Source organism: Clostridium puniceum, from assembly GCF_002006345.1.
Taxonomy (GTDB): Bacteria; Bacillota; Clostridia; order Clostridiales; family Clostridiaceae; genus Clostridium; species Clostridium puniceum.
Genome location: NZ_LZZM01000182.1, coordinates 1 through 47,294 on the forward strand (window position 1 = coordinate 1; position 47,294 = coordinate 47,294).

Consider the following 47,294-nt stretch of genomic DNA (forward strand, 5'->3'; position numbering starts at 1 on the left):
TATTAAAATTAAATAGTTATTTTCAAAATCATCTACAAAAATATAATTATTTTTCAAATTATATAAATAATTTCATTATATATATAATTAATGCTGAAAGAGCTGCTGTTATTGGTATAGTTATAACCCAAGCCCAAACTATATTTTTAGCTACTCCCCATTTTACTGATTTAAATCTTTTAGACGCACCAACACCCATTACAGTTGTTGAAATTATATGCGTAGTACTAACTGGAGCATGAAATAATGTTGCAAGGAATATTACCGCTGCCCCGCCTGTTTGAGCCGCAAATCCATTTACTGGCGTTAATTTTGCCATCCCGCTTCCCATAGTTTTGATAATTTTTTTTCCTCCGCATGCAGTTCCAAGTGCCATAGCTAAAGCACAAGATCCAATAACCCATGTGGGAACTTCAAATGTAGTAATTAGTCCACCACTTAATAAAGCCATTGTTATAAGTCCCATAGATTTTTGAGCATCGTTACTACCATGATTGAAGGACATAAGTGCACCTGCAATAATTTGTAATTTTAAAAATATTTTATTTACTATCTTAAGCTTAAATGGCTTTAAAATGTAATTTAATAATTTCATTAATAAATATCCTACTGTAAATCCTATAACTGGTGCAATAAATATCCATATTATTACTTCATGAAAAAGATTATTCCAGTTAACTACATTAATACTGTTATTATAAGCCATTCCTGCTCCAATTAATGCACCTATTAATGCATGAGAAGAACTACTTGGAATACCAAAATACCAAGTTATTATATTCCAGATTATTGCTGAAATTAAAACACCTAATATAACCCATTGTTGTATCTTATTATGACTAACAATGCTTTCCCCTACAGTTTTTGCTACTCCAGTTCCAGCAAACGCACCAATAAAATTAAATATAGCACATATTATTATAGCAGTTGTTGGTTTAAGTGCTCTAGTAGTAATAGTTGTCGCTACTGCCGTAGCTGTGTCATGAAATCCATTTATAAAGTCAAACAATAACACAAAAATTACTATTAATACTGTTATCGTCATAGTCATACTACTAAGCATTCTTGATTACAACTCCCTCTACAGTATTTGCAATTTTTTCACAATTATCTATAGTATTTTCTAAAATTTGATATATCTCTTTCCACTTTATAATTTCTATTGGATTTGTTTCATTTTTGAATAATTCCGCCACTGTTCTTCTAAATAGACCATCTGCTTCACTTTCAATTTTATGTATACTAGTAATCTTTTCTTTTATACGCTCTGCTTTATTTCCTACTGAATTTAAGCCCTTCATTAATTCTAAAATATGTTTAGTACAATTTACTATCATATCTGCTAAAAGTTTAGCTTCATTAGTGCTTTGGTTAATATCATACATTAAAAATCTATGCATTGTTGAATTAATTAAATCTAATATATCATCCAATTTCTTAATTAATGCATAAATATCTTCCCTATCTATAGGAGTTATAAATGCCTCATTTAATTCTTTAACTACAATATTTACCAATTTATCCCCTTCGTGTTCTAAATTTTCAATTTTATTAACACTAAGTTCTTTATCTGATAAAGAATCTAAACTTTCTCTTAAAATTACTGCTCCTTCATTTACATTTTGTGCTGCGTCTAAAAATAACTTGTAAAATTTATCTTCTTTTGGTTTTAAGTTAAACATCTTATCACATCTCCCTATAAAATATAAACATTCGACATATTATTAAACATTATAGCCCTGTACAAGTATATTCTATTTTTAATAAATTTTAAACTGTTTTTAATAAAAATTAACCTAAATTTAATATTACATATCTTTATATCATACTATATATTGGTTATTATTTTGATTTTACTTGTAAAATATTCAAGAAAAAGCACACAAAATTTTTGTGTGCTTTAAATATTTATAATATTTTCTTAGTCATTAGTTTTCTTAACTCTTGGGAAATATGTCGTATGAAGTAATTCATGAGCCTTATGGCTTAATGGCTTACCTAAATACTTTTCATAAATTGCAAGAACCTCTGGATTTTCATTTGATCTTCTAAGTGTCTTTGATCTATCTATGTTATTTAATCCTTCTGCTCTTTGTTCTAAAACTTGTTGCTTATTCTTTTTAATTTTAGGTTGGCCTCCGCCACCAACACAGCCTCCAACACAAGCCATAATTTCTATTGCATGGAAGAATTCTTCACCTGATCTTATTTTATCTAACATTTTAGCCGCTTCTCTAAGACCATGAGCAACGCCAATTCTAAGTTTTATATCTCCAGCTTCAAGTTCACAAACTCTAAAACCATCCCAGCCTCTAAGGCCTTCAAATTCTATATTATCAAATCTCTTTCCCGTCATTTTTTCAAGAGCCGTTCTTGTAGCGGCTTCTATAACTCCACCTGTTCTACCAAAAATTATTCCAGCTCCAGTATATTCTCCCATAACTGTATCTATTTCTTCATCTTTAAGTTCTTTTAAATCTATACCTGAATTTTCAAATATTTTTATAAGTTCTCTCGTTGTAATTACATAGTCAACATCATAATTCATTTCTACTGAAAATTCTGGTCTTGATGCTTCATATTTTTTTGCAATACATGGCATTATTGCAACAGAAGTCACTTCGTCTCTTGAAAGACCTTTTTCTTTTGCCCATATTTCCTTAGCTACTATAGCAAACATCTCCATTGGTGATTTTGCAGAAGAAGGAACGTCTAACATATCAGCATAGTTTTGCTCTATAAATTTAATCCATGATGGACAGCAAGAAGTAAGAATTGGAAGTTTAACTTCCTTGTCTCCAGCTATATGTCTTTCAAGTCTATCTTGAAGTTCTGCTGCTTCTTCCATTATAGTTAAGTCAGCTCCCCAGCTTGTATCAAATACATAATCTACGCCCAGCTTTCTAAGACCTGCTGCTAATTTCTTTTCTACATTTTCTCCTGGTTCAAATCCAAAAGCTTCTCCTATCGCAACTCTTATAGCTGGTGCCATTTGAGTAATTACCACCTTATTAGGAGTCGCTAAATCTCTAAGAAATAAAAGAGTATTGTCACCAGCTGTTATAGCATCAACAGGACATGCTGATACACAAGCACCGCAATGAGTACATTTATTATAATCTATATTATGCTTTTTCTTTAATTCACCATCAATACAATCGACAGGACATGCTCTTTTACAAGCTCCACATCCAATACATTTTTTTGTGATTGTTAATTTTATAAGGTGATTACATTGAGATGTATAACATTTCTTTTCTTCTATATGCTCTTCTATTTCTTCATAGAATTTTTCTATTATTTCTTCCATTATATTATGCTTTTGATGCATTTTGCCTTTTACTGTAACTGCAAGATTTCTTAATAAGTAGATTTCACGCATATTAGATACACCTTTACTAATTCTATCTAATATGTTAAACATTTCAGTTATATCCGCTTTAACAATTTCATAATTCTTGTAAGAACCATCCTTGATTTTCGCAAGTAAATATTCTATATAGAATTTTTCAAACTGAATTATACAATCTTCTTGTGATAATATAATAATAGTTCTACTAATATTTTCATAGAATAGCCCAAAATCAAATTCTTTATCCAAACTATCTTCAGTTAAAAAACCTCCAAACGGAAGTCCAATTTGCGCAGCTTTAAAGTTACTATTATTTATTAAGCCTCCGCAAAGTTCTATTATCTCTGAAAGTGTAGCGCCTTCAGGTACTTCCACAATACCCGGCCTATTAACCTTACCACAAATAGCTACATTTCTTTTGTTACTATGTGTTATTTCTTTTAATTCGTCCTCACTAAAAACTGAAAATACAGACCCTAATGAACTTTGTATTAAAGCTGTTTTTTTCTCTGTCATCATATTCACTCCTTAACTCCTAGAACCTTTTAATATTTTGTGTTTTTATTTTGTAAGTAGTTAGTATACATGTTTTAATTAATAAAATATAATCATTAGCTAGCAATATTTGCTTAATTCTTCTTGAATATTTGCACAAAAAATCGTCTAAATAAAATTATGAATTTTAATTAGAGCTTATACTTATATATTATTAAATTTAAAACACAGTATAAGAAGTTTTATTATTTAAGAATAAAACTATCTTAATTATACTTACTACTTCCCTATTAGTAAAGTTATATTTATGAATCAATCATTGTAAAACAAATAGAACTCGTCCATTTTTTTACATACTTGAGAGTTCTATTTGTCTTATATTTTTAAATTATATTATTCTCTTATAAAATGAAGTATCTTTCCAGAATAATCTCCATATAAATTATTTATATGTATTCCTGCATACATCAATGCCCCCCCTGAATAAACTTCATCAGTTTCTTCATTTCTATACATTGCATTTTCAATTAATCCTTTTAATTTAATTCTTCTACTATGATAATTAGGCCTGCCTAAAACTTGAATGCATGTAACTAAAACTTCTGATTTATCCTTAGATACTACTTCATAAGAATCAAAACAATTATTATCAGAGAAATTAGCAATACGATAATAATCTCCTGTACGAACCAAATCATTATATTTATGATACATTGCTATTTGTTTTGGTATCATATTTCTATCTTCTTCTGATATCTTAGTAATATCTAATTCATATCCAAAAGTACCAGCCAACGCTACATATCCTCTTGTTTCAAAAGGAGTTGTTCTTCCTACAGTATGATTAGGGCAATCACTTACATGAGCTCCCATTGCTGCTAATGGATAAACCATTGAGGTTCCTTGCTGAATTTTCAATCTTTCGATTGCATCAGTATCATCTGAACACCAAATTTGAGGACTGTAATATAACATTCCCGGATCAAATCTAGCTCCTCCACCAGAACAATTTTCTAATAATAAATCTGGAAAATCTGTAGTTAATCTATTCATCATTTCATATACTGCAAGTACATATCTATGTAATATTTCTCCATGACGTTCTGGTGGGATATTATTGCTTCCTAAATCAGTTAATTGCCTATTCATATCCCATTTTACATATTTAATATTTGCACTTGAAAGAACTTTCTTTAAGCTTTCATAAATATAATCGACAACTTCTTTTCTAGTTAAATCCAACACATATTGTTCACGGCATAAAGCTGGTATACGACCTTCAATATGTATGCACCAATCTGGATGTTCACGGTATAAATCAGAATCTGGTGATATCATTTCAGGTTCAAACCAAATTCCAAATTCTAATCCTAGTTTGTTAACTTCATCTACAAGATATTTCAAACCGCCTTGTATTTTTTCTTCATTAACTACCCAATCTCCAAGAGAAGAATTATCACTACTACGTTTTCCAAACCATCCATCATCCATAACAAGCATTTCAATTCCAACCTTAAAAGCTTCTTTAGCTATAGATAGCAATTTTTCTGTATTAAAATCAAAATAAGTTGCTTCCCAATTATTAATTAAAATAGGACGTTTTTGATCTTTATATTTTCCCCTTATTAAATGATTACGATATAAATCATGAAAAGTTCTTGTCATCTTTCCTATGCCCTCGTTCGAATATACCATAACTACTTCTGGCGCTACAAATTCCTTATTTGATTCTAAAAGCCAAGAAAAATCAGTTGGGTTAATTCCCATTACTACTCGGGTAGTGTCAAATTGACAGCCTTCTACTTGTGCTAAAAAATTCCCTGAATAAACAAAATTAAATCCATATGCATTTCCATAATCTTCAGTTGCATCTTTATCTAAAAGAACAATAAAAGGATTATCTTGGTGACTAGATTCTCCTCTTACTGATGCTACAGATTGTTTTCCATAAGAAACTTTTCTTCTTGAAATATGCCTTTCTCTAGCCCATGAGCCATGCAACGATATCATATCATAATCTATACCTTCGAAATCTATACACATTGATAAAGCTTTTGTAATATTAATACTATTCACACTACAGTTTTTTATACGAACACTTCTAGTCACTACATCTAAATTTTCAAAAACAGTATATATTAAAACTACTTCTAGATTTAAATCTTTATCTATGCAAGTTATTTCTAAACTTGTGCATTCTTTTTCATTACCAAAAGTGGCTGGCATATCCTTAAGCTCTTCTTTTCCTTTATATATTTTATGAGAACTATATTGAAGTTTGCATGATGTATTCCCTTTAATATCTTTTACTGCAAGACATGCTTCTCTAAAATCTCCAATTCCATTTGTTGAATACTCAGTTGGAAAGCTATCATAAAAAGATACTCTATCTCGGTTATTTTTAGACGGAACAAAAGGTGGTTCCTCTGTACGCAATAAATAATTTACATTTTCATCCATTATCTTTTTTCCAAAATAAACATGACCTAAAAATTGTTCTTCATCTACAACTGCAATAATATAAGATGTATCTTTTCCATCAAGCTTAAATACCTTATGCTTTTCAAAAAATTTTATACTCATAATAATATCCTCTACTTTCATTAAATATGTTTGTTTTATAGAAAAGGTTTGCTACAAATGTAATATCATTATATCAGAAATAACATAATATTTGTGTGACTTTGTAGATTTTTTATTCATTTCATTAGTTTTGTAATAATTCACAAAAATATAATTCCACAACTTATTTTCATGATATAATTATTCGATACAATAATTATATCATTTAGATAATTTAGAGGTAATTATGAGTTATTTGTAAGAAATTTTTTCTATAATAGTTAAAGTAGACACACCCGTTTTAATCAGACAAGACGATATTGTTGAAAGACGACAATTGATTGCAATTATTAGTGGTGAATTAATTGGTAAAGATATCATGGAGTAGTACTTCCTGAAGGCGTAGATAGTCAAATTATTCGCTCTGATGGTATTTGTGACTTATCAGCTATATATGGAAGAAGATTAGATGATGGTAATGGTTTTTATATTGAGAACAATGGTATTCGTACTGTTCCTAATGAATATGTAGATTTAGTTAAAAAAGGTAAATTTATAGATCCATCTCTTTATTATTTTTGCACCACTCCAAAGTTTGAAGTTTATAGCAAAGAACTTAAATGGTTAACACAGTCAGTCTTCACCTGCATAGCAACAAGACTTCTAGATAGTGTTATTCTTAAATTCTATTCAATAAAATAATCATTAAAATTTTAGTTTACGTTAATTAAGGCTAAATAAAATAATGTAAAACTTGATTTAATTGTAGATATCACATTATTCAATTTTCAAAGAACATCTTTTGTATTAATTACTACGTCAAATAAGAATAATGTGTATTACTATTTGGTAAATGTTTTAGTATCTCCTAATAGAGTAATTTTTTCATTATCAACAATTATTCCACCAACATTCGTAATTGCATATACTTTATCTCTTTTCTCACCTAATACCTTGTATATATATTTATTCTGAATTTCAGTTCCTTCATAATGAACTTCAACATCAAATTCCTTAATCAAATTAAGTCCTGTATTATACGTAAATGTATTATAATCTTCATCTGGCGTAATGTGATATTCTGATATTTGAATCATTGCTCCTGCACTACTTCCAATAATAACACCTGTAAAATTTTCAATATCCTCAATAAAATTAAATTCCATTAAACGCAACATCATTTTATCTGGCAAACCACCAGTAAAAAATATTATATTGGCGTTTTTTATTTTATTTTTTGCATTTTCCTTTGTATCTTTAAAATAATTTATCCAATTTATATTTTCTTCTTTAATTCCATAACTCAAGAATGGTATAACAACACTTTCATAGTATTTACCATTGTTCTTACTATATGCCTTCTGCCAGTCAATATCACTACATATTTTTTCATTAAATGAAAATGGTATTATTAAAACCTTGTTATTAGATCTTATGTATTTTGATACTATATCTTTTGCCCAACTTTCGTGAAAATTATATAAGCTAAATAGCATATTTACCATAATTTATTTCTCCCTTATTAATTCATAATGATTTACAAATACGAACTAACCACCTCAAATTCCTTATTACAACTGAATTACAATATCACCACCTATTTGTTTATCTGTAAATGGCGGTTCAAATTCTTTAAAAATCAATTCAATTCCTGAAAGATTATCAGGCAGTGGTGGTGATACAATAAAGTTATAATGAAAATGACCACCACCTCCACATCCATCTGACATCCAACATTCATATTGTTCGCTTATAAGCAACTCAAAATTAACATGTCGTGACTGATATTCCAATTTATCACCTGTATTATCCCAATCTATATTGAAATTTACAACACTAGAATTTGAGTACTGGCGAATAGCCATTATAGAAAAAAGACGATTATCTATCTCACGTGACTTTAAAACTGGTAAATTCATTCGAAATCCTTCTGGTTTAACCAAAGGTGTATACATTTTTTCATTCCATAGTGAACCAAATACTGATTTTAATAAATCCTCGTATAAATTAAATTTTTCTGCCCAGTTAGATATGTATTCAAAAGGCGGATAACCTGGATTATTGTCTGAAGTGTTCTTACGTTGATTTATTAATTCACAAATTTTTTCATCTATTTGCTTAATTCTCTCATCATAATGCGTAGTTGGTCGCTTATATGCAATTCGTTCCATTTTATGCCTCCTAAAAATATGTTCTTTGTACTTAATTACTATTGTCCATTAATTATAACATATTATGTAAGTATATGATTTTTATAAAACATATGCTTAGAATAAATTTTCCATAAAATTAAAAATAAGGTAGATTAAATTTTAACATCTAACCTACCTTTAAAAATGTTTATTTATCTTGTAAAAATCTTTCATAGTTCTCTACTTTATCCTCTCTATCGGTTCTTTTTATCCAATCGTTATATTCTAAAATGATTTTTTCTGCCGTTTTCAAATTCAATTTATTTTTCTTTTTACTTTGATTATCTACATACAAGTTAATTTTCATTATATTCCCCATATTGGTTTCACCTCACTTTACAATAATATATTAATATTGGTTTTTGTCAGTCATGTGTCAAACGTTAACCTTTTCTTCGACAAAAAAATAAAGGTACAGAATTACTCCTATACCCTCTAAAATTAATGGCTAATGTGCAATTTAGCCAAATGAACTATATCATATTATACATTTCCAGTGTAGTCAGAATTTAAAAACATTGCTGCTTCTTTAGTCCTTCTTCTGTAAAGACCTTCTATTCTTCTTCCTCCACCATTTGACCAAGCTTGAAAATTAGTAACTAAACTATTATCCCTAATCCTTTCACTTATACGCCTATATAATGTTGAATTTAATAATCCACCAGTACCGCAATTATATGCAAAACTTACTAATGCATCGAATTCATTTTGCTTTAATGTTATGCCCTTAGAATCTAAATCTGATTTAATTACTGGTGCATACTTATTATTAATCCAATCTTTAAGCATAGATGTGGCTTGCTCTTCTGTGATCTCTATAATACCTTCTATTTCTTCTCCTGTCATTCCATATCCTAATGTTAATACTCCAACTTCATCATAATATGGAGTTGCTGAGAAGCCTTCCCATGACTTTATGAAATCAATACATGCATCCGAAACAAGACTTTCAATTAATGCTCCGCTAGAATCAAATTTGTATTCTTTATCATCTATAGTTTGTACACAATCACATGACATTACTCCATTGGAATTTAAATAATAACATTTGTTTTTCCACTTCAACCAGCCAATTAACATTGTTCCATTAGGATTAAGGTAATACCACTTGCCTTCTACTTCTTTCCAACCTGTTAGGAGATTATTTGTATTTCCATCTACTAGACACCATTTCCATTCCATATTAACACAACCTTTCTTATTCTACTGGAACATCTACATTTATTTTTGCACTAGCATTTAAATTATCTGTAGGTGCAACATAGCTATTCTCTGTCACTGTATTATTTATTGCTGTTGTAGCAGCTTTTATTTTAACTTCCGTTGATTTATTAATAGCCTGTACTGTCACATCTTGAATAGTTTTATCTGAAACACCAGGAGTGGAAGTATCTATAACTATCCCTAACATAACTAAGATAGAAAGTACAGTATTTACTATGTCTACCCAATTAGAAGGAATTAAATTTTTAAACCCTAATTGTTGAATAAGTAATACTATTGCTCCTAACATTGATAAAATAAAAGTTTTGTTTCTAAGTCTTGATTTTAAATCTAAAGTTAACATTTTTACATCTCTCCCTTTTCTATATCATCTATTCTTTTATGTGCTCATTTTAAACTTTCTTCTAACCTTGAAACCTTTTCACTAAGATTATTAATTTTATTATCTTGTGCTTTTAATTCTAGGCGTATATCATCAATACCCCTGGATATATAATTAAGTTGCATTTCAAATTTTGTCTGAGTATTGCTCTCTTCTTTAATATCATTTTTTTATATTCTTTTAAGTCCAATAGCTCCAACTAAAATTCCAATTAAAGTTGAAGCCATTCCTATAATTATATTTACTTCATTCATATGTCACCTTCCACTTTCATTTTATTTTTTGTATAACAAAAGACACCTACATTTCTGTAAGTGTCTTATATCAACTTTAATATTAGTATTTTTATTTGCTCCCACTTACTATTATATTACTTGTAAGTATTAAATTCTTATACACTTTCTATACTTTTTCTAAAATTTACTTATACATTATAGCTTCCTATTGCAAAACCAAAAATACCTTAAAATTCATTTCTGAATAATAAGGTATTTTATAATTATTTAATTCTATTTTTTAACATATAATCCGCATATCTCTTAACTTCTTGAATATAAATTTCATCAGAAATAAATTTCTGTTCCAATAGTCTATTTGTTTTCTGCGATAACTTCATGTCAGTTGCAATCTCTTCACCAGCAACCTCCAAAACCTTGATATAGTTAAAAATTATGGGACGTATTTCTTCTAAATTGCTACTTAAGAGAGCCCCTTGAGAAGCATATATCTCTCCAATTACTTCAGTATTCATGTTACGTGCTACTCTTTGAATCCATTTCGAAATTATCTGAAAATGAGTTCTTTCAGGATAACCACAGTTAGCTATCATTATCAGTTTAGGAGATGTGTGCCTTGTCACATGTCGACATTCTCCATCTTTATCTTTGTCCCAATACGGGCTAGCTGTTATTATTAGCCTATTTATAAAAACATTTAACATACCAGAAATATTATCACAATATAGTGGAGTTGCAAGAATACGAATGTCTGCATCTTCTATGACAGACATTATCTCTGCCATATCATCTTTAATTATGCACTTTCCTGGATTATTAAACCAGCATGTTTTGCAAGCTAGACAGTACTTAATATCTTTTTCCATCAAAAAAATATTAGCAATTTCCGCACCTGCCATTTCCGCACCCTTCAGAAATGCACTCACCATTACATTCGTATTTCCATTCTTACCTCTGTGACTTCCATTAATAGCTACAATTTTCATATTAAATACTTCCCTTCATTATAGATCATAATTAATTTTATCAATCGTTTCCATCTATTTACAGTCTTATAATTCAATAAAATTCCTGGTATAATATTTATAGGAAATATTATGCATATTTATTTCAAATTAATAAGTTATATCTTGCTGTTGTGCAACATTAAAAGACACTCACATTCTCTGCAAGTGTCTTATATAAACTTTAATATTTTCTAATTTCAAAAGATGTTATTTTTTCATGTACAACATGTTCTTCTACCGAAATATTTGATAAAATTTTACTTAATACCAGTAAGTTACCACCTGAAAGTAAAAATCTACGAGAAAAATTATTTTTCAAACCGTGGAGAGTTATTTTTTTGTTTATATTAGCTGTTTTTAAGTATCTTCTAAAGTTCTTTTCAAAATTACCAGTATTCAACATTCCATTTGTTCTCTGTGCTGGAAATAGCAAGTTATTTTCTACCATAGCATCTTTGTATTTAAGCCATCTTTGCAATAATTTACTCATATTTTGGCCAAAGAAAACTACTCTATCTTTACGTAGCATCTGATTGAAATAAACTTAGTATATAAGAGGTATAATTATTATAATATTTATTGGCGTAAATTTTTAATTTTAGTATGTTTTTAAATTATTAGTAGGCGTTAAAGATGATAAAAATTTTTCTTTAATAAAAACTATTCAATCAACTTCAATCCTCTAATACACCTTTAAGTACTTCTTCCTTAAACTTAATAATTCCAACCCTATCAATAAAAAATCCTAGTTTTTCTCCTGGTTCTGCTGCTTCCTTATAATATTTAAAAATATTATTAACCAAATTTAATGCTTGATTTTCTGTTATATCTTGAATAACAATATCTGCCATCCTAGGATTATAACCTGCTGAGCCTCCAACGGTTACAATAAAACCAGTTTTATCAGCAATTACTCCAACATCTTTACTATATACGCTGCCACACGCATTCCTACATCCTGCTACACCTATTTTGGTTCTACAAGGCATTTCCATCCATTGATATTTTCTTAAAAGTTTCATGCCAGTTCCAATAGTATTATATTTGGATCTTTTACAATATCCAGCCGGACACATTTCAACATTCTTTACAGAATTTTGAGATTTAACAGCTGGCTCCATGCCAAGTTCATCCCATATACTAGGTAAATCTTCTTCCTTCAAATTAGTAATTAATACCCTTTGCCCTGAAGTTAACTTTAATACTCCATTATATCTCTTTGCTACATCTACAATTTTTTGCATAGTATCTGTAGTTATAAACCCTCCTGGAATATGCGGAGTTATTCCATAGGTTCTCTTTCCATCTATTACTTTTTGAAGATTTCCAAAATTCATCTTCAGTCCTCCTTTTCATAATTAAATACATTAGTTAATTATCTACTTTTATTATACTACATGCTTAATTACTTATGTTCTTTAGCAAAATTTTATCTTTTCATATTAATTAAATATTCTTTTATCTCTATCATATTTTTAAAGCTTTTATTGCAAATCTTTAGTATTTCTTCATCAGCTTTCTTCAAATCTTCTACATGAAAGCTAATCATTCCAGCATTATATGCTGCTTTAATACCTGCTAGTGAATCTTCTACAACAATACAATTTTCAGCTTTTATTGAAAGTTTTCCAGCTGCCTTCAAAAATATTTCAGGATCTGGTTTACCCTTTTCTATTTCATCTCCACAGACTATTGTATCAAACAAGTCTTCAATATTAAACATTTGAAGTTGTTTTATAGCCCTCTCTCTTTTAGCTGAAGTTGCAAGTCCAACCCTATATCCTCTTTCCTTTAAAAATATTAATACTTCTTTAACACCAGGTTTCATGGGAACTTGTCCCATTTCTATAGTATGCAATAATTTTTCATCTTTTTCTTTATACATGGGTGTTATGGGTAATTCTTCTCCATATAACTCTAAAAATGTTTTTATTACATTTTTACGTCCCGTACCCATTACAGATATATAAGCTTTCTTGGTAATTTCATATCCGTACTTTTCAAAAACACTTGTCCATATTTCTAAATATACACGCTCTGTATCAAATATAACTCCATCCATATCAAATAATACTGCTTCTACTGTATTCATCTCGTCCTCCGTATATATTTTATTACTACTTATAAAATATACTATTTATTATATTACATTTTTCATACATTCTACAATTATGCACATAAATATACAAGCATTACTACGTCCTCTTTCTGTAAACCATTCTATATATATAAATAAAAACACCATATTTAATATGTTAGAAAATTTTTAGTTAAATCTCTCTAATATACTAAACATGGTGAATAGCATTTCTTTACTTTAATTTCAATTTTTTAGGAATCATTAAATATTAAATTTTTTATTTTATATGTGAAATTGTAAAATTATATTCTAAATCCTTACTAGAATCTATGGAGAATTCAGATAATACTGGTGCTCCCCAGCTATCATCTCCTCCAACTCCCATTTGTTTTCCTATTATATTTACATTTGTGAAATTAATAGGTGGTAAGTCTTCTTGATGAAGAGCATTTTCAAGTTCCATATTATTATATGGTAAAACACTAAATTCAAATGGTTCTTTATCATAAGTAAATTTAAGCCCTTCTCCTTTTTCATTTTGAATTTGTACCCATCTAGTACCTGTTCTATTACCACATTCCTGTGGAACCAGATATTTTGATAAGTTTTCTACAGGTGTACTTTCGTATATTCCTAATTTAGCACCTTCACATCTATCAATATAATTTTCATCTGGTCCCATTCCATACCAGCTAAAGCTATTAAATTCTGATAATAATCTAAAATTCATACCTAGCACTGGAAGTTGTGGTAATCCATTCACTCCATTATATAATACATTTACTTTAATTTCTCCATCTTTTGAAACTTCATAAGTTATTTTAACATTAGTAGTTGGAATTGTTGGTAATTCATAAGTATAACACAATGCTATTTTGCTATAACTTTCTTCAATTGAAAAATCTACATATTTTTGTCCAACTGTAGCACTTAACCATTGAACGCATCTAACCTCATGTTTATTTCCTCTATCATTATCAGTAGTTGCCCTCCAGTAGAACGTCTTCGGAGTTCTTGTTATGAATTCCTTATGTGCATATCTTAGAGAAACAATTCCACCTTCTTGCTTAGAAAATATAACTTTAAAGTCTTTTCCATGAATTCCTATGTTTACATCTCCATGAACCACTTTCATTTTAAAATCAGAACTCTTATTATTTGCAGCTTCTTTTTTCTTAATAACTTTTTGACCAAAAGCAATTTCATGTCCTTTACTTGCCCAAAGTGTATCTTCTGCTAATTTTAATGAAACTGTAAGTACAATTTCTTCTAGACACTCAAAGTTTTTAAATGGCAGTCCCACATATTTTTCTTCTCCTGGTGCTATAGATGCATTAATTTTTCCTTCTTGAATCAGTTTCCCTTCTTTTTCAACTTTATAATATAAATCAAATTTATCAGTTTTAACAAAAAGATTTTGATTCCTAATAGTTACCCCCTTTGCATCTGGGTTTAATTTTATATTTTGATATAAATATTTTACTTCTTGAGCCTTAGGTGATGCGGTCCTATCTGAATAAATTATACCATTACCCGAAAAATTATAATCTGTAGGACGATCAGTAAAATCTCCACCATAAGATAAAGTTTCTTTTCCATTAGGTAATTTTCTATAAAGTGCTTGATCGCCGTAGTCCCAAATAAATCCACCTTGATACATTGAATATTTATCCTCAAGCTCTGTATATTTCATCATACCACCAGTAGAATTCCCCATTGAATGCATATACTCACAACTAATATATGGCTTCTTAGGATCATTATTAAGATATTCTTCTATATCAACTACCTTTGCATACATTCTACTTTCCATATCACTTGTCTTGTCATATTCTCGATTCCAAAATACTCCTTCGTAATGCACTAAACGAGAAGGATCTTTCTTTCTAAAGTATTCTGACATTTGATATATATCTTCACCTGCATAAGATTCATTACCACATGACCAAATAAGAATAGCCGGATGATTTTTGTCACGTTCAAGCATTGAAGCTGCACGATCTAAAACTGCATCTTGCCATTCTGGCAAACTTCCTGGTACATTCCATGACGGCTCACAATCTCCCATTTTTTGCCACGAACCATGACTTTCTAAGTTTGTTTCATCTATTAAATAAATTCCATATTCATCGCAAAGTCTATACCATAAGCTTTGATTTGGATAATGTGAAGTTCTTACAGCATTAATATTATGTTGTTTTAAAAACTTAATATCCCATAACATGTCTTCTTTAGTAATTGAACGTCCACGTCTCGCACTAAATTCATGGCGATTTACTCCCTTAAATACAATTCTTTCACCATTTAGACACATGACTTTATCTTTCATTTCAAAATGTCTAAAGCCTATTTTTTGCGTTACAACTTCAACTAAGCTGCCATCTTTTTTCTGCACTAAAATATAAAGAGTGTATAGATTAGGTTCTTCTGCACTCCACAAACTTACATTTTGTACCTCTAAAGATAAAATTAATTCATTAGAAAATTGTAATTTATCAGAAGTTGCCAATTTATTTCCTGCTTTATCTTCTAAATAGGCTTCTACAGTCGTTTCAGTATTTCCAACCATTTTAAGTTCGGCATTTAATTTTGCATTTTTTAAATCATCATATAAATCTGTCTTTATAAAAAGGTCATTTACATGGGTTTCTGGAATCGCATATAAATAAACATCTCTAAAAATACCTGAAAATCTCCAAAAATCTTGATCTTCTATCCAGCTTGCACTGCTTCTTTTATAAACCTCAACCGCAAGCTTATTTTCTCCACTCTTTAAGTAATTTGTAATGTCAAATTCTGATGGAGTAAATGTATCTTCACTATACCCTACAAATTCTCCATTGACCCATACATAAAAAGCTGTTTCAACACCTTGAAAAGAAATAAAAGTTTGTTTGTTTTTTAATTCTTCTTTAATGTCAAAAAATTTCACATAACTTCCTACTGGATTATAAGTTTTTGAAATATGAGGTGGTCTTAATTCATCATGACCATCCCAAGGATACATAGTATTAATATATTGACATTTATCATACCCTTGAAGTTGAATATGACCTGGAACTTCAATATAATCAAATCCACTTACATCAAAACTTTCTTTATAAAAGTCTTTAATTCGTAGTGACGGATTTTCACTATATGAAAATCTCCATTTTCCATTTAAATTTTGCTTAAGAATCATGTTGTCTTCCAATTTTAACTGATCCATTTTTTCATAAAACCAATGATCTGAATGCGCATCTATTCTATTTACTTTGAAAATTTCTGGGTTTTCCAACCAGTCTAATGAAGGATCCATACTACTCATTTTATTTCCTCTCTTTCATCTATTATAATAATTATTTTTCACTTAAATTTGCAGTTCTACTTAAAATATACTCAGATAATATCAACATTTAAATTATATAAACTAAAATTAATGGAAAGACAATATTGATATGTAATATTAGACAGAAAATTTATTTCTATTTTAATAACTTAACTTATATAAATATTAAATAAAATTTATATTTATATTTTATTATACTTTTAGTAAAAATTCAATATATTTTTACTAAACTTTACTAAAATCTTCTGTTCAATGTTTGAAAACCTTTCATTTATAGGGTATAATTAATATTAATATATTTTTTCTTATGATAAATTTAGAATAGAGGTGCTAATTATTGAATGAATATACTAAAATTTTAGTTGTTGATGATGAATTTATTATGCGACAAGGAATAACCCATATGATTGCTTGGGAACAAGAAGGCTTTCAAATTATAGGGCAAGCTTCAAATGGGCAAGAAGCTCTTGAAATGATTAAAAATAATACTCCTGATATTATAATTTCAGATGTTGTAATGCCACAACTAGACGGAATTGAATTAGCTAAGTCTATACAAGCTAATTATCCTCAAATACAAATTATAATTTTAAGTAGCTTTAGTGATTTTGAATATGTAAAGTCCTCCTTTCAGAATGGTGCTGTTGATTATATTTTAAAACCATCCTTAAATCCATCAGAAATGCTTAAAACATTAAAAAAGCTTTCAAGTAAAATTAAAAATAATATTCAAACTAACGATAACATTGCAAATATAAATATAAATAATTTACTAAATAGATTTCTTCTTGGCTTTGATGCTAATATTAATTTTGATTATTTAAATAGTATATTTACTTATCCATGTTTTTGTTTGTTTGGTTTAAATGCTAAAAAAATATATGATAGTTATGATAAACGTAATGAAATTATTAAATTTATTATTACTGAAATTAATAACGAATTTCCCACTAGTCAAAATTATAATATTCAAATAGCTAATATTGAAAACGAAAACATTGTTATAGTTTTAAATTTTGAGAATAATAATTATAATACTTTACTAAATAAATTAACTAATGTTTCTGAAATAGTTTCCAATAGTTTTAAAGAAGCTTTTTTTGTTTTAAGTAAAACCTTTGACTCTATTGACAATATTAAAGATATATACGAAAAAGATTTTTTAATATTAACTCAACAATATTTTTATAATAAAAATGTACATTTGTTTTGTAGTGAAAATTTTAAAATTCCTTCTACAATAGATAAATTTAATTTTAAACGTTTTACTGAGTATATTTCTATAATGCAATTTCAAAATGGTTTTGAAATGCTAACAGACCATATTTCAAGATCAATTACTACTAGAACTCTCACAGAATTCGAATTAAAAACTTTAATTCAAAATTCTTTTTATAATGTAATTTCTTCTTTAGAGTATTTAAACTTTGATTCAAGTATATTAAATTCCTTAAAACAAGATTGCTTTCATAAAATTGATAGTATTAAATATGCAGAAGATTTAGTTGTGGCTTATGAATTATTATTAACTCGTATTAACGAAATAATAGATAAATATGAAAATAAAATAAATTCTCATATGATTAATAAAATTATTCAATATATTCATGATCATTATGATGAACAGCTTACATTGGCTGAGGTATCAAAATTATTTAATTTTAACTATTCATACTTATCAGCTTACTTTAGTTCACATAATGACGAAGGCTTTAATGAATTTCTTAATAAAATTAGAATCCAAAAATCTTGTGATTTTTTAAAACAGGATATTCCTATTTCTGATATTAGCAGCATGGTAGGATATTCAGATCACAGTTACTTTTGTAAAGTATTCAAAAAGTTCACAGGCCTAACTCCAAGTAACTTTAGGAAAAATGGTATTAGGCCCCTTAATTAAAGAAAGGATTATATAATTATGTTCAAATTATCAAAACCTCTTCACTCTACAACCTTATTTTTTAGAGTTGCGTCCATTGTTCTTGTAAGTGTTATATTAGTATCAATTTCTATAAGTACTATTACAATAAAAATTTCCAAAGACACACTTGTTGATACTTTTAGTAAATCAAACTACAAGGTTTTAACTCAAATTGCCAACAATTTAATTGATTTAAATGACAGAATTATTAATATTATGAATGCAATAGATAATATTCCAGATTTTCAAAGATATTTTTCAGAAAAAGATTTGAGTCCACAAACTAACTATAAAACTATGTATAATATGGTTACAAATTTAAATAAAATGGTTCCAAAAAGAGAATTTGATGATATTACCGTTCTCGCTGTTGGGCTTAATGGTAATAGTTATATCCATCAAAGCATCGACCGCCTTATCCCAAATACCTTTGATCTCTTAAATAATGATATTACAAAAAATGCCTTAACAAATAAAAACTTAATTTCATACCAATATTTAGATCATGGTTTTACAAATTTTACAAAGCATTCCAGTACGCTTGTAACTATAAAAGTTTTATGCGATAAACTTACAAAAGAGCCCTATGGATTTGTTTATGTACTTATTAAACAAAATACCCTAAATAAATATTATGATTATTTTGTAGGAAACGGTAACAATATTGCTATTATAGCTAATGATGGAATCATTGTTTCTTCAAATATTGCTGCAAAAATAGGTACTAAAAATTCTGATTTATTTAATATATCAAATAATATTTTAAATAACAATCTTAAATACATTAATACAAAATTAGATTCAATTGATGTTGTTATATTAGCAAAGTACTTACCAACTTATAAGTTTAATATAGTAGGAACTATTGATAAAAATATAGTTTTAAATGAAATATACAACTCTTCAGAAATTATGAACACCAGTATACTAATAGCATTTATATTTATGATTATTACATTTTTTATAATACAAAGAACAACAAAACCAATTTCAACCCTCGCTAAAATTATGCCTAAAATAATTAATGGTGACTTTAATAATCACATACCAATCAAAGGAAGTTATGAGGTTCGTGAATTATCTTCTGCATTTAACTATATGTTAGATGGATTAAACAATTATGTTCATGCTCAAATAAAAATGCAAAAAGAAAAAAGAAAAGCTGAAATACATGCACTGCAAATGCAAATTAATCCTCATTTCATTTATAACACTTTATCATCAATAAAGTGGTTAATTTGGCAAGGGCAAATAGAAAAATCAACCGAAACTATTGATGCATTTATATCCTTGCTTCAAAATACAATTAGCAATAAAAATGAAATGATAACTATATTAGAGGAAATAAATAACCTAAAAAATTACGTTTTAATAAATCATATTCGTTATGGTGATAATATTAATGTGAATTTTTTTGTAATGCCAAATTGTGAAGATTATATAATCCCTAAACTGATACTTCAACCCTTTATCGAAAACGCATTTTTTCACGGTTTTAATGATAAATCTAATGGTTCCATACATGTATTTATAAATGAACAAAATAATAATTTAGTTTGCGAAATTATTGATAATGGAATCGGTATAACAAATGAAGATATTAGGAAAATTCTTAGAAAATCCCCTGGAAAGTATGATCATTTTACAAGTATTGGTATTAATAATGTTAACGATAGAATTAAACTTCTTTATGGTGATGAATATAGTGTAACCATTACAAGTGAATTAAATAAAGGTACAAATGTAAGAGTGGTAATTCCTGCTCAAAAAGAATTCTTTGAAAATTAAATATACACATTAAAAAAAGTGCATTAGCACAACCAAGATCTTAATTTGGCAGAATTAATAATTTTTGTACTTAATTTTTATAACTTCCACATTTAAAAGAATCACTATAAATCAAAACGATTTATAGTGATTTTTATATTTCAATTATGATTATGAGCAATTTAATTTTCATACTTTTAACAATAGATATACTTTAAGAAATAATCTGAATCTTAAATAGTTACAATAGCTTATTAGATTTCAAAATTTATAATTCAAAGTACAACTTATATAAATAATTCTATTGTTTTAATATTTTTAGTCCATATTTATTTAAGCAAATTTCTTTACTTACTTTTTCACCTGAAAGCATATCTACATATTCTTCTTTGCCAAGTGATACCGTCTTTTCTTCTTCAGTAAAATTCATTATGAATGTATATTTATTCTCTAAGTTACTACGCATTTGTGCTGTAACTCCTTGAGGTAATTTTCCATCTATAACACTCTTAATATCTAAATCTTTGACAATATTTAAATAAAAATCATTATTAAAATCTTCCCCTGTTCTTGCCGCTATATAATAAGATTTTCCTTTTCCACACTTATTTACAGTTACTGCTGGCATGTTAGCATAAAAATCATTTTTATACACCGCAAGAACTTCTGCTGTTTCTACATGAATCAAGTCACAGTAATCTTTAACTTCATAAGTTCCTTTTAGGTTTTCTATATTATTAGAGGTAAATTCCAAATAATTAGCTTCATTGTCATATAGTGAATCTGTTTCTTCTGTCCAAATTCCTGTCACTTCTCGAAGTGGTCCTGGGAATCCCCCTAAGAAGCAAAGGTCATTTTCATCAACAATCCCACTAAAATAAGTAGTTACAAAATTTCCACCTTTTTTCACGAATTCAGTAATTCTCTCAGCTACATTTGGTCGAACCATATAAAGCATTGGTGCTACTACTAAATCATATTTTGAAATATCACAGTCCATATTAATTACATCTACTGATATTCCATTTTCCCAGAATACTTTATAAGCTTCCTGACAGGTTTCTTCATATCTTTTTCTATATTTCTTTAAACCTTGCAGATCATCTAATGCCCATTTGTTTTCAACATCATATATTATTGCTACTTTTGACTCTGCAGTAGAACCTTGAATTTCCTGTAATTTATTTAAGGCTGATCCTACTTCTGATACTTCTTTAAATACTCTAGTATTTTCGTGACCACAATGGTCTACTACAGCACCATGGAATTTTTCAGAAGCACCTCTTCCTTTTCTCCATTGGAAATATAAAACTGAATCAGCTCCATGAGCTAACCCTTGCATTGATGATAGGAAATGCATTCCTGGACGTTTTAACTTATTAGTATCATGCCAGTTTACAAGGCTAGGTGTACTTTCCATAACTAAAAACGATTGTCCACCTTTTAGCGATCTATATATATCATGTACAAAGCCTACATTAGCTGCTAAATCAGCAGTACCTTCAAAATCATTATGCCATGCAGGATAATTGTCCCAAGATGCTATATCTACTTCTTTAGCAAATTTCCAATAATCAAGGCCTGTAAATAATCCCATATGAGGATAATTCCCCATAAAATTAGCTGTTACAGGTACACTAGGTGTAATTTCTCTTATTGGTACTATTTCATTTTTATAGAAATCTATTGTTTGATCTGTAACAAATCTATTCCAATCAAGATTATGTCCATGAACATATACTTCACCTTTTTCAGATGGACTTTCTATTTGAGACCAGCTATTAAATTTATGACTCCAAAAGCCTGTCCACCATGCTTCATTTAATTTTTCTAAATCATTATCATATTTTTTCTTAAGATAATTTCTAAATGCATCTTGGCAAAGTTCACAGTGACATTCACCACCATATTCATTTGAAATATGCCACATTATTAATGATGGATGATTCTTATATCTTTCTGCTAAAAGTTTATTTATTTCATAAGTCTTTTTTCTATATACTGGCGAAGTAAAACAATGATTATGTCTTTGCCCATGAAGATTTTTACTTCTATCCTTATTTACTCTTAAAACTTCTGGATATTTTTCAGACATCCATGCTGGTCTTGCTCCACTCGGAGTAGCTAAAATTACATGAATATTATTTTCAGCCATATCATCCATGATTTTATCTAACCATTCAAAGGTATAATTACCTTCCTCCGGTTCTATTGCACTCCATCCAAATATGTTTATCGAAACACAATTACAATTTGCTAGCTTTAAAAGACGAACATCTTCTTTTAAAACTTCTGGATACTTTAGCCATTGGTCTGGATTATAATCCCCTCCATGTAAAAGTTCCCTTACTTTAGTTGGAAATTCCTTATTCATAAGCTCTTCCTCCAATTTAAACCTTATATCTTTATTTAATCTATAACAATATTATTTTATTGAACCAGTCATTCCTGCAACAAAGTGCTTTTGCATTACAAAAAATACGAATGCAGTTGGTAAAGTCGTAATTACTATAGCCATCATAATTAATCCATAATCAGGTGAATAACTTGATGCTAGTTTTGAAATTATAAGTAGAACTGTTTTCTTTTCTGGTGATTGTAATGCAATTAATGGCCATAAATAAGCATTCCATGCACTCATAAATGTAATAATTGCTGCTGCTGCATAAGTTGTTTTCATAGTTGGGAAAAATATTTTTAAGAATATTCCTATTTCACCTAAACCATCAATTCTTGCTGCTTCTAAAATTTCCTTAGGAAATGCTTTTGTATTTTGTCTAAAGAAGAAAATTAAAAATGCAGTACAAACACTAGGCAAAACCACAACCCATAATGTATTTACTCCCATAAAACCTAATGGTGTACCTTTTATTGCTGAAAAGAATTTAAATAATGGGATCATTAATGCCGAAAATGGAATCATCATAGATAAAAGTAAAATTGAAAACACTCTGTCTCTAGCTTTTGTTCTAAATATTTCAAATCCATAGCCCGCTACAGATGATACAAGTAATGCAAGTACAGTAGTTATAATTGCGATTTTTGCTGAATTACCTAATGAAGTAACAAACCCTAATTCAGGCTTTAATAGATTGTTAAAATTTTCCATAAAACTACTTCCTGGAAGTAACTTACCTTTTGTAACATCAATAGATTTATTTGTGGCACTAATAACCATCCAAAAGAATGGGAATATTGAAACAAAAGATGCTAGACTTAAAAATATATATTTAATTGTTAGATTTAACTTATTAGTCATTTTTGTCGCCTCCTATTTTAAATTGAATTATGGCTAATATTACTACCATAATAACAATAAGATAAGCTACTGCTGTTGCATACCCAAAATCTGGTGTGTATGTAAAGCATAAATCATATATATATTTTGAAATGGTAGTTGTCGCATTTGCAGGACCACCTTTTGTGATATTTGCAACTTCATCAAATAATTGTAGTGTACCAATTGTTGAAGTAATTGATGTAAATAAAATTATAGGTTTTAATAATGGTATTGTTATAGATGTAAATTTCTTAAATGGAGATGCGCCATCAATATCAGCAGCTTCATAAATTGAATAATCAATATTTTGTAATCCTGATAAATAGAATATCATATTATAGCCTGTCCATCTCCAAGTAATTGCTATAATTATTAATATTTTGGCCCAAAACGGATGTGTAACCCACTCAATTGGAACTGAAATCATATGAAGACTCATAAGTAATCTATTTACTAAACCATCTGATGCAAATATACTCTTAATAATAACTGAATATCCAACTAAAGATGCTACACAAGGTAAAAAAATTGCCGTTCTAAAAAATCCACTAAATTTTAATTTTTTATCATTAAGAACTGAAGAAATAATAAGTGCTAAAATAATCATTATTGGAACTTGAACTATTAGATAAATAAAAGTGTTTCCAATTGCCTTAATCAAAGTTGCATCGGAGAACATTCTTATATAATTTTCTAAACCACTAAACTTTAAATTATTCCCTTTACCTGACTGTAGTGACATTATTAAAGATTGTATCATAGGATAAAATACAAATAATCCTATTAAAAACGTACCTAATGACACAAAAATCCATCCCCATAAGTTTTCCTTGCTATTAATCCCCGCACGGTTTGTACGCTTCATTTTGTCAACTCCTTTAGGATTATAAAGACTATTTGCTAAATATCTATTTAAAATTTTAACAAATAGTCTTTATAAAGTTCTATTTTTTATTATAGTTATTTTACTATTTACTTACTGCAGCTTCTGCTTGAGCTTGTGTTTTCTTAAGTGTAGCATCTACATCTGCTCCACCAACAATAGCTTGCATTCCTTCTGCCATAACATTTTCTAATTGATATGTGTAAAGACCATAATTTACAGCTGGAACTTTTGTAGTCCAGTCTGCCATATTTTTAAATACTTCTTGATCTCCATAGAATTTTATAGGTTTACTATAGTTTTCGCTTGTGCTTGCTGATTTTAATGTACTTACTAAACCAATTGCTGGTACTAAATCATTCATTAATTTATCATCTGATGCAAAAGTGCTAGCTAAGAAATCTGCTGCCAAGTCAGAATTGCCAACTTTGTCCAATACATACCAGCTACTACCACCACTATTAGATGAATTTACTGATTTTGCATTTGCACCTAATCTTGGAATAGCTGCTACTGCCCATTTACCACTTTGATCTTCTGATTTTTGTATTGAAGAAGAAATCCAACAACCACTTGCTACAGTTGCTACATCACCTTTTTGGAATGCTGCTAAGAATGAATCCCATCCAGAAACTTGCTTTGTAATACCTGCATCAACCATTTGTTTGTAGATGCTAATAGCTTGTTTTAATGCTTCATTACCTTCAATATTTACTGTCTTACCATCTTCTTTTACATACCAAGAACCTGCTGATTGCATCATGATTCTAAGTTGATTTAAATCACTTGGATCAATAGTAAGCATTGCTTTTCCAGTTTTATCTTTTACAGCTTTACCTATTTCAATATATTTTTCCCAAGTAAGGTTTTGCATATCTTCCTTTTTATATCCTGCTTGTTCAACTAAATCTGTTCTATAAAATAATGCTGCTACACCACTATCGAATGGTACTCCATAGAATTTACTTCCTTCTGACATAACATTTAATTTATAATCTGCAAATTTAGTTTTATCTACTTTACTACTTAAATCTTTCATCTCGCCTGGATAAGATTGTAAATAGTTTTGAATTCTATAATCTTCTATTAATACAACATTAGGTAACCCATCATATGTACCTGATGAAAGACTTGTATTTAATTTTTGTACTACATCCTCTTGAGCCATACTTACTACATCAATCGTTACATCTGGATGATCTTTTAAGTATTTTTCCTTAGCCATATTTGCAGCTTTAATATTAAAAGTATCATCCCAAGCCCAAATAGTAATTTTTTTGTCATCTTTACCTTTGCTTGTTGATGATGTATTGTTACTTGATGATGAACCACACGCCATTAAACTAACTGCCATCATACCAGTTACAACTACTGCCATAATTTTTTTAAGTTTCATAAATTATTCCCCCTATAAAATTTAGTTTATACATTTGTAAAATTAATATATTTACCATGTATCTGTTTACATTATAACATCCGCATTCTTGTAAACGTTATTATTATCTTGGTGTCAATTTGTAATAATTTTATTACTTATAAAAAACAATTAGAATTTTTTTTAGTTTTTTGTATTTTTTTTAGCTTTTATAATAATCTGATTTAAAACTGTTTAAATGCCCCCTTCATTTAAACAGTTTCATTACTTTAACTGTCTACTTAAAGGGAGCATATTATTAATCAAGCATATACTTCTCAATTTCTTGAATCTATAATATTAAGTTTCTATGTAATATACTATGGATTCAAATGGTCTCAACGTTAAGTTTTTATCTAAAACACTACTATCTTTATAATTAGATATTAATATTTTATTTTTTGATTTGTTATTTAGATATTCATCTAGCAACTCCAATTTAACTTCTTTATTAAAGAAATTATTTAGTACAATTAAGGTTATGTTATCTAAATTTCTTACATATGATAATACATTCTCATGTTCTTCTAAAATAAATTTTATGTTTCCATTTGAAATTACTTCATAATCTTTTCTTAATTGTATTAACTTTTGATAATGATAAAAAATAGAATCTTTATTGTATAATGCTTTTTCAGCATTTATTCTTTTATATTCCTTACTAATAGGTATCCATGGTGTACCTTTTGTAAAGCCAGCATTTTCTTTATCATTCCATTGAACTGGAGTTCTAGAATTATCTCTGGATTTTTCTTTTAAAATCTCCAATATTTCTGCTTCTGCTTTTCCTTGCTCCATTAGGATATTATAGTAATTTATAGATTCTACATCTCTATACTTTTCTATAGTATCAAAATATGGATTTGTCATTCCAAATTCTTCACCTTGAAAGATATATGGAGTTCCCCTCATCATATGAATTGTTGTTGCAAGCATTTTAGCACTTTCCTTTAAATACTCTTTATCCTCACCAAATCTAGATACTACTCTAGGCTGATCATGATTGCACCAAAACAAAGCATTCCACCCATTTCCATCTTGAATATCTTCTTGCCATACTTTAAATAATTCTTTTAACTGTTTAAAATCAAAATCCATTACCGTCCATTTATTGCCTTTGTAGTAATCTACTTTTAAGTGATGAAAATTAAATACCATTGATAATTCTTTTTCTTTTGGATTAGAATATTGTATGCAATTTTCAACAGTGGTTGATGACATTTCACCAACAGTCATAATGTTCTTATACTTTCCATATGTGTTTTCATTAAGCTCTCTAATGTATTCATGAATCTTTGACCCATCTGTATAAAATCCTCTACCATCACCATCTAAGTCATCTTCAAAATTTTCAGGTTTTGATATTAAGTTTATAACATCAAACCTTAATCCTTTAACTCCTTTTTCTAACCAATAGTTAACTATATTATAAATTTCTTTTCTTACTTCTTTATTATCCCAATTTAAATCAGCTTGTGTTCTATCAAAAAGATGTAGATAATATTCATTAAACGCTTCTACATATTCCCAAGCATTCCCCCCAAATTTTGATTGCCAATTTGTAGGCGGTTCATTATTTATTGATTCTTTAAATATATAAAAATCTTTATACTTGGTTTCTTCATTTAGTGCTCTTTTAAACCAATTATGCTCAGTTGATGTATGGTTAAGCACCATATCTAACATTATATAGATATTTCTTGCTTTAGCTTCTTTAACTAACTTTTTAAAATCTTCTAAAGTCCCAAAGCTTGGATCTATATTATAATAATCAGAAATATCATACCCATTATCTACTTGTGGTGAAGGATAAAAGGGAGTAAGCCATATATAATCTATTCCTAAAGTTTTTAAATAATCTAGTTTTTCTATTACTCCATTTAAATCTCCAATTCCATCACCATTTGTATCATAAAATGATTTAGGATATATTTGATAGACAGTACTTTTCTTAAAATCCTTCATAATGTTTTATCCTTTCATTCCTCCTATTTAATACCTTTTTTCTTCCCTACAATTACAGTAAGAACAAATGGTATAACTATAACTACAACCATACATACTGCAAACATAGCCATAAATGCAGGCTTAATTGATAGTATGCCCGGAAGACCTCCAACACCAATTGAGTTTGCCATTACTCCACTGCCTACTGAAATTACCCCAGCAACTGCTGAGCCTGCCATTCCACAGAAAAACGGGAAGCTATATTTTAAATTAACACCAAACATGGCTGGTTCCGTTACTCCAAGATAAGCTGAAATGCACGCTGGTACATTAATTTCTTGAGCTTCTTCATTTTTTCTTTGTAAATATATCATTGCGAGTACTGCTGAACCTTGCGCAATATTAGATAAAGCTATCATTGGCCAAAGTGATGTTCCATTAAATTGTGCCATTAATTGAAGGTCTATTGCATTTGTCATATGGTGAAGTCCTGTAATAACTAGTGGTGCATATAAGAATCCAAAAATTGCTGCAAAAACTGCTCCAAGTGATGATGTAAGTCCTCCATATACTGCCTTTGAAATTACTGAACCAATTGCCCAACCTATAGGTCCTATTACAATATGTGCTACCAAAACAGCTGGTACTAGTGCAAAGAATGGTACAACTATCATTGATATTGAAGATGGACTTATCTTTCTTGCGCCTCTTTCAAGGAATACTAATGTAAACCCTGCCATTATTGCTGGTATAACTTGAGCTTGATATCCTATCATTTTTATTTGTGAAAATCCAAAATCCCAAAAAGGAATTTTATCTGCACCTGCTACGGCATAAGCGTTTAAAAGCTGTGGTGAAACTAATGTAATACCTAATACTATACCAAGAATTTGTGTTGTCCCCATTTTCTTTGTTATTGACCATGTTATTCCTACAGGTAAGAAGTGGAATATTGCCTCTCCAATTAACCATAAAAAACTATTTGTCCCAGCCCAGAATTGAGAAACTTCAACTAGGGATTTTGTTCCACCTTCTAACAACTTCATGTCTCCAATAATATTTCTAAACCCTAAAATTAATCCCCCAACAATGATAGCCGGAATAAGTGGAGAGAATATTTCTGCTATATTAGCCATAAGCTTTTGCATAAAAGTCATATTGTTCTTAGCTACATCTTTTACTTCATCTTTGCTTACACCATCTAAGCCTGAAATTTTTATAAAATCATTGTAAAAATCTGATACTTCGTTTCCGATAACAACTTGGAATTGACCAGCTTGTGTAAATGTGCCCTTAACACTTTTTAATTTTTCAATTTCATTCTTCTCAGCCTTGCTTGGATCATTTAATACAAATCTCATTCTAGTAACGCAATGCGTAACAGCCGATATATTTTCACGCCCGCCAACGTACTTTAATAGTTCCTTTGCATCATTTTCAAATTTACCCATTAATAAAACCTCCTGAATTTTATCTTAGGCACATGAAAGAAAATAACAATTCCAAATTTGCCATGAATATTTTTCATCAATCAAGGAAGCAGATTACCCTCATAGCGGGTCTATTATGGCAATCTGCTAACGCAGTATGATGGAAAATATACTGGCGGATTGACTTGTTATTTTTTTGATAGTGCCTTAATACTTTGATGAATAATTTCTTAGATTATGATACAGATCTGTTTTAATTATTAATTTAATAATGCTTTTTACTTAATTTTGAATAAATTTCACATTTAAATGTTTACATAATTATCTTAATTTATTTTGAACATATAGTCAATACTTTTATTAACATTTGTTTAAACAAATTTTAATAAAAGTGCATAAACCCATTAAAATCAATACATTTAAATTAAATATACATTGCAAATATGTTTAAACATATTTGTATAATCATCAAAATTTGTTCATTTTATCGTTTTATGGTTGCTATTTTACTATAAGCACACTTTTTAAACAAAAAAACTATTATAAGGCTTATCTAATAAAAATCACATACATATTTATAGAATAGGTAAAAAAAATAAAGTATAATATATATATTCTGATAAAAATAAAGATTTTAATTACAACTTATATATTGCATAAAAATAATTTTTAATAAAATAAATGACCCAATAAATTAATTTTATTGAAACGTTAAATTTGCACATATATTATTGATTAAAAATTTAAGGGAGTGTTTCTTTTGCCTAGCGTAAAATTTAAAGATATATATCACATACTAAAAAACAATATAGATAATGGTAAATACGATATTTCCATGATGCTTCCTACTGAAATGGAATTAGTTGATAAATTTAACTGCAGTCGAAATACTGTTAGGAGAGCTATAAATGAATTAAGTAAGGATGGCTATGTTAAAAGTGTCAAAGGTAAAGGTGTTATTATATTAGAAAGCAGAGAATCCATAGAACTTCCTATTGGAAACTTATTAGGCTTGCAAGAGCTTCATTTAAAAAAGAAATTTACCACTAGTGTAGTAAATTTTTCAAAAATAACTATAGACGAATCTTTATCTAAAAAAACTGCTTTAAAATTAAATACTGAAGTATATTATCTTCATAGAATAAGATTTTTTGATAATGAACCTATAATTCTAGACATAAATTATTTTAGCACAGACATTGCAAAAGATTTAACCATAGAAATAGCACAAAATTCTATATATGAGTATCTTGAAAAAGAACTTCATACAAAAATTCTTGCTTCAAAAAAAGTTATCGTTGTTGAACATGCAACTGAGTTAGATAAAAGATTTTTAGATTTAGGTACTTATGATTGTGTTGCAGTTGTAAAAACTTATGCATATACTGACTCTGGAAAACTTTTCGAATATACAGAATCTCGTCATAGACCTGATAAATTTGTATTTGTGGAGTCTTCTTCTGTCAGAAAAATTGATTAACTAGTTATTCAAAATCACCAAAAGTACCTATCTAAGCTCGATCATATAAAAAATCTAGTTTAGATAGGTACTTTTGGCGTTTATACCTCTATTTTTTAATTATATATTAGTTATATTTTTTTGAAATGCTGTAATATATTTTTGTAAAATTATATCTTTTTACAGCTTTCTCTTATTTTAAATTCAAATGGTATTATTACCTTCTTATTATATTCTCGATTTCCATTTATATTTTCAATTAGTAAATCAACAGCTGCACTTCCTAGATATTCGCTTGGTATTCTTATTGTTGTTAATGATGGAATCATATACTTTGCACTAGGCTGATCATTAAAACCAACAATGCTTATATCCTTTGGTATACTTAATCCTTTCTCCGATATTGCTTTATATGCTCCAATTGCCATAGTATCATTTCCAACAAAAAGTGCTGTTATTCCATTTTTAGATTTTAATGCTTCTTTAGTAAGATCGTATCCTGCTTTAAAAGTAAATCTTTCTTTACCTTGATATATAAATTGGGGATTATATATACCTTTTTGTTCCATAAATTCTTTGTATTTTATATCTCTTTCATCCACATATGCTTTTTCTTTATATATTTTATCTAACTTTTTCCCACCAATAAAACCAATTTTTCTATGACCTAATTCATATAAATAATTTAATATTTCAATTGTTGATTTCCCTATATCTGCTAATACTGAATCAAATCTATTTTCATTTGGAGAAAAATCTACAAATACTATATTTTCATTTGCACTTGCTAATTTTTCTATTGTAGAAGGTGAAAATCTTCCAATTGCAATTATTCCACTAACAGTTTTAATATCATAAGTATCACTATCTTCATTTAATTTCACTAAATTAAAATTATTTTCATTACATTTTTTTTCAGCTGCTAACCTTATAGATAAATAATATGGATCTCCTAATTCTTCTTCATAATTATACCAATATATGATTCCTATATCTTTTGATTTTTTGTTTTTAGTCTTTTTAGTTTTTGACGATACATATTCAAGTTCATCTGCAATCTTTAAAATTTTTTCTCTTGTCAAATCACTTACATTTAAAGTTTCATCAAAATTTAATACTCTAGAAACTGTAGATATAGAAACTTCTGCTATAGCTGCTATTTCTTTTATAGTTGCCAAACGAAATTCCTCCTCATTTTAAGCCTTAAGAATTTTAAAAATAAATAGTCAGCATTACACTTTAGCTGACCATTTATTTTTAACATATAATTCCAAATCTTTAAAAATATATTTATTAACCTTTAATTTTATATTAATTCTTAATATACATTTTCTAATAAATAAAACTCGTTATATTTAATTAATTTAAAATCTACTTATGTATTATTAATTACATTATATACATATATTATATAATTTTCATATAAAAATCAACATTACAAAGTTTATTTCATTTTTAAGACAACTGACTAATTGATTTTAAGCATAATAAAAGGACCTACTCTTAATAAAGTAGGTCCTTTTGGAGTTGCTATTTTGAAATTACTAATTTAACTAATATATATTGATTTTAAATTTTTAAATGTATTTTAGATAATTAATTGCAAACTCTATTTAAAAGGCATAATAATACAATCTTATGAAAACATTGCCTTTTTGACATAAAACTATTATATAAAATTACAAATTCTTTATTTTTAGTTGAAAATTTCATAATAATTATTCTTTTTTTCCAATATTTTTTAATTATATCATAAAGTCAATAAATCTCAAACATTATCCAATAAAATTACAAAGAAATACATATTGCTTGTTTAATTGTTTTGAATACCATTCTGTTTTTACTAAACTAAGATAACCATCTATAATTTTTTTAACTTGTACATCTTTTGAAAATTGCATTACTAATGGTGCCATTCCAAATATTACTATCGCTGCTATAAGAACTCCTCTTACTAATGGAGTTAACCCAGAAAGTATAATTAAACATAGTCCTGTTATAACCATTAAAGCCATTGAAATATAAGTTGCATAATCTATATTTGCCTTAGTTTTAACTATCCTTTCCTTTAATGTTTCAACTGTCTTTACATCCTTAAAAAATAATTCTAATTTATCCTTGTATAATTCCATAAACTTTTCAAATATAACCCCATATTTTTCTTTAGTGTTTGATTCTGAAATTCTCATACACATTACTAATGGATATTCATACTCTGTTATATTTGTATATACAAATTCATTTTTCTTTTCTAGACTCGGAATTCTAACCATTACCTCTTTCATTTCATTAATAGTTAATTCATAGTTATCATTTACCAATCCAATGTAATCATCCTTAATAATCTCTAATGATTTTGCTATCACCCCATTGGTTGCATGCATACTAACTAGCATATCTAAAATTGTCATAAAATCCCTACTTCCCCCTTATTAATCCTATTTCTCATAATTAAGTTTATAATATATTATCTATACATATTATAACATATTTTTGAAACATCTGTCTTCTGTATTTCATAATAGTCTAATAATAACTCATAAAAACCTTTCTTTAAACAATTTTCCTCTTTGTTTAGCATTTTTTAATCATGTATATATGTTGTAAAAAATAATCTTCACCCAAATGCACAACAGTAACTTAATTTTAATGAATAATTAAATTTGCAGCATATATAAATTATTATTCAACAACTCTTACTTTTTCTTCAATACTCCAATAGCTAAAGTCATACCTTCCTTTTTCACCTTGCTTATAATAACCTCTCCTCCTGCAAGATCTACACTCGGCTCACAAATTCCAGTTACACCTAGAGTCTTTAATACAAACTCACTTCTTTCATATTTATCTTGCACAGTTTTTATTTCTTCTCTAGAAAATGTTTTAAATGGACAATCAAATTTTTCAGCTAATTCAATTATTCCAGCTTCATCTTTTTTCACATCAACAGAAGCTATAGCTACTACTGCTTTTATGTCTAAATTATATTTAATTAAGCTAGTATTAATAAAATCATATAATTTTTCATAAGCAGTATCTCTTCTACAACCTATTCCTAAAATCAAATCCTTTTTTATAAGCCTTAATATTTTAGAATAATTCAGTTCTTCAGCTTTATTTTCTTCAGTTAAACAATCATTATATCTGCTCAAAATAATATTTCTGTTTATCTTAATATTATTTACTTCATTGGAGATAAATTTATTATTAAGATTGAACTTTAAATTATGAGTTATCCAAATACAATTTTCTCTTAATTCTTGTACTATTTCATAACCCTTACCAATTTCAATTTCATTATAATCATCCTTTATTCCAACTGTTTTTTCCTCCACCAAAAGTGAAGCTATATACTTTGCTTTCTTTAAATTCTCTATTATTAAACCATTTTTCTTCGCAAGAACATCTGGAGCAATTATACCTAAATTATCGGTTGCTGTAGTAATTATAGGTTTAACCTTTAAAATTTCTGCTATCTTAATTGTAAGCTCATTTCCTCCGCCCAAATGTCCGCTTAAAATATTTATTGCATATTTACATGCTAAATCAACTACCACAACACCAGGATCTTTATCTTTGCCTTCTAGAAATGGAGCAATTGCTCTTACTGCAATTCCCGTTGATGATATAAAGATAATTCCTTTTGAAGTTTTCATAACTTTTTTTGTAATATCGCTTAAATTAAAATCTTTTTTTAATTTTTCTTCATATTCCTTTATATAAAGTTCTGCTCCCAAGTTTTTTTGAAGTTGTAAAGCTATTTCTTTTCCTTTAGGAGATGGGCAAATTATGCTTATATTATTTTCAAGATCTCCAAATTTCATAAAATTTTCTTCCTCATTTTCAGTTATTCTACATGAAGAATTAACTTTATTCATTAATTTTTATCCTCAGCATCTCTAAACATATGAGAAAAACTTTTATCATATAATAAACTCGTCTCAAAATTGCTATCAATAAAGTCTCCAACTAATATTTGAGCACATTTAGTAATATTATTTTCTTTAACCTTTTCAGCTATATCATCTAAATGCCCCATTATTATTCTTTGATCTTCCCAAGTAGCTCTTTCAACCACAGCTATAGGAACATTTTTCTTATATCCATTTCTTAATTTTTCAACAACTTTATCAATCATTGATATAGATAAAAATATTGCCATGGATGCGCCAATAGATGCTAATCTCTCTAAATCTTCATTTTCTGGTACAGGAGTTCTTCCTTCAATTCTTGTTAAAATAACGGTTTGGGTAACTCCTGGCAAAGTAAATTCTCTATTAATAGCTGCAGCAGCTCCTGTAAAGGAACTAACACCTGGTACAACTTCATAAGGTATGCTTACTCTATCAAGTTCTACCATTTGTTCTCTTATGGCACCATAAATTGATGGATCTCCTGTATGTAATCTAACAACTAATTTACCCATTTGCTCTTCCATTGTCATAATTTCCATTACATCTTCTAGAGTCATGTTGGCAGAATTATAAATTTGAACATCTGATCTGCAATATTCCAAATGTTCCCTAGAAACTAAAGAGCCAGCATATATTACAACATCTGCTCTTTCTAATAAATCACGCCCTCTAACAGTTATTAAATCTGCAGCTCCAGGACCTGCTCCTATAAAATAAATCATATTCAACATCCTTTCTTTTTCACTTAAGAGTTATAGAGATAATTACTCCATAATTTCTATAAATACGTTTTTAAAATATCCCAGAGACTTTCTTCTCAACTCTTAATACTTAACTGTATTAATCTCTACTAGCTATAATCAAAGACATATAATCTCTAAGCCTCAATATTTCATTTCTATCAGTTAAAATTGTTTCTCCTTCTCTTCCAACTCTACTCGCATATACATAATCAAAACCTTTTTCTTCTAAAACATCAAGAACTTCTTCTTCATGTTTATACACCTTCATTATTACAATAAACTTTTCATCTGTTATTTCCCTCACTTTAGTTGCTGGCATAATAACTAATTCTTCATCTCCAACAACTAAAGTTCTATTAACTAAACTTGCAGCTGCACAAAATGATGTTATTCCTGGAATTGTTTGTACTTCAAAGCCACAATCCCTAACATGTTTTAGCATATGACTATATGTACTATAAACATAAGGATCTCCAATTGTCAAAAACGCAACATCCCTACCTTCTCTAAGTCTTGCTTCTATAAATTCATAAGCTTCCAACGCTTTAATAACTCTATCCTTTTTGCCCATCGGAAAATGTTTTACAATTACTTCTGTTCCTGGTTTTATATATTCTCTAGCAGTTTCAAGTGCAATACTTTCTCCACCTTCAATTGCACATGGCGCCACTACAACTTGACACCTTTCTATAGTTCTCACTGCTTTCACTGTTAGAAGTTCTGAGTCTCCTGGTCCTACTCCTATTCCGTATAATGTTGCCATATTTTTAATTCCTTTCTTCCTACGTAACTAATCTATGTTTCTTATTTAATTATCATCTAAACTTAGTTACAATATTATCATATACTATTTTAAATTACTGCTGAAATTCCTACAAGTAATAATATACATATCAGTTAAACCTTGAAATTAATTATAAAAAATGATCTAATAATTAAAACTTTATAAATTATAAATTCAAGGCTTAATACATTAAACTCTAATACATTGAATTATATATATTGGATTGTTAGCTATCATCATTAAAGTATTTTCACGATTTTTACTTATATTAACTAGTGAAATTTCAAATCTATATTGTAAATTTTTAATTACTTCAATTGCTTTATATGCATTATCTAAAGTAATAAAATTCATAACTATTGTTCCATTTTTAATTAAAATAGTATTTACCTTAAGTAATATTTCCTCTAAATTACCACTACTTCCACCAATAAATACTGAATCAAACTTTAATCCTTGCCAAATTAAATTATCTAATACCTTAGTTGCTTCTTTTTTTATTATTTTAACATTATCACATTCAAATTTTCGAACATTACTTTCAGTAATTTCATATGCATCATCATCTTTTTCTATTGCTAAGACCTTCCCACTTTTTGCATTTTTAGCTGCTTGAACTGTAATGCTTCCTGTGCCACTCCCAACATCCAAAATTTTAGAATTATCTTTTAAATTCATCTTAACAATTGAAAGTATTCTTATGTCTTCTTTTGTCATGGGGCAATTTCCTCTAATAAATTCTTCATCTTTTATAATAATCATAAAAGTTCCCTCCTGTGTTTTTATATATAAATTGCATAAATTTGAGTTCTATTTGTTAACCTTATAAACTATAAAAATACTTAATGAACTATAATTTTTATTTATAAAATCCTTTGGTATACCTTCACTTATAATTTCATCTTCATAAGATAAATTTTCTCCAATTGCTACCTTGCATTTGATTTTAGCTTCATACAAAATTTTGCATAAAACAGAAGGATTATTTTCTTTATCTGTAAGCCAGATACTTAATTGATTATTATTAATCTGTTCTAGAAATTCTTCATTTCTTCCATGAAGACTTCCTAAATGTGCATTATTCCATGGAATTTTAAGCTTACAAGTTAAATATTGAAATGAACTAAGTCCTGGTATTACTTCAATTTCTAAAGCAGTTTTACTCTTTATATAATTAGTTATACCATAAAAGGTTGGATCTCCAGAAGCAACAATAGAAATATTTTTATTTATTTGAATTTCCTTATTTCCATTTTCTTTACTCTCTATAAACTTATCAATATCACTTAATTTATTGATGTAAATTTTCTTATTATTAATAAAATCTAATGAATCTATTGCTCTTTTAAAACCTATAATTATATCCGACTTCTTCATAGTTTCTAAAGCTTTTGGCATAATATAATACCTATGCCCAGGTCCAAGTCCTACAATATAAATCATTTTGTCTCCTCCTGTAAATATTAGTTTTCTCTATTAATAATAACTAAAATAAGTGCAAATGTTAACCATTTATATCTTTTTAACACTTACACTTATACAGTATCAAGAATATGACTAATTATTATAAGTAAATCCCTCTGACTTCCAAAGCAAAATAGGTTTTGATGCACCATAATATATAGCTGCATTTATCTCCAATTCTCCATGAATATATTCACTAATCCTTGAAACAATCTTATTTCCAATATTCTCATAAAGTTTAGAATACCCATCTCCAAGCATCTTAACTGCACCTTCACAGGTCTTTTCCTTTAGAACTTTTTCAACAAGTGAAATATTATATCCAAGAAGTGCAAGTTCCAATGCAAGAACTTCAAGCCTTACACCAGTTACCCTACTATGAGTATTAAAACAGCCATAAGCTATTTTACTCATCTTACCTATGTGTCCAACTATAATAATTGATTTAACTTTACAATAAACACAAGTTTCCAGTGCAAATCCTATAAAGTTTGAACATATAACGATTTCCTCTTCTTTAAATCCACACTCTTTAGCATAATTATCACCTATACTCCCAAAAGCTAAAATTAATCTTTCATTATTTAAGGCTTTTTGAGTAATTTCTAATTTTATAGATGCCTTAAGAGATTCCTCTGACATTGGATGAACAATTCCTGTTGTTCCAATAATTGAAATGCCTCCTTCAATTCCAAGCCTTGGATTGAAAGTTTTTTTAGCAATTTCTACTCCTTGTGGCACCGAAATTGTAACTTCTACTTTTTCTCCCTTAGGTAAAACCTTAAGGATTTCTTCTTTTATCATTCTTCTTGGAACAGGATTAATGGCCGGCTCTCCTTTAGACACAAAAAGACCATCCTTTGTAACTGTGCCTACTCCAATACCGCCTTTAAGTATAATACTGTTAAAGTCTTTAAACTCATTAAATTCTTCTGTAGATTTTTTTAAATTACTAATTTTTTTATATGATTTCTGCTGTCCGTCAGTTTTGATTTGTTCTGAAACATCTGTACATTTTCCAATATCTATTGCTATTTCATCTGTAATCCTTCTAACAATTGCCTTTATTTCAATGCCATTTGTAATATCTGGATCATCTCCACCATCTTTTAAAATAGTACATTCTACATAATTCTTAAATTTTACTATAGATTCTATAGGCATTAATATATTAATTCCTTTTGGAGATGCTATTTCTATTTCACTTAAAGTTTCTGCTTTATCAAACAAAAGCATAGTAGCTGCCTTTGCAGCTCCTGCACTACATGAGCCAGTAGTATAACCACATTTTAATCGCTCCCCACCAGTTTCAATATACATTTCAAACATAAATCTCACCTCCAAATTTATTATTTTATCTATATGTTGCAAAAAATAATCTCCATTAAACCTTAGTTATTGTTACTTAATTTTGTTGCAGAGTTAAAATTGCAACATATGTTAAATTTAATTATTAGTCCAATTCATAGGTATAACAATTGATTTTGGAAGTTGTGTATTAATATCACCTTTAGCTGTGTTAATTTGAGCTTGAGTTAAATAAATACTTTTTGAAAGATTTGCCCCACTTAAATCTGCATCTCTCAAATCTGCGCCAATAAGATCTGCAAAACTTAAGTCAACGCCTCTTAAATTAGCTGCAATAAGATATGCTCCACTTAAATTTGCACCTCTAAGATCTTTTTTTCTAAGATCTGCACCAATAAGGTCCAAACCTCCACCAAGGGTTTTCTTACTCTTTAACGAGTTCCTTTGATTATTGTTAACTTTTTTTCTTACAAATTCACTAGTTTGTAAAAGCAATGCATTAACACCTATTCTAACTAGTATCAAATCTAGCTTAGCAAGAGAATCTGCATTTAAGTCAGTTAACTTTTCTATTTCATTTATCTTAATGCTTAACTTATTTTTTGCATCCTTTTCAGCTTGTAGTAAAATAGCTTCTTTCAGATACCAAAGCATTTCATAAAGCTGTTTCATAATGATAAACATATCGAACATTTGGTTTGCAGAATCTGGATTCTGCTTCCAATCACGTCCATCGTAAGCTTGAGCAACCTTTTGTCCAGCACCAAGGCAATCATAAGCAATACAGCCCTTAAGTCCTTTTTTCTTCAAATTTTTATGAACACTACATCGAAAATCGTCCTGTAAGTTTACACAAGGCTTCCCAGCATCTTTATTAACCGGAAATCCATCATTAGCTGAAAAGTAAAGTGCAACGCAGCATAATCCAAAACACTTATCGCAGTCAGCTTGTAAATTATAAGTACTCACATCCATTCATCTCACATTCGCAAAATATTTATTACAACCTATGTTTTTATAATATTAAAGTATTTAATTTATTACCATTTAAGCAACACTGCTCCTGAAGAAAGTCCTGCTCCAAATGCTACAAATAAAATGACGTCACCTCTATGTATAAGCTTCTTTTCTAAAGCTTCATGTAATGCAATTGGAATAGTTGCTGCTTGGGTATTTGATGCTTTATCTATATTAACATATATTTTATTTTCATCCATATTCATTTTTTTAGCTGCTGCTTTTAAAATTCTTAAGTTTGCTTGATGTGGAATGATTAGTTTAATATCATCCACTGCAATATTAGCTTTATCTACAACCATATTTACTGCTTCTGTAAATGCTTTTGTGGCAAATCTCATTACACTTTTACCACTCATTACAACTTTTGTATTCCTACCAGACTCTGCTTCAAAAAATGGTGTTGAATTTATTTTATTATTACATGTAAGCGCATTATCATAATCTATAACACAATCTAAATGACTTGAAAGAATACCTTCATTTTATGTATAATTTATTAGTTATGATATAAATTATATATTACTCAATATTTTCTATTGCCAAACAATTATAACATATTTTATAAATATGGCATTATTCTATTTTCAAAGATCATTCTTTATAAAAAATCATATATGTTCTAACAAATAAGCTACATATCTTTTAGTTACTATAATTAATCAGAACTTATATTTATATGCGAAATTTATTTATTTCAGAATAATGTAGTAGTTACAACTTTAATATATCCAAAAACAATATTACATAAATTTTACTTATCTTTGAACCACCATATACATAAGAGCATTGATTATAGCTGCTGCAACCGTGCTACCTCCTTTTCTCCCCTTAACTCTAATATAAGGAATATTAAGGTCTTGCATATTTTCTTTACTTTCTGCTGCACCAACGAAACCTACTGGAACTGCTATTATCAACTTTGGTTTTGCTTTTCCTTCCTTTATTAGTTCCTTAAGTCTAAAAAGTGCAGTTGGAGCATTTCCAAAAACAAATATATCCACCTTATCATTACAAGCTTTTTCAACTGCTGCCATGCTTCTAGTTATACTTTTTTCTTTAGCTTCTTTATGTACTATTTCTTCATTAACATAACAGATTACATTACTGTTTGTTTTAGTTAAAGCCATTTTATTGATTCCATTTAAGGCCATATTGGTATCAGTGTAAATCTTTGCCCCTTTTCGAAAAAGTTCCTTTGCAGTTTCAATTGCATCCTTACTTATTTCTACTAAATCTTTATATTCAAAATCAGCTGTTGTATGAATTGTTCTCTTAACTATTAGCAATTCCTCTTCTGTAAATGAATGAGCTCCCATTTCCTCTCCAATGATTTCGAAACTTTTTTCTTCAATTCCCATAGGATTTTTTAAATAGTCCATATTTCTTTTAGTGAGAGTACAAATATAAATCTCACTAAAAACTCACCTCTTTTCTGTTTTTAATAATCATTTTTACACTTAGTCTGAATTTATATTTTTATGATTTATTCTTAATAAATTTACACTAAACTTAATATATTCCAAGTAAAAAGTTATAAATACTCAGTTACTACAACTACATATATTTTTAATGTAAAAATTTAATTAAAACCATCACTATTCACATTCTATTCTAAATCAATTAAAGCCTTTATTAGTTCTATATTCCCTAGGAAATTAATATGAGCATATCCTGCCAAGGTATTTTTCTTAAAATATCCACATGACCACTTTATAAGTTCTCCATCATACCTAAGTTTTTCTACTTCATATACATTTTTTTCTTTCAAATTCACTTGTGATTTATGAAACTCATGAGCATTTATTTCAAAAAACTCCTCTGAAATAAATTTTTCTTGAAAATCTTCTTTTTTAAGATTTTCATTACTATAGTATAAATTTGAAGCTGGTAATGAGCATTTCTCAAAATACTTTTTATGGATTTTCACCTTGCAATATCCAAAATTTCGAAGCTTATTTGTCATTATACTATCTCCATTGAAAAAGCCCACCATTTCCGCGCCTTCTATTGAATTTGTTAAATACATAAGTCCGCCACATTCTACATAACACCTTAAGCCATCTTCCAAAGATTTCTTTATACTGTTTCTCATTGAATAATTATTTTCTAATTCCTCTTTAAATACCTCTGGGTATCCTCCACCTATATAGAGAAAATCTAAATTTTCAGGCAAGACTTTATCTTTGATTGGACTAAAATAAATTATTTCTCCTAATTCCTCTAAAAACTCTAAATTGTCTTTATAATAAAAATTAAATGCTTTGTCCAAAGCAACACCAATTCTTAAAGTTATGTTTTTTGCTTTTCCTTTTTCACTTTGACAATTACTTTTGCAATTGTCTACTTCATATTTAAACTCCTGCATTTCATTTATAATACTATCTAAATCCACATATTCTTCAATCAACTTGCCACATATATCTAATTTTTCTTCAAGATTAAGTATTTCCATACTTTGTACAAGCCCTAAATGCCTGCTACTTAAACTTATTTTTTGTTCTTTAGGAATATATCCAAACACTTTAATTTTACAATTTTCTTCTATTGCATATTTTAATAAATTATAATAATTTTCACTAATAGAATTTAATACAACTCCTGCAATATTAGCATTTTTATAATTCTTAAAACCATTAATTTCAGCACACAAGCTTGCACTTTGACCCTTAGGTGATAATACTAGTATAATTGGCATGTTCCCTAAAATTTTCGATATTTCATAAGTTGAAGCTTTTTCACTTACTCCAACGCCATCATATAAACCCATCACACCTTCAATAATACCAATATTCCCTTTTCCGTTAAGATAACTTTTTATAACACCTTCTTTACCCATTAAAAATGAGTCAAGATTCCTTGATGGTTTTTTAGTTACCTCTTTATGAAATGCTGGATCTATATAATCTGGTCCAACCTTGTATCCTTGAACATCTAAATTCCTATTTTTAAGTGATTTCATAAGTCCAAGAGTAAAGGTGGTCTTTCCACTCCCACTTGAATTTGAAGCTATTATTATAGATTTCATAAATACCTCCATAAAATTAAAAATTAATGATGAAATGCAAAAACTTCTTTAAATATATTTTTTCAAATTTCAAAAGGAATTTATGCCTCTTGTTAATTATTAATTTTTTAATTGCTTATCTTAATTTTTTTGTTCTTCCTGCATTTAAATATTTATCTTCAATTGAATCATAAATTCTATTTATGTAAAGTCCAGCAAATTTATCTACTTCACCAAGTCCATGCATATGTAAAGAAACTTCTATTCCCTCTTTTTTCAATATGCTCTTTAAAGAATCCTCCTCATCTGATGCCATATCATTTTTTGCATGGTCACCAGCAACAAGCAATAATGGAACTAATTTTGTCTTGTTAATTCCCTTTTTCTTTAATTTCTTTAAAACATTTTGAATTGTTGGATATCCTTCTATAGTTGCTACAAATACATTTTCATAGTCCTCATCAATTAAAACAGTTTGAAGCATTCCATAAACTGCATTTGAAGGATGCTCTGTTCCATGTCCAAATAATATTACACTTTCTTCTCCTCTTAATATATCTTTAATGCTATCTATAAATAAAGAATAATCTTCTGGAAGTCCATTCATTCCTTGATAAAAAAATATAGGTCTTCCAAGTTTAATTGATTTAAAATTATTCTTTCTATGTTCCACAGCACCTTTTATATAATCAAATTCTTCACCAGGAATTATATGTAAAGGTTGAACTATTACTTCTTCAAAATCTCTAGATTTCAAATTCTCTAAAGCGTCTTCTGGCGTTAATATATTTAAATTATCTCTTTCTTTTAATTTTTTTATTATTGTATGCGATGTAAATGCTCTAAAAATTTCATATTCCTTAAATTCATCTTTAATTTTATTTTCAATTTTCTCAATTGAATTTTTAAGTGCCTCTAAATGACTAGTTCCAAAACTCACTACTAAAATAGCCTTCTTCATTATTAATTTCCTCCAAAATATTTAAAATTCTTAAAATCTCATATTTCCAATATACATAAAAAATCCCCATTACCTATTTCAGATAAGGAGGACACCTATAACAAATTAAGAATGTAAAATTAATATGGAATTAAGCTCTTTTAAAAGTTTCAATTTCCCTAGACTTACACTCTATTATTTGCTATTACCTTCCCTCCGAAGCCAGCATTTTCGTAAAACTTTTAGGCAGGTCTCCTGACTTTGGCCTCATCCCAAAACTCTTCCTTCCCAAGAATAATTTCTCAGTGGATCTTTAACAAACTTAGAGTTCAGTCTTCCATTACAGTAGCGGGGGCTGTAGTAGATTTACACTACTTTCCCTTTTAATCTTTAAAGCACAAAATATAATATTTAAATTTATTGAAATATACATAAAATATTATTCTTTTTTAATATGCTTTATATAGAAACCTAAAAATCATTTTTTAATTATCTATAAATTATAAATGACTGTAACCCTTTATTCAAGTAAAAAGTATTTTTTACCTTCCTGCTACCTGATAATTTAGGATTATAATGAATTAGATATTCATATAAATATTAAAATTATAAATAAAAATCGCTTCCATGATCTTGGATAACTATATTTGAATCCTATTTCCACAATGAAAGGATTGAGACCAATATTGGTAATGTAGGTAGTGTTGCATATTCTGCTAATGATTCAAAAAACAAGTTATCTTTAGCGATCAATATTAATTGATCTGTATAAACTATAACTTCTGTTACCAAGATACTTTGTAATACTGAAAAGCATAATATATTATCAAGTTTTTTATAATAATAAAATTTTAATTTACAATTCAGATTATTTTAGTATAATTTAAATATGGAATCTATGAAAATATAAGTCACATTTTAACTTATTATTTCGGATTTCTAAATACAAAATATTAATCAAAAGAATCAAATAAAAAAGACACTATTATTATAATAAATTTTAAAGGCGGTGCAATTATGTCAGTATATATGATTACATATTTCATAAGTGATACTACTGGTCACAGTCATGACCATGGTGAAAATTGTGGATGTGGCGAAAATCACACTCATTCTCATGAACATAAAAATAGCAATATTAACATAATAGGAAAAATAAAATCATTAGGTGCTTGGGCTCAATTTTTACCAGAAGGTTTTTTTATTAAAACTTCTTCAACAGCAGAAGAAATATTTGCTGAAGTTAACTCTGTAGCTAATAAAGGTGATATTATTTTTGTAACAAAAGTAGATGCAAAATCATCTGCATGTGCAAATCCAGCTGTTTTAGCTTGGCTTGCAGAATAATCTTATCTAAATCAAAATTTATAATGAAATTAGTAATTTAAAATTTCTTGTTTTAAATCATTATATTGAAAATGGAGTTATGTCTATCATTATTGACACAACTCCATTTTTATATTTACATTTATAATAGAAATATTTTTTCAAAACATTATTAATATAAAAATAAATAATCATTTTATTTATTACCTTTTACTATATACATTGCACTTAAGAATTTAAATATAATTGAATACACAAGTTATAAATTTTATGAAGGAATCCTTTTCGACATATCTATTACCTAATTAAAATTTTAATTAGTTTAATCAAAATCTAATAAATAATAATATCCATTAAAATTCAAGCCTTCTAGTAGCTAAATCTTAATGGATATTCCACAAAATATTAAAAAGGAGTCGTAATTTTGTATGACCTTTCAGCCATACAAGAGGAGCGATGAGTATATTGAGTAATATACACCTCTTTTAAAATTACTAACTATGTTATAGTTTAACACATTTTTCACGAAAAACAAGTGTGTTTTTTTAATATTTAGAAAATTATGATTTGTTCAATAAATGAGTAATAAATTTTCGACTTATTTAATTCACTATATGTTGTTAATATTTAAAATATAATCAGATAATATTTTAAATACAAAAAGTTATTGACATAGTATCCAAATAAGAGTAAAATCATATTTGTTGTATGGCCCATTGGTCAAGCGGTCAAGACGCCACCCTCTCACGGTGGAATCAGGAGTTCGATTCTCCTATGGGTCACCATTAGAGTAAACATCAGCATTTAGAAGTCTAAATTGTTGGTGTTTTTTCTATTTTCCCACACTAGTTTTATATAGATTTTTGAGAACAATATCTACTCTGTGAATGTCAATCTAACAATTTAATAGTATTCTATAGAATCTTTATTCTGATTTATAACAATTTTTAGTAGACTACATTATTAATTAAGTAGAATTAATTATTACTTAAAACACTTATTAAAAAATATGCTTTAACTTCTAAATATTTTTTATAAAACAAAAAAGCAAGAATCATTTATTTGCTTCCTACTTTATATCAATGTGTAGTAAATTATTTATTTTTAAAAGCTCGAATCCGGCTAGCGGCACCAATTATTTAAAGGAAAAGCTATATTACTTGGTTTATATACCTTGTAGCACAGCTTTTTTTATGTCTTTGTTACTATTTTTGTTACTTCTGAAATTAAAGCTGTTTTTATAGTTTATAAACCGTTCAAAATCAATCATGTATGACTTATAGCTCTTTGTAATAAAAATTTATATAACAAGCTGAAAGTAGAAATTTATTTGAAATATTTTTTCTACTACAGAAGAAAAAATATCATTCCTCCTAGCCATACTGGAAATAATAACGATAATATTGAGATACATATTAAAGGTGCCAACAAAACAATGAGAAATTGTAGTCTTGTTATTTTCTTCCCTGAAATCTCCATTGTATAGGCATAAATACCTTTGAATCCGAATTTAACTTTACCGCCAAATAATTTATAAGCTGCTCCATGAATTATCTCATGTACTATAGAAATCGGTCTGACTTACGGACAGTCATTTGTATTAAGTACGCTTAATTTATATATTTCATTATAATTACAATGGTAATTAGGGCGTGTCTGAAAACAATATTGCCTTATGCTATTTTTATAAAATAAAAATGGACGTAACATAAACAAAAGCAAGAAATGAAGACGCAAGCTTGTCATAGCGAGTTGAAACTCTGCGAAAATGCTTGATTTTATTAAAGAAGCATTCTACTAAATGGCGTTCTTTATATACCTACCAGTCACAA

The 47,294-nt window shown here is 28.2% G+C and carries 38 protein-coding genes, 1 tRNA gene, 2 pseudogenes and 1 riboswitch; of the genes and pseudogenes, 6 read left to right on the forward strand and 35 right to left on the reverse strand.

Annotated elements, in window-relative coordinates:
• Positions 1 to 58 precede the first annotated feature (58 nt).
• The 4 genes from CLPUN_RS15620 to CLPUN_RS15635 form a co-directional block, all read right to left on the reverse strand.
• A complete protein-coding gene (locus CLPUN_RS15620) occupies positions 59 to 1,063 on the reverse strand; it encodes an inorganic phosphate transporter (protein WP_077848182.1) in 1,005 nt (334 codons plus the stop codon).
• Entirely contained in the window at positions 1,056 to 1,682 is a 627-nt protein-coding gene (locus CLPUN_RS15625; RefSeq protein WP_077848183.1) for a DUF47 domain-containing protein, read from the reverse strand. The genes CLPUN_RS15620 and CLPUN_RS15625 overlap by 8 nt, the downstream gene beginning before the upstream one ends.
• A gap of 239 nt (positions 1,683 to 1,921) precedes the next feature.
• Positions 1,922 to 3,868 carry a [FeFe] hydrogenase, group A gene (locus CLPUN_RS15630; RefSeq protein WP_077848184.1) on the reverse strand — a complete coding sequence of 649 codons (1,947 nt, stop codon included), beginning with the start codon at positions 3,866 to 3,868 and terminating at the stop codon, positions 1,922 to 1,924.
• A 372-nt stretch (positions 3,869 to 4,240) separates the two neighbouring features.
• On the reverse strand, positions 4,241 to 6,430 hold the full coding sequence (locus CLPUN_RS15635) for an alpha-galactosidase (protein WP_077848185.1): 2,190 nt from the start codon (positions 6,428 to 6,430) through the stop codon (positions 4,241 to 4,243).
• A 244-nt stretch (positions 6,431 to 6,674) separates the two neighbouring features.
• On the opposite strand from CLPUN_RS15635, the pseudogene CLPUN_RS15640 reads away from it, so the two are divergent.
• Positions 6,675 to 7,111, forward strand: a pseudogene (locus CLPUN_RS15640) (DUF3237 domain-containing protein).
• Between the two features lie 140 nt (positions 7,112 to 7,251).
• Here the strand turns inward: CLPUN_RS15640 and CLPUN_RS15645 are convergent.
• The 10 genes from CLPUN_RS15645 to lacZ form a co-directional block, all read right to left on the reverse strand.
• A complete protein-coding gene (locus CLPUN_RS15645; RefSeq protein ID WP_077848186.1) occupies positions 7,252 to 7,914 on the reverse strand; it encodes a Type 1 glutamine amidotransferase-like domain-containing protein in 663 nt (220 codons plus the stop codon).
• Positions 7,915 to 7,980: 66 nt separating this feature from the next.
• Positions 7,981 to 8,580 carry a hypothetical protein gene (locus CLPUN_RS15650; RefSeq protein ID WP_077848187.1) on the reverse strand — a complete coding sequence of 200 codons (600 nt, stop codon included), beginning with the start codon at positions 8,578 to 8,580 and terminating at the stop codon, positions 7,981 to 7,983.
• 169 nt (positions 8,581 to 8,749) lie between these two features.
• Entirely contained in the window at positions 8,750 to 8,920 is a 171-nt protein-coding gene (locus CLPUN_RS28140; RefSeq protein WP_198944350.1) for a hypothetical protein, read from the reverse strand.
• Positions 8,921 to 9,084: 164 nt separating this feature from the next.
• Positions 9,085 to 9,783, reverse strand: a complete 699-nt coding sequence (locus CLPUN_RS15655) for a lysozyme (protein ID WP_077848188.1) — start codon at positions 9,781 to 9,783, stop codon at positions 9,085 to 9,087.
• Positions 9,784 to 9,799: 16 nt separating this feature from the next.
• Positions 9,800 to 10,168, reverse strand: a complete 369-nt coding sequence (locus CLPUN_RS15660; protein WP_077848189.1) for a phage holin — start codon at positions 10,166 to 10,168, stop codon at positions 9,800 to 9,802.
• 538 nt (positions 10,169 to 10,706) lie between these two features.
• Positions 10,707 to 11,429, reverse strand: a complete 723-nt coding sequence (locus tag CLPUN_RS15670) for a flavodoxin family protein (protein WP_077848190.1) — start codon at positions 11,427 to 11,429, stop codon at positions 10,707 to 10,709.
• Between the two features lie 202 nt (positions 11,430 to 11,631).
• Positions 11,632 to 11,979: a tyrosine-type recombinase/integrase gene (locus CLPUN_RS15675; protein ID WP_077848191.1), complete on the reverse strand. Its 348-nt coding sequence runs from the start codon at positions 11,977 to 11,979 to the stop codon at positions 11,632 to 11,634.
• Between the two features lie 145 nt (positions 11,980 to 12,124).
• Entirely contained in the window at positions 12,125 to 12,787 is a 663-nt protein-coding gene (locus CLPUN_RS15680) for a nitrite/sulfite reductase domain-containing protein (protein ID WP_077848192.1), read from the reverse strand.
• A 92-nt stretch (positions 12,788 to 12,879) separates the two neighbouring features.
• On the reverse strand, positions 12,880 to 13,542 hold the full coding sequence (locus CLPUN_RS15685) for an HAD family hydrolase (protein ID WP_077848193.1): 663 nt from the start codon (positions 13,540 to 13,542) through the stop codon (positions 12,880 to 12,882).
• A gap of 265 nt (positions 13,543 to 13,807) precedes the next feature.
• On the reverse strand, positions 13,808 to 16,837 hold the full coding sequence (gene lacZ, locus CLPUN_RS15690) for a beta-galactosidase, LacZ type (RefSeq protein ID WP_077848194.1): 3,030 nt from the start codon (positions 16,835 to 16,837) through the stop codon (positions 13,808 to 13,810).
• Between the two features lie 358 nt (positions 16,838 to 17,195).
• Here lacZ and CLPUN_RS15695 point away from each other — a divergent pair, with 358 nt between their 5' ends.
• On the forward strand, positions 17,196 to 18,758 hold the full coding sequence (locus tag CLPUN_RS15695) for a response regulator transcription factor (RefSeq protein WP_077848195.1): 1,563 nt from the start codon (positions 17,196 to 17,198) through the stop codon (positions 18,756 to 18,758).
• Between the two features lie 18 nt (positions 18,759 to 18,776).
• Positions 18,777 to 20,567 (forward strand): sensor histidine kinase, encoded by a 1,791-nt coding sequence (locus tag CLPUN_RS15700; RefSeq protein WP_077848196.1) that lies wholly within the window; start codon positions 18,777 to 18,779, stop codon positions 20,565 to 20,567.
• A gap of 280 nt (positions 20,568 to 20,847) precedes the next feature.
• Here CLPUN_RS15700 and CLPUN_RS15705 read toward each other — a convergent pair whose 3' ends face one another.
• From CLPUN_RS15705 to treP, 6 genes are all read right to left on the reverse strand, one after another.
• On the reverse strand, positions 20,848 to 22,920 hold the full coding sequence (locus tag CLPUN_RS15705) for a beta-galactosidase (protein ID WP_077848197.1): 2,073 nt from the start codon (positions 22,918 to 22,920) through the stop codon (positions 20,848 to 20,850).
• A 51-nt stretch (positions 22,921 to 22,971) separates the two neighbouring features.
• Positions 22,972 to 23,805, reverse strand: a complete 834-nt coding sequence (locus tag CLPUN_RS15710) for a carbohydrate ABC transporter permease (RefSeq protein ID WP_077848198.1) — start codon at positions 23,803 to 23,805, stop codon at positions 22,972 to 22,974.
• Positions 23,798 to 24,691: a carbohydrate ABC transporter permease gene (locus CLPUN_RS15715; RefSeq protein ID WP_077848199.1), complete on the reverse strand. Its 894-nt coding sequence runs from the start codon at positions 24,689 to 24,691 to the stop codon at positions 23,798 to 23,800. The genes CLPUN_RS15710 and CLPUN_RS15715 overlap by 8 nt, the downstream gene beginning before the upstream one ends.
• A 103-nt stretch (positions 24,692 to 24,794) precedes the next feature.
• Entirely contained in the window at positions 24,795 to 26,105 is a 1,311-nt protein-coding gene (locus CLPUN_RS15720) for an ABC transporter substrate-binding protein (protein WP_077848200.1), read from the reverse strand.
• A 318-nt stretch (positions 26,106 to 26,423) separates the two neighbouring features.
• Positions 26,424 to 28,088 carry an alpha,alpha-phosphotrehalase gene (treC, locus tag CLPUN_RS15725; protein ID WP_077848201.1) on the reverse strand — a complete coding sequence of 555 codons (1,665 nt, stop codon included), beginning with the start codon at positions 28,086 to 28,088 and terminating at the stop codon, positions 26,424 to 26,426.
• A 23-nt stretch (positions 28,089 to 28,111) separates the two neighbouring features.
• Positions 28,112 to 29,521 (reverse strand): PTS system trehalose-specific EIIBC component, encoded by a 1,410-nt coding sequence (gene treP / locus CLPUN_RS15730; protein ID WP_077848202.1) that lies wholly within the window; start codon positions 29,519 to 29,521, stop codon positions 28,112 to 28,114.
• 730 nt (positions 29,522 to 30,251) lie between these two features.
• On the opposite strand from treP, the gene CLPUN_RS15735 reads away from it, so the two are divergent.
• Positions 30,252 to 30,980, forward strand: coding sequence for a UTRA domain-containing protein (locus tag CLPUN_RS15735; RefSeq protein ID WP_242954154.1), 729 nt, complete (start codon positions 30,252 to 30,254; stop codon positions 30,978 to 30,980).
• 149 nt (positions 30,981 to 31,129) lie between these two features.
• Here CLPUN_RS15735 and CLPUN_RS15740 read toward each other — a convergent pair whose 3' ends face one another.
• The 13 genes from CLPUN_RS15740 to CLPUN_RS15800 all read right to left on the reverse strand — a co-directional run bounded on the left by CLPUN_RS15740 (position 31,130) and on the right by CLPUN_RS15800 (position 44,157).
• Positions 31,130 to 32,137, reverse strand: a complete 1,008-nt coding sequence (locus CLPUN_RS15740) for a LacI family DNA-binding transcriptional regulator (protein WP_077848204.1) — start codon at positions 32,135 to 32,137, stop codon at positions 31,130 to 31,132.
• Between the two features lie 597 nt (positions 32,138 to 32,734).
• Positions 32,735 to 33,370, reverse strand: coding sequence for a hypothetical protein (locus CLPUN_RS15745; protein ID WP_077848205.1), 636 nt, complete (start codon positions 33,368 to 33,370; stop codon positions 32,735 to 32,737).
• Positions 33,371 to 33,655: 285 nt separating this feature from the next.
• Positions 33,656 to 34,783, reverse strand: coding sequence for a cobalt-precorrin 5A hydrolase (locus CLPUN_RS15750; RefSeq protein ID WP_198944351.1), 1,128 nt, complete (start codon positions 34,781 to 34,783; stop codon positions 33,656 to 33,658).
• A 53-nt stretch (positions 34,784 to 34,836) separates the two neighbouring features.
• Positions 34,837 to 35,595: a precorrin-4 C(11)-methyltransferase gene (gene cobM, locus CLPUN_RS15755; RefSeq protein WP_077848207.1), complete on the reverse strand. Its 759-nt coding sequence runs from the start codon at positions 35,593 to 35,595 to the stop codon at positions 34,837 to 34,839.
• Between the two features lie 118 nt (positions 35,596 to 35,713).
• A complete protein-coding gene (locus CLPUN_RS15760; protein WP_077848208.1) occupies positions 35,714 to 36,379 on the reverse strand; it encodes a cobalt-factor II C(20)-methyltransferase in 666 nt (221 codons plus the stop codon).
• A gap of 210 nt (positions 36,380 to 36,589) precedes the next feature.
• Complete coding sequence (gene cbiT / locus CLPUN_RS15765; protein WP_077848209.1) at positions 36,590 to 37,162, reverse strand: precorrin-6Y C5,15-methyltransferase (decarboxylating) subunit CbiT; 573 nt, start codon at positions 37,160 to 37,162, stop codon at positions 36,590 to 36,592.
• A gap of 48 nt (positions 37,163 to 37,210) precedes the next feature.
• A complete protein-coding gene (gene cbiE, locus CLPUN_RS15770) occupies positions 37,211 to 37,843 on the reverse strand; it encodes a precorrin-6y C5,15-methyltransferase (decarboxylating) subunit CbiE (protein WP_077848210.1) in 633 nt (210 codons plus the stop codon).
• A 114-nt stretch (positions 37,844 to 37,957) separates the two neighbouring features.
• The gene (gene cbiD, locus CLPUN_RS15775) at positions 37,958 to 39,193 is read right to left on the reverse strand and encodes a cobalt-precorrin-5B (C(1))-methyltransferase CbiD (protein ID WP_077848211.1); all 1,236 of its coding nucleotides are present in this window, start codon (positions 39,191 to 39,193) and stop codon (positions 37,958 to 37,960) included.
• Between the two features lie 117 nt (positions 39,194 to 39,310).
• On the reverse strand, positions 39,311 to 40,147 hold the full coding sequence (locus CLPUN_RS15780) for a pentapeptide repeat-containing protein (RefSeq protein WP_077848212.1): 837 nt from the start codon (positions 40,145 to 40,147) through the stop codon (positions 39,311 to 39,313).
• A gap of 65 nt (positions 40,148 to 40,212) precedes the next feature.
• Positions 40,213 to 40,548 (reverse strand): 3-oxoacyl-[acyl-carrier-protein] synthase III C-terminal domain-containing protein, encoded by a 336-nt coding sequence (locus CLPUN_RS15785; protein WP_242954155.1) that lies wholly within the window; start codon positions 40,546 to 40,548, stop codon positions 40,213 to 40,215.
• Between the two features lie 399 nt (positions 40,549 to 40,947).
• On the reverse strand, positions 40,948 to 41,571 hold the full coding sequence (locus tag CLPUN_RS15790) for a precorrin-8X methylmutase (RefSeq protein WP_077848213.1): 624 nt from the start codon (positions 41,569 to 41,571) through the stop codon (positions 40,948 to 40,950).
• A 227-nt stretch (positions 41,572 to 41,798) separates the two neighbouring features.
• Positions 41,799 to 43,217, reverse strand: coding sequence for a cobyrinic acid a,c-diamide synthase CobB (locus tag CLPUN_RS15795; protein WP_077848214.1), 1,419 nt, complete (start codon positions 43,215 to 43,217; stop codon positions 41,799 to 41,801).
• Between the two features lie 115 nt (positions 43,218 to 43,332).
• Complete coding sequence (locus CLPUN_RS15800; RefSeq protein WP_077848215.1) at positions 43,333 to 44,157, reverse strand: sirohydrochlorin cobaltochelatase; 825 nt, start codon at positions 44,155 to 44,157, stop codon at positions 43,333 to 43,335.
• A gap of 207 nt (positions 44,158 to 44,364) precedes the next feature.
• Positions 44,365 to 44,552: riboswitch (cobalamin riboswitch) on the reverse strand.
• Between the two features lie 601 nt (positions 44,553 to 45,153).
• Here CLPUN_RS15800 and CLPUN_RS15805 point away from each other — a divergent pair.
• Together CLPUN_RS15805 and CLPUN_RS15810 are read left to right on the forward strand one after the other, a co-directional pair.
• Positions 45,154 to 45,483, forward strand: coding sequence for a hypothetical protein (locus tag CLPUN_RS15805; protein ID WP_077848216.1), 330 nt, complete (start codon positions 45,154 to 45,156; stop codon positions 45,481 to 45,483).
• Between the two features lie 689 nt (positions 45,484 to 46,172).
• A tRNA-Glu gene (locus CLPUN_RS15810) sits at positions 46,173 to 46,247 on the forward strand.
• Between the two features lie 562 nt (positions 46,248 to 46,809).
• Here CLPUN_RS15810 and CLPUN_RS29665 read toward each other — a convergent pair.
• Positions 46,810 to 47,034, reverse strand: coding sequence for a DUF3267 domain-containing protein (locus CLPUN_RS29665; RefSeq protein WP_077848217.1), 225 nt, complete (start codon positions 47,032 to 47,034; stop codon positions 46,810 to 46,812).
• A gap of 112 nt (positions 47,035 to 47,146) precedes the next feature.
• Positions 47,147 to 47,281: pseudogene (locus tag CLPUN_RS15820) on the reverse strand (IS5 family transposase); the annotation flags it as partial.
• Positions 47,282 to 47,294: the final 13 nt, after the last annotated feature.

Coding starts and splice junctions, on each gene's coding strand:
- CLPUN_RS15780 (WP_077848212.1), bottom strand. CDS start 40,147: ATGGATGTGAGTACTTATAATTTACAAGCTGACTGCGATAAGTGTTTT.
- CLPUN_RS15785 (WP_242954155.1), bottom strand. CDS start 40,548: ATGAGTGGTAAAAGTGTAATGAGATTTGCCACAAAAGCATTTACAGAA.
- CLPUN_RS15625 (WP_077848183.1), bottom strand. CDS start 1,682: ATGTTTAACTTAAAACCAAAAGAAGATAAATTTTACAAGTTATTTTTA.
- cbiT (WP_077848209.1), bottom strand. CDS start 37,162: ATGATTATTATAAAAGATGAAGAATTTATTAGAGGAAATTGCCCCATG.
- CLPUN_RS15670 (WP_077848190.1), bottom strand. CDS start 11,429: ATGAAAATTGTAGCTATTAATGGAAGTCACAGAGGTAAGAATGGAAAT.
- CLPUN_RS15790 (WP_077848213.1), bottom strand. CDS start 41,571: ATGGACTATTTAAAAAATCCTATGGGAATTGAAGAAAAAAGTTTCGAA.
- CLPUN_RS28140 (WP_198944350.1), bottom strand. CDS start 8,920: ATGGGGAATATAATGAAAATTAACTTGTATGTAGATAATCAAAGTAAA.
- CLPUN_RS15660 (WP_077848189.1), bottom strand. CDS start 10,168: ATGTTAACTTTAGATTTAAAATCAAGACTTAGAAACAAAACTTTTATT.
- CLPUN_RS15805 (WP_077848216.1), top strand. CDS start 45,154: ATGTCAGTATATATGATTACATATTTCATAAGTGATACTACTGGTCAC.
- CLPUN_RS15705 (WP_077848197.1), bottom strand. CDS start 22,920: ATGAATAAGGAATTTCCAACTAAAGTAAGGGAACTTTTACATGGAGGG.
- CLPUN_RS15655 (WP_077848188.1), bottom strand. CDS start 9,783: ATGGAATGGAAATGGTGTCTAGTAGATGGAAATACAAATAATCTCCTA.
- CLPUN_RS15750 (WP_198944351.1), bottom strand. CDS start 34,783: ATGAAATTTGGAGATCTTGAAAATAATATAAGCATAATTTGCCCATCT.
- CLPUN_RS15620 (WP_077848182.1), bottom strand. CDS start 1,063: ATGCTTAGTAGTATGACTATGACGATAACAGTATTAATAGTAATTTTT.
- CLPUN_RS15650 (WP_077848187.1), bottom strand. CDS start 8,580: ATGGAACGAATTGCATATAAGCGACCAACTACGCATTATGATGAGAGA.
- lacZ (WP_077848194.1), bottom strand. CDS start 16,837: ATGAGTAGTATGGATCCTTCATTAGACTGGTTGGAAAACCCAGAAATT.
- CLPUN_RS15715 (WP_077848199.1), bottom strand. CDS start 24,691: ATGAAGCGTACAAACCGTGCGGGGATTAATAGCAAGGAAAACTTATGG.
- CLPUN_RS15645 (WP_077848186.1), bottom strand. CDS start 7,914: ATGGTAAATATGCTATTTAGCTTATATAATTTTCACGAAAGTTGGGCA.
- CLPUN_RS15760 (WP_077848208.1), bottom strand. CDS start 36,379: ATGGCAACATTATACGGAATAGGAGTAGGACCAGGAGACTCAGAACTT.
- CLPUN_RS15710 (WP_077848198.1), bottom strand. CDS start 23,805: ATGACTAATAAGTTAAATCTAACAATTAAATATATATTTTTAAGTCTA.
- CLPUN_RS15675 (WP_077848191.1), bottom strand. CDS start 11,979: ATGCTACGTAAAGATAGAGTAGTTTTCTTTGGCCAAAATATGAGTAAA.
- CLPUN_RS15685 (WP_077848193.1), bottom strand. CDS start 13,542: ATGAATACAGTAGAAGCAGTATTATTTGATATGGATGGAGTTATATTT.
- CLPUN_RS15745 (WP_077848205.1), bottom strand. CDS start 33,370: ATGACAATTTTAGATATGCTAGTTAGTATGCATGCAACCAATGGGGTG.
- CLPUN_RS15635 (WP_077848185.1), bottom strand. CDS start 6,430: ATGAGTATAAAATTTTTTGAAAAGCATAAGGTATTTAAGCTTGATGGA.
- CLPUN_RS15630 (WP_077848184.1), bottom strand. CDS start 3,868: ATGACAGAGAAAAAAACAGCTTTAATACAAAGTTCATTAGGGTCTGTA.
- CLPUN_RS15800 (WP_077848215.1), bottom strand. CDS start 44,157: ATGAAGAAGGCTATTTTAGTAGTGAGTTTTGGAACTAGTCATTTAGAG.
- treP (WP_077848202.1), bottom strand. CDS start 29,521: ATGGGTAAATTTGAAAATGATGCAAAGGAACTATTAAAGTACGTTGGC.
- CLPUN_RS15720 (WP_077848200.1), bottom strand. CDS start 26,105: ATGAAACTTAAAAAAATTATGGCAGTAGTTGTAACTGGTATGATGGCA.
- CLPUN_RS15680 (WP_077848192.1), bottom strand. CDS start 12,787: ATGAATTTTGGAAATCTTCAAAAAGTAATAGATGGAAAGAGAACCTAT.
- cbiD (WP_077848211.1), bottom strand. CDS start 39,193: ATGTTTGAAATGTATATTGAAACTGGTGGGGAGCGATTAAAATGTGGT.
- CLPUN_RS15795 (WP_077848214.1), bottom strand. CDS start 43,217: ATGAAATCTATAATAATAGCTTCAAATTCAAGTGGGAGTGGAAAGACC.
- cobM (WP_077848207.1), bottom strand. CDS start 35,595: ATGATTTATTTTATAGGAGCAGGTCCTGGAGCTGCAGATTTAATAACT.
- cbiE (WP_077848210.1), bottom strand. CDS start 37,843: ATGATTTATATTGTAGGACTTGGACCTGGGCATAGGTATTATATTATG.
- treC (WP_077848201.1), bottom strand. CDS start 28,088: ATGAAGGATTTTAAGAAAAGTACTGTCTATCAAATATATCCTAAATCA.
- CLPUN_RS15700 (WP_077848196.1), top strand. CDS start 18,777: ATGTTCAAATTATCAAAACCTCTTCACTCTACAACCTTATTTTTTAGA.